Consider the following 56,424-nt stretch of genomic DNA (forward strand, 5'->3'; position numbering starts at 1 on the left):
CGTCACCCACCTGGAGCTGCGACAGCGGCCGCGTGGATCCGTCGGCCAGGAGAATAGGGGTATCGCCGCCGAGGCAGTAGGAGCAGGCGTGCGAGCAGCCACGGTAGGGATTGATCGTGTATTGGAACGGCACGCGGGAGGCGCCCGGGACCCGGTTGATGATTGATCTGGCCCGGATCTCGTAGAACGTCATGCCGCTGAAGCCGGGTGTGTCGAACGTGCGGACGACCGCTCCGGGCAGCGCCAGCGGCAGGGGTGAGGCCACCGGCGCTGCGTCCAGGAGCGAGGCGTCGTCGGTCCGTGCCGACAGGTGAGACCATCGCATAGCCAAGATTCGAACACATGTTCGACACGGCTGTCCACCCGTTCCCACGAAAGAAAAAGACCGCGCCGCGAACCTCTGGGAGGTCCGCGGCGCGGTCGGGTGAAGCGGGTGCTCAGCTGTGCGCGTGCTCCGCCTTGGCGTCGCCGTGCTCGTGCTCGGCGATCTTCTGCTTGACCTCGTCCATGTCGAGCTTCTCGACCTGCTCGATCAGCGACTCGAGCGCCGACTCGGGGAGGGCGCCGGGCTGCGAGAAGACGAGAACGCCGTCGCGGACAGCCATGATCGTCGGGATGGAGCTGATGCCGAACTTCGCGGCGAGCTCCTGCTGGGCCTCGGTGTCGACCTTGCCGAAGGTGATTTCGGTGTGCTTCTCCGAGGAGCGCTCGTAGGTGGGAGCGAAGCGCACACACGGCCCGCACCAGCTTGCCCAGAAGTCGACAAGCACGATGCCGTCCTTGCCGGTCACCTCGTCGAAGTTCTCTGTGGTCAGCGCAACGGTCGCCATGATCTCTCCGTCCACGGGAATTGGCTTACGTGCTGGTAAACCCGTCTTCCGCCTCGATGATTCCCGCCGCGGGGCCTCGTGACACGTGGCCTGCGGCACCTTTCGAGGCTGCATCGGCGTCCCATGGTAACCGAAAGTGAGGACGCCGCTCTCGGATGTCACGAGAAAGCGGATTCATGGATCTTGCGTTCATCGCAGGTGAAAAACCTCTTGATCTATCGCATCGCTAATAGGCAACAAAGTTAATTGTGACTCGGGTCACCCTTCAAAGCCCTTCACATGTGTACGCAGGGTGAGGCAAAATTTCCCGCATCAGAGCGTGGGCGGCGGGTGCCGGGGAGGGCCCCGCCGTTCATTGCGTCTGGGTACGGGTGAGCGGCGGCAGCGACTAGCCTCAGCGGCCATGATTCCCGATCAGCTGCCCGCCTCCGATGAGCCGGCCCATGCACAGGATGTGGGCGTCGGCCCCTGGGTGGGACCCCTGCCGACCGGAGCGCACTTCGACCCCGAGCTCCTCGTCGAAGGTGATCGGCGCAACGTCGTCGACCGGTATCGCTACTGGAGACGCGAGGCCGTGGTGGCCGACCTCGATCAGCGCCGGCACACCTTCCATGTCGCGATCGAGAACTGGCAGCACGACTTCAACATCGGCACGGTTGTCCGCAACGCCAACGCCTTCCTCGCTGCTGAGGTTCACATCGTCGGCCTGCGCCGCTGGAATCGCCGTGGCGCGATGGTCACCGATCGTTACCAGCATGTCCGGCATCACCCCACGATCGACGACTTCACGGGCTGGGCCGCCACGGCCGATCTGCCGATCATCGGAATCGACAATCTTCCCGGGTCGCGCCCGATGGAGACGGTCACCCTTCCGCGTGAATGCGTGCTGATTTTCGGCCAGGAGGGTCCCGGGCTCTCCGATGCGGCGCGCGCCGCCTGCAGTGAGCTCTTCTCCATCGCTCAGTACGGGTCCACGCGATCGATCAACGCCGGGGTGGCCAGCGGCATCGCCATGCATTCATGGGTACGCGCACACGCCGGTCCCCCGCCTGACTGAAGCGAAAGCCCGACTGAGGCGAAAGGCCCGGCTGATTCGGAAAGGTCGAACTGCCCGGGTTCTGGCGATTCGCTTGACGCACGCCGTCGTGACCCCCACCGTTGAGGGGTGGGTGTCACAGTGAGTTGCCCCCGTTGTGCCGCGCAGGTCCGGCCGCCGGACCTGATGCACAGCGATTGGCGTTGCGACAACTGTGGCGACGTCTATCCCTTCCACGTCGCCGAGCACATCAGCTCCGAGATCATCGACAGCGTCGTGCGGCAGCCCTCGGCCGAGCGCCGGGTGCCGCTCTGGTGTCCGTGGCCGCTCCCGCCCGGGTGGATGGTGACCGGCGTGGGCTGGGCGGGTGACGAGCGTTCGGGCGTACGGGCGACCGCGCTGTCCTGCAGCGGCCCGGACCCGCTCGGTGGTGGTCCTGCCGACCTCGTCCTCATCGCCGAGCAGCCCGGGGTCGGCCTGGGCACCCGCTTCGCCGGCATTCCGGGCATCGATCCGGGTTACCTGATCGCGGAGGCGCTCAGCGACCCGTCCCAGCACTGTGGTCCACATGCCAAGATCAAGGCAGGTGGACATCCCACTCCATTGTGGTGCGTAAAGGCCCCTGAGGACCGCAGCGCCTATGTGAGTGAAGCCAAAGGAATGTGGCTCTATGCGGTAGCGTGGCCGGCAAGCGCGGGATACTTCCTCGCCGAACATGTCGTGCTTCACGACCTGTCCGTTGAGGTGGTTCCCGAGCTCGTGTACGGGGCGCCATCTCCGTACCTGCATGGTCGTGCCTGATCGAGGCTGCGTGACCTGCGGGAACGGTATCGGCTTTTCGGGCACTAAGTTCACACAGCGCAGCGAAAATGATACCGTGAGTGTTGACGGCGTCGACCGTACCCGCAACGGAGGAGCAGGCCCGCCATGATCAAGAAGGTACTCACCTGGCTTGGCATCGCATTCTTGATCTTCTTCATTGCGTTCAACCCGAACTCGGCCGCGGCCGTGTTCTCGTCGCTCGGTTCCACCATCGGCGACATAGCTCGCGGATTCGGAACCTTCTTCACCAACCTCGTCGCTTAACATCTGCGTATGGGTCCTGGTGAGCCGCGACAGCCTGAGGGTGAGGGTGCGCGCCGCCCTCGGGACGACGATGAGTACTTCGGCCACAACGATCCCGTAGTCAGGGACGATGGTCCGGAGTACGCACGAGGCACGGCGCAGGCCGACGGTCCGGCTTATTCGGACAGTACGGCCTACGCCCCGAGTGCCGGCTATGCCGACGACTACGAGACTCGTGAGCAGCCTCGCTACCGCGATGAGCCGCTCGAGTACGAGGCGCCGGTCTTCACCGAGGACGAGCTCAAGGGGCTCGGCGGTGACGGTTCGGGTGTCCCGGGTGGACCACGGCGCGTGCTTCCGCTGGAGGACGAGCCGACCACTCTGGTCTCGCGATACCTCTTCCCGACCGAGCGTTACCGGGGCGAGTGGAAGCGGCACTGGATCCATCTGTCCACGCCGCTCGCGGTCGGTATCGGCGCCACTGTGGTGCTCGGCTATCTCGCGGGCTTCCTCACCCAGCAGAGCATCGACGGCCTCGTCACGGCCGCGGTGCTGGTCTGGCTCGGGGTGATGGGCTGGGTCGCGTGGAAGGTCGGCGACTGGTACTTCGATCGGTTCATTCTGACCAACAAACGGGTGATGGTCGTCAACGGCATCGTCACCCGAAAGGTCGCGATGATGCCGCTGCTGCGGGTCACCGACATGAAGTACGAGCAGTCCGCGCTCGGCCGCATGCTGAGCTACGGCACGTTCGTCCTCGAGTCGGCCGGTCAGGACCAGGCCCTGCGTGAGGTCAAGCACCTGCCCAACCCCAACGAGTTGTACCTGCGCGTCGTCGAGGAGATGTATGAGCCTCAGGCGGTCGAGGCGCGACTCGGCAAGGATGGTGACGGGGGCGACGACGCCTGACGTCCGTACGTGGTTCTTTGCGAGCAACCGGTAGCTTTTTCGAGTGACCAGAATCGACCTGCACTGTCACTCGAGGGCCAGTGACGGCACGCTGACCCCGTCCGAGCTGATGCGTGCGGGCGTGGCCGCAGGCCTCGACGTGATGGCCATCACCGACCACGACACCACCGGTGGCTGGGACGAGGCCGCGGCAGCGCGGCCCGCCAACCTCACGCTCGTGCGCGGGGCCGAGCTCTCGTGCCGGTGGTACGGCGTCGAGCCGGCGATCCCCCTGCACCTGCTCGCCTACCTGTTCGACCCCGCCGAGCCACATCTCGCCGCCGACCTGCTGCGGATGCGCACCGATCGCGAACGGCGCGGCGAGAAGATAGTCGAGCTCCTGCGGGCGGACGGCGTCGACATCAGCTGGCCCGAGGTGCACGGATATGCGGCCGGCGGCTCGGTGGGACGCCCGCACATCGCCCAGGCGCTGATCCGGGCCGGGCTCGTGCGCACCACCAGCGAGGCGTTCGCTTCCCGGTGGCTCGGCGCGCGTTACTTCGTACCCAAAGCAGATCTTGATGTTTTTGAGGCAGTGCGTGCCGTCCGGGCCGCTGGGGGAGTGCCGGTTTTCGCGCACCCGAACGCCACGGTCCGCGGGCGGATCGTGCCCGACAAGTTGATCGTCGACCTCGCCGAAGCGGGCCTTTTCGGACTCGAAGCCGACCACGAGGACCACTCGATCGAGCAACGGGCCCACGTGCGCGCGCTCGCCGCGGACCTCGGGCTCATCGTGACGGGATCGTCCGACTTCCACGGCACCCACAAGACGGTCCAGCTGGGTGCGTTCACGACCGAGCTCGCGGCGTACGAGAAAATTGTCGCCGCCGCCACCGGCGTCCCGATCTTGGGGTGACGGTCCTCGCAGTTCAGGGCACCGAACGTGGCCGCCACCTAGGTTGATCGCGTGGATCTGAAACTGTTCGGTGAGTTCTTCGTGACCTTGCTGGTGATCGTGGACCCGCCGGGCATGGTCCCCGTCTTCCTCGCTCTGACCGGCACCCTGCCGGCCAAGGAACGCACCCGCGCGGGCACCCAGGCCGTGCTGCTCGCGCTCGGCGTCATCGTCATCTTCGCGGTCGCCGGGCAGACCCTGCTCGACTACCTGCACGTGCAACTCCCCGCCCTCCAGGGTGCCGGCGGTCTGCTCCTGCTTCTGGTCGCGTTGCAGCTGCTCACAGGCAAGACGGACGAACCGTCGGAGCAGGGCGGCACCACCAACGTGGCCCTGGTCCCGATCGGCACCCCGCTGCTGGCCGGCCCCGGCGCGATCGTCGCGACCATGCTTTTCGTGCAGCGTGCGGACGGCTTCTCGGACTACTCGATCATCGGTCTCGGCATCATCGCTGTCATGGCCTCGGTGTGGCTGGTGCTGCGTTTCTCCGGCGTCATCGTCAAGCTGCTGCGCCCGGCCGGCATCGAGGTCCTCACCCGCATCGCCGGCCTGCTCCTGGCAGCCATCGCGGTCCAGCTCATCGCCGATGCGGCCTTCGCGTTCGTGGAGCTCTACGCCGCGTCCTTCTGAGACCTCGTCGAAGTCGGACCCCTGGTCGCAATTTTTGTCGTAGGGCCCTGGCAGGATTGGTTCGTGCCCAGGACCCCGCCGCGATCGGCCGCCGTTCCCCACCAACAGCTGGGCTTCGACGGCATGCCCGAACGTCTCTTCGTCTGCACACCCAGCAAGCTCGGCTCGTATGCGGACTGCCCCCGTCGCTACCGATACACCTACATCGACCGCCCCAGCCCGCAGAAGGGCCCGCCGTGGGCGCACAACTCGCTGGGCGCGAGCGTGCACACAGCCCTCAAGAATTGGTACGCCTTGCCGGTCGACCGTCGCGGCACCGCACCCGTCGCCAGCCTGCTCAAATCGACCTGGGTGCGCGAGGGCTACCGCGACGTTGATCAGGAGCGCATCGCCTACCGCAAGGCGCTGGGCTGGCTCGACACCTACGTGGCCGGTCTCGACCCGCAGGAAGAACCCCTCGGCGTCGAGCGCGTCGTCGCCACCAAGACCGCGGTGCTCGCCTTCAACGGCCGGGCCGACCGCATCGACGCCCGCGACGGCGAGGCGGTGATCGTCGATTACAAAACCGGCCGCACCGGCCTCGACGCCGACGACGCCCGCGGCTCACAAGCTCTGGCCCTCTATGCGTACGCCGCCCAGCGCGTCTTCCGCCGACCGTGCCACAAGGTCGAGTTGCACCATCTGCCAACCGGCACGGTAGCGACGCACGAGCACACCGAGGAATCCCTCAACCGCCAGCTGGCCCGCGCCGAAGCCACCGCCCGCGACATCATCGCCGCCGAGAAATCGATGGCAGCGGGCGCCGACCCGGACGACGAGTTCCCGACGAACCCAGGGTCTTTGTGCGCGTGGTGTGACTTCCGAAAGAGCTGCCCGGCGGGCGCCGAGGTGCAGGCCAAGGAGCCCTGGGCCGCCATAGAGCACTTGGAGCGCACGACGTAGCCGTGGTGGGCGGGTTAGGCGATGCCGACGCGTTCCAGGGCGGCTTGGCGCATGGGGGCGACGCGGTACTGGGCCGGGACGGCGGGGAGAGTGGCTTTGATGAGCAGGCGCAGTCCGCGTACAGAAAGATCCGCTGACTTGTCTGTCGTCGGCCAGCCCAGGCCGCCGTACATTTTGCGGGCCCAGGGCGGCAGCAGGGCGAGCGCCGTCCCCGCGATGCCGAAGTAGGCCCACCGGGTCGGGCCCAGCGTGAGACCGAGACGCAGCGACCGGCTGCCCCAGTTCCCCGGGACAGGCGGGACAGTGAGGAAGAAAGCGGTCTCCGCGCTCTCCTTCGTCATCGCCAGCTCAGGCCGGATCTCCGCGTAGTAGGCAGCCACCTCCGCGGCCGTCCCCGGCACCGTGCCGGGGTTGAGCCCGATCATCTCGGCGGCGCGCAGCTGCTCGGTGTAGTAGCCGTCAACCTCGGCATCGGTCAGCTCGAGACCCGCGCGCCGGGCCGTGGTGAGGAACGACTCCACCTCGGCGACATGCACCCACCGAAGCAACTCCGGCTCGTCGATCCGGAACGTCTCACCCGTACGCGGATCGGTCGCCCGCATCTGTGAATGCATCCGCCGGACCCGGCTCGCGGCCAGCTCGACCTCGGCCATGGTGCCGTAGAGAATCGTTCCCACGTATGCGGAGGTTCGCTCGAAGCGGCCCCAGGGGTCTGCCTTGTAGCCGGAATTCTGCGCGATGGCGGCGACCGCACGGGGATGCAGCGCCTGCAGGTAGAGCGAACGCAGGCCGCCCATCGTGACGATGGGCTCTTTGTGCACCTTCCAGGTGATCGAGTCGGGGCCGAAGAGTCCGAGGTCGCCCACGCTGTTCATACCTCCAGCGTGCCACGCAGATCGCCGATCGAGCAGGCCAGATGTACGGCCGCTCCTGCGTCCCTTCGCTGCGCGCTCCTCAGCTGCGTTTCCCACGACTGAGCGTCCCTTGATTGTGTGTTTCGGGGCTGCGTGTCCCTTGACTGCGTGCTTTCTACTGCGCGTCCGGGGGTTGTGCGTCTTGCAGCTCCGTGCCGGCGAGATCAGGCGACGCGGTCCGCGTGGCGTTCCTGCTGGCAGGCCGGGCAAAGCCCCCAGAAGGTCACCTCTGCCTCGTCGACCTCGAAGCCGTGCCCTGTCCCCGGGTCGATGCAGGGGCGTTCGCTCACGTCACAGTCGACGTCCTCGATCGCGCCGCAGCTCCGGCACACGAGGTGGTGATGGTTGTCACCCACCCGGGCCTCGAAGCGGGCCGCGCTGCCGGCCGGCTCGATCCGGCGGGCCAGCCCGGCACGGGAGAGCGCGCCCAGAACGTCGTACACAGCCTGGGTGGAGACCGAGTCGAGACGTTCGCGAACCTGCCGGGTGATGTCGTCGACCTCCAGGTGACCACCCTGCGTCAGCACATCAAGCACCGCGAGCCGCGGCCGCGTCACCCGCAGACCATGGTTACGCAGCAGCTCTTCACCGGTCGCCATCCCACAATGACAGCACGCGGAACGTGACGGCTCAACAATGATCTGAGCGTGCACGCCTTTTGGTATTTCAGGGCATCGGGCGCGGGCTGTGCGTACCCGATCGCTTGCCGGGGCTCAGGTCTGGGGCCGTTCCGGCCTGGATAGGCACCGGTTTGGGGCACGCTTTGGCCAATGGTGAACCGGATCGCCCCTGCGCGCGTAACCGCAAACAAGTGGATGTTTGCATCGTCAGATAGTTTCGGCGGGCGGCCCGATACTTCAACCTTCAAGGAGGGTGACCGTGTTCGACCAGATTAACGGCATGCCCGTACACGCCCTGGTGCTCCACGCTGCGGTTGTGTTCGTGCCGCTCCTGGCGCTGTTGGCCATCGTCTACGCGGTCCTGCCGCGCTGGCGATCAAAGATCGGATGGGCGGCACTACTGCTGTCCATCGCCGCGCCGGCCGCTACCTACGTAGCCATGGCATCGGGCTCCAAACTGCGCGACCGCCTGGTCGCGAACGGCATGAGCGGCCCGCCGCTCGAGCAGATCGACGACCACATGGGCTTCGGAACCCTGACGTTCTACTTCTCGCTCGGCCTGGGCATTGTGACCCTGATCATGGTCATCCTCACCCTCCGCACGCCCAACCGCCGCCTCCCCCTGCCTGCCGACATCGGCCTGGCCGTCATCATGGTGGCGCTGGCCGCACTCTCGGGCTACTACGTCTTCAAGACCGGTGACTCGGGCGCGCAAGCAGTCTGGGGCACTTCGTCCTGATGAATCCCCGTCCCGGCCGCCATGTGGGGTGGCGACCGGGACGGCCATCAGCTTCGCCTGCTGTTCGGCCCATCTGCCTGCCGTCGGCCCAGCAGATCTCCCGGCGTCGGGTCAGAAGATGACTCGGGCGCAGAGCAGGCACATCAGTACCAGCGCGATCGCCCCGGCGACCAGGCCCACGCCGTAGGTCATCGTGCGAGCGGCGCCCTCGGACTCGTCCACCGAACTCAGGTTCTGAGCCGGCATCGATCGAGGCGGCGGTGGGTGGGAAACCACCGGGGGTCGCCAGTGCGGTGAAGCCGGAGCCTGCCGAGGCGGTCCCTCGTACACGGGCTTCGGTTTCGGGGCCGGCACCGGACGGTCAGCCCCGAACTGCCCAGCGGCAGAATCCGGGCGTTTCCAGTACGCGTCGTCGTCAGGTCCGGTCGGGGCGGTCACGTTCATCGACGCTACATCTATCGGGTGCCGACAGCGCACGCGACGCGGCTTACCCTTGAAGCGTGGACATCCTTGACGAACCCGACCGCGACGTGGACGCCGAGAGGACCGTCGACTTCGAGTCGGAAGACACCCCCGTTCTCCCCGACCAGACCCGCGATGACACCGCCCGCGGCTGGGGCTACACGAGCACCGAGGACTCGAACGACGAACGCCTCCTCGAAGACCGCCCACCCCACTGGGGCTGATCGTCCGCCCCGTCTCCGAGCCCGCTCGGCCCTGGCCGGAGGGCATCGCCCGTACACGCCGAGCGGCTCGGCCCGGGGTCATGGACGCAGCACCCACGAACCTAACGTCCTTGCGATCCCCGGCAGCGTCACAGCGCGCTCCGCAAGCTCTGCAACGTTGAGGACGCATCGTGTCTGCGCCGGTCCGCTGAATGCCCGGCCCTGGCTCCGGCCCGGCCCTGGCTCCGGCCCGGCCCTGGCTCCGGCCCGGCCCTGGCTCCGGCCCGGCCCTGGCTCCGGCCCGGCCCTGGCTCCGGCCCGAGCCTGGCTCCGGCCCGAGCCTGGCCGGGCCCGGTCCGGTCCGGCTCGGCAACCCCGGCTGGTTGACCGGCGGGCGTCAGGCAGGGCGCACGGTTATCGCGTAGCCCTCGGGGGGTTGTTTGATCGCCGCCTTCGCCGCTTCGGGTGGGAGGGCGAGCAGGAGGCCGCCCGCGAGTGGGTCGTCGATGCCTGTCACTCCTAAGACCGTGGCAGCGGTGGCGATCGGGTGGGTGCCGTCGTTGGGGCGAAAGAGGTCGATGCGGTTGCCGACCTGGACCAAGCGCAGTCCTGCCGGCTCAGCAAGGCGGATCGGAACGCCGACCGTTCCGATCGGGGGTCGTAGCGGTGCAGCTCCGTATGCGTCGCCGGACGCTGTCGTTGTCCCGGCGCCGCTACCGGTACTGACAACTCCTGGCACGGATCCGGCAGCACCTGGGCTGGGCGGAATGCCTGTCGACGAGTGGGGTTGGCTGGTTGGACCGAGCGTCGATGGCCTGCTGGGTTGGGTTGCTTGGGTACCGGTCGCATGGGTACTCACCGGCCCGCCAGCGGCAAGGGAGGTTCCATCGCTGCCCGCGCTATTTGCTGAAAGGTCAGCAGGGCTGGTTGCAGCCTGACGGGCCGAGGGGGCTCGTAGGTGGGGTGTGTTCAGGGGTGAGCCACAGCCGGTCGTTCCCGACCAGATCAGGAAGGTTGCTGAGGCAAGCAGGATCGCCATCGTGGACAGCTTCAGCAGGAAATTTCTCCGGGGCCTGCGCCAGCGGACCGTGTCCAGCGAAGGCTCTGATGGTGTCGTTCGGTTCGTTCGCACGCGATGAAGGTAGGGAAATCGCGGGGGCGGTGCCGGTGGCCCTGTGGACAGCCGCGCATTGTGGATAACTCAGGGTCGGGGCTTGCGGCGCGGTAGAAATGAGGGGCCAGGTCGACGGCCCGGGGCGGGTCATCTCCATCGACGGCGGGTTCGCGGCGTGAGCTGGCGAGCCCGTGCGCGGGACGAGATCTGCCTCTCGGAGTGCGCACCGGCTGTGGTTGACGGCACGGCGCAGGCGGCCGCTGCTTTGATCGCATCGAGCGCCGCGTGGTGCGGCGCAGCGCGTGGACCTCAAAACAGACGAGCGAGCGCTGAGCTGGCCCGCGCTGTGGTGGCTGCGGCCCGGGCGCAGCAGGCCGTGAGCACGGCTGAGATCCGGATCGGGCCTACATGGTGGGGCCAGGCGTTGGGATCGTGCCTGCTGGCTTCCCGTCACCAGGAGAAACGTGTGTCTCCGCAGGGGCGTACGGGCTGATCGCCGCTACCGGGAGAAGTAGGCGGGTCTCAGCTGGCTGCGCCGGGAAGGGACGGGTGCAGCCAGCTGGGTCGAGTGCCGGATCTAGGCAGCCAGAAGCGTCGCCGATGGTCGGGGCGAGTGGCCGTGGCGGGGTGGAGCCTGCGTCAGGAGGAGGACGTCGAGGCTGAGGACGTTGACGACGAGGAAGTGGACGACGAGGACGAGGGGGTTGAGGCCGGTGTCGACGACGTCGTGCTGGGAGATGAGGACGAGTCGGAGGACTTGCTGTCCGACGACTTGCTGTCCGACGACTTGCTGTCCGAGGTCGAGGCCGCCGCAGGCTTCTCGGCGCTCACGTTGCCGGAGCGGGAGTCGTTGCGGTAGAAGCCGGAGCCCTTGAAGACGATGCCGACTGAGTTGAAGACCTTGCGGAGCTTGCCGCTGCAGTTGGGGCACTCCGTCAGAGCGGGGTCCGAGAAAGACTGCACCCGCTCGATCTGCTCTCCACACTCTGTGCAGGCGTACTGGTACGTGGGCACTGGTCCTCCGCGTCGCTACTCGATGGCTGGCACTCATCGTCCAGGAGTGCCAATGCTCCGTCATCGGAGTTTATTTCGTCCAGTCGGGTGGCGCACTGAGGCCCTCCGTCGGAGTGATCGTCGCCCCTACGCGCCGGTCGTGGAGTTCGGCGGGCACGGTGTCGACCCGTTCTCCGTCGTGCAGGAGGGCCACGGTGAACGCCGTGGGGGCGACTCGGGCCAGGGCGCGGTCGTAGGAGCCGCCGCCTCGGCCCATGCGGACGCCTCGGCGGTCGACGGCGAGGGCCGGGACCACCACGAACGAGGCCTCGGACACCGCCGCGACACCGAGGCGCCGGCCGATGGGCTCCAGGAGGCCGCGCGCTCCTGGTTGAAGGCTGGACGGGCCTTCGTAGAGCGCCCAGTCGAGGTCGCCGTCGGGCAGCAGTACCGGAAGCAGGATCACCGGGGAGGGCACTGAGTGGAACGGGTCGGGCAGGGGAGCAGGAGCGGCGTAGACGCTGCGTAGTGCTTCGGGCAGTTCGGGGCCGCCGGGCTCCGGACCGAGGGGGACATAGGCGGCAATCACTGTCGGTGATTGGGTGCGTATCGCGGTCAGGAGGGTTGATCGGGTGGCAAGGGCGGCGGAGCTGAGGTTTTCCGGGGATTTCGATCTACGGGCTGCTAGGAGACGTGTGCGGAGGGCAACCTTTGCGGCGCGTGAACTTTCGGCATCACTGGCGAAATCGGGCATGCAACACCCCCTTCTGAAAACCGGCAAACGGTGCGCACTATGTCAGCATCGCTCCAAAGAAGGCCACTTCCAGGAGGATATGTGACTCTGCGTGGCCGACTCACTGCTGCCTTCCTCGCGGTCGTGCTCGGTCCTGTCCTGCTCGGATCCTTCTTTGTCGGGATGACCGTTGCCACGGTGAGCCGGGACCGGACCGCAGAGCGACTTGATCATGCCGTAACGACGGTGCGGACGGCGATCGGAGCGATGTGCCGACAACTCCAAGCTGTCGCGGACGCGGTTGCCGTGCTGCCCGTGGCCGATCAACGGACCGCTGCCGACCAGATGGTTACCCGCGGGCTGGCGTCCGAGGTTCGCATCGCGCCAGCTGGCAGCACCACCACCACCACGACGGGTGGGGCCATCGGTGAACGCGACTGTGCGGCTGCGGATCAACGAGGACAGGCGGGGGCAGCCGACCCCGGGCAGCCAGCCGTCCCGGCCGAGGGTGGCCCAGTGCAGGGTGGCCCAGTGCAGGGTGGCCCAGTGCAGGGTGGCCCAGTGCAGGGTGGCCCAGCGCAGGGCAGTCCGGGCCAGGTTGGCGCAGGTCAGGGCAGCGGTGTGGGGGAGGCGGTTACCGCGGTCGGGGCGAGGGCGGTGCAGGACGACGTTGTTGTGGTGGCTCTGGAGCGGATCGATGGGCTTTTCATCCGGCGCCTTGGTGACAGCAGCGCGGCGCGTGTTGAGGTCGCTGTCGGGGAGGTTTCCGGTGCGGCGGGGAGGCGGATACCCGTTGAGCCTGGTCAGCCGCTTCCGGTCAGCGTGGAGGTGCGGTCCGAGGAGCCGGCGGTTCTGTACGTGTTTCTTGCCGTAGCCGTTTTTGCGGTGGCGGGGCTGGCGGTTCTTGCCGCGCGGTGGCTGGCTCGCTCGACTACGCGTCCGCTGGAGGAGCTTGCCTGGGCTGCGGGCAAGGTGGCTGACGGGGAGCTGGGTGTGCGGGTGCCGGTGGGGCGGGGGGATGAGATCGGGCAGCTGGCGGGGACGTTCAACCGGATGACCCGGGAGCTTCAGGCGTACGTGCAGGCTCTGACTGCCAGCCGGGACCAGTTGCGGGGGCATCTTGCGATCCTTGGCGACACGCTGTCGAGCACTCACGACGTACATCGGATTCTTCAGGTAATTCTTCAGACCGCGTTGTCGGCGACAGGGGCCAGGGCTGGTGTCGTGTTGCTCATCGATCCGGGTGAGGCTGTCCTGGTCGCGCGGTGCGCGGAGGGGCTGACGGGCCGGTGGGACGTTCCGGAGGGCGATCTTCCCTCTCTGCGGATTCCGGTGGGGCACGGGATTCTCGGTGTTGTCGCTGCTGGGGGCGAGGCGAGGCGGGGGTTCTGTGATCTCGGAGGCGGTCCGATGGACGAGCCGGCGGGGCGTACCTATGTGGCTGTTCCTATCTGTGCGCCCGCGACGGTCGGGGATCCGCTGGTTCCCGGTGGGTTGATGACCGAGAGCGGGCAGCCGGCGATTCTCGGCGTGCTGGCTCTCTACGACCGGCTCGGTGCGGACGAGTTCGATGACACCGACCTGCACACCTTGCGCACCTTCGCGGGGCAGGCCGGGGTTGCTGTGCACAACGTGCGGGTGCACGAGGAGGCGCAGCGGTTGTCGCTCACCGACCCGCTCACGGGGCTCTGGAACTATCGCTGCCTGCGGGAATCGTTGCGGCGGGAGGTGGAGCGGGCCACGCGGTTCGGGCGGATGCTGACCGTGCTGGTGCTCGACCTCGACCACTTCAAGGACGTGAACGACACGTACGGGCATGCCGCGGGGGATGTCGTGCTGGGTGAGTTCGCGCGGCGGATCCGGATAGGGCTCCGGGAAGTCGACGTTGCGTTCCGTCAGGGAGGTGAAGAGTTTGTCGTGCTTCTGCCGGAGACTGACGCGTACGGGGGAATTATTGTCGCGGAGCGGTTGGGGTCTGCGGTTCGCGACATTCCGGTTCCTATCGATCCGCGGCGGATGAGCGGGGGCGCCGGGGTCGCTGTGGACCGGGTTGCGATCAGTGTGTCGATCGGGATTGCTGTATATCCGGAGCACGGTGCGACCGCTCAGCAAGTGCTTGATGCCGCTGATGACGCGCTGTATGCGGCTAAGAACGCAGGGCGTGACACGTACCGTCTCGCCGAGAGCATTCCGCTACCCGCTGTGGATGTGACTGACCCGTCGGTTTCGAGAGGGGTGGCGGATGGGAAAACCGATCAACAGGGACCAGTGGCGGGCGCGTCCGGTGGGCCACAACCGCCGCGACAGGCTCGTGGCCGCTAGTCTCGCGGCATGTCCGGGCACGAACTCAGCAAAGGTGCGGTGACTCCTCAGATGACCACGCAGGCGCATGCGACCGGCCGTCGAGCCGTCAAGGCCGTCATTCCGGCCGCCGGGCTCGCCACCCGATTTCTCCCTGCTACCAAGGCTGTCCCCAAAGAACTCCTGCCCGTTGTAGACCGTCCGGTGCTCCAGTACATCGTGGAAGAGGCCGCGGCTGCCGGCATCACCGATGTGCTGCTGGTGACCGGCCGGGGCAAGACCTCCATGGTCGATCACTTCGACCGCCGGCCCGACATCGAGGCACGCCTCGAGAAGAAGGGCGACCTCGAACGGCTCGCCGCCGTACGCCGTACGAGCGACTTGGCGGACATCTACACCTGCCGCCAGGGTGAGCCGCTCGGTCTCGGTCATGCCGTAGGCGTGGCCGGTTCCCACATCGGCGACAACGCATTCGCCGTCCTGCTGGGCGACGAGTTCGTCGAGGAGGACCAGCCGCTGCTGCCCGCCATGCTGGACCTGCAGGCGCAGACCGGCGGCATCGTGCTCGCGTTCATCGAGGTGTCCCCGGAGGAGACCAGCCGTTACGGCATCGCCTCGGTCAAGCCCTCCTCGTTCGGTGAGGACATCGTCGAGGTGACCGGGCTGGTCGAGAAGCCGAAACCGGAGGAGGCGCCGAGCAACCTCGCCGTTGTCGGCCGCTACATCCTGCCTGCCACGATCTTCGAGGCGATCCACAACACGAAGCCCGGCAGCGGCGGCGAGATCCAGCTGACGGACGCGATGGCTCAGCTGCTCGCGGAGGGGACGCCGGTGCACGGCATCGTCTACCGCGGACACCGGTACGACACGGGGATGCCGCTGGGGTATCTGCAGGCGGTTGTCGAGCTTGCGGTCAAGCGCTCCGACCTGGGCGCCGAGTTCAGCTCGTGGCTCACCGACTTCGTCGCCAGCGACAAGATGACCAAGGCCGGCGACAAGTGATACGCCCCGGCGGCAGGGCGGCGGAGATCAGCGGCCGGGCGGCGATAGCCGGCGGTGCGCGGGGATGACCGCGACGGCCGATGCCGAGGCGGCCGCCAACGAGCTGATGCCTCTCGCCGAATACCTGGGCAGCGTGCTGCGCAGGTTGCGGGCGCTGCCTCCGCTCGACCTCGACCTCACCCAGGCCCACGGCAACGTCCTCGCCCATGACGTGCTGGCCCCGCACCCGTATCCGGCCTTCGACCAGGCCGCGATCGACGGGTACGCGGCCCGCTGGGAGGACCTTGCCGCGGCCGGGCGGATCGGCTCGCACCCCTCGTTCGGGGCGTTCGAGGCGGGACTGCGCCCGGTCCGGCTGAACGTCGTCGGTGACCTGGGGGCGGCCAGCTGGCGTCCGGTGCGGCTCACCCCGGGGACGTGCTTCTCCGTGGCGGCCGGGGCGCCGTTGCCGATCGGGGCCGATGTTGTGGTGCCGATCCACTGGACGGATCAGGGCATGGCGGCCGTGGAGATCATGCACGCGCCGAAGCGGGGCTCCGGTGTCCGCCGGGCGGGCGATGAGCTGCCCGTCGGGCGGGTGCTGGCGTCCGCGGGGGCGTACGTCACCCCGGCGATGGTGGCGGTTTTCGCTGCTTCCGGCATCGGTCATGTCGTGGTGCGGCCCAGTCCCCGGGTGGTGGTCGTGGCCACGGGTGACGAGCTGGTCGACGTGGGGCGTCCGAGTCAGCCCGGACAGGTGGTGGACGCGAACTCTCATGCGCTGACGGCCGCCGCGGTGGAAGCGGGAGCTCTCGCGTACCGGATAGGGATCTGTGATGACGACCCGGAGGGCCTCCGGGGGCTGTTGGAAGACCAGACGTTGCGGGCGGATCTGATCATCACGACCGGCGGTACGGGTACGGGTCCCGGTGACATGCTGCGCCGGGTGCTGTCGCGGCGTGACCATGGCCGAGGCGTGGTGGAGTTCACCGATGTCGCGCTCTGCCCGGGTGCGACGCTCGGGTTCGGCACCGTGGGCGGCGAGGAAGTTCCGGTGGTTTGCCTGCCCGGTGAGCCCGGCGCCGCGCTGATCGGCTTCGAGGTGCTGGCGCGGCCGGTCATTCAGCTGCTTGCCGGGGCGGAACCGGTCTTCCGGCCCGGCGTCAAGGCGCACCTGCTGGAAACCGTGTCGTCGCCGGGTGGCCTGCGGGAATTCCGGCCGGCTCATGTAGCGGAACGGCGCGGCGGGGGCTACACAGTGCAGCCACTCGCCGGTGGGCCTTACACTCTGTCCGGCCTCGCGGAGGCCAACGGTCTCTTGGTGCTCGGCGAGCGGGTCACCGCGGCTGCCGCCGGATCGACCGTGGATGTGTTGCTGCTTGACCGGAGGCGATGATGCTGGGCTCCACGCCCGGATGGCCTGCCGTCCTGGCGGACGGAGCCGTGCTGCTCAGGCCCTATCGGCGAAGTGACGCCCGAGCGTGGTCGGAGGTTCGCATCGCGAACCAGGCCTGGCTCAGCCCCTGGGAGTCGGCGCCGCCCGGCCCCTGGGCCGAGATGAACTCGGCGCGTGCGTACCTCTACGTCTACCGGGACATGAAACGTGCCGCCAGCCGCGGCGACAGCATGCCGTTCGCTGTCTGCCTCCGGGGGGACGACGGCAAGGAACAGCTGGTCGGACATCTCAACCTGGGCAGCATCGTGCGGCGGGCGTTCAGTTCCGCGTACGCCGGATATTGGGTTGATTCCCGGGTTGCGGGTCGTGGGGTGGTCCCGACCGCGCTGGCACTCGCCGTTGACCACGCGTTCGGGCCGGGCGGGTTGCATCGGGTGGAAGTCAACATCCGACCGGAGAACGTCCCGAGCCGCCGGGTGGTGGAAAAGCTGGGCTTCCGGGAGGAGGCTTACCACCCGCGGTACATGCACATCGACGGAGCGTGGCGAGATCATCTCGGGTACGCGATGACGAACGAGGAAGTCGCCGCGGAAGGTGGCCTGCTCGCGCGCTGGCGGAGGTTGCGTACCACGACAAAGTGATCATCGGCTCGTTACCGTCCGGCGCGGCGTACAGATATCGGCAGGTCTCGCCCGTAATCTCGGGGAGATTGCGACTTTTTCGTGCCGGGCGCCCCACCGCCTGCGCACGCTCCATGGCTGACGGGAGGGGTGAGGGTGCCGACCTCGGTGCTCCTCGCCGTCCTCGCCGCGGCCGGGCTGCTCGCCCTCGCGCCGGCTCTCGTCCGCCGGTACGACGCGACCGAGCGTCTGGCGGCGGAGCGGGCGTCGTCGACGGCTCGGGTGCTTCAGCGCCGCCGTCGGCTCCGAACCGTGCCCGGACGACGACCGGTCAACCCCGGCCGCCAGTACATGGTTACGTCGCGGACCCTAACGGGTGATCAAGCGGAGGGTTCCGCCGACCCCACCCCGGCCTCCGAGGACGTCTCGCCGGTCTCCGGGCCGCCCGCCCGGCGCCTGCGGGTGGTCAGCTCACGGCGTCCAGCCCGCCGACGCGCGCCCGTGCGGAGGCAGACGCCCGCTGTGGTCCGCCGCCGCCGCGTCTTCGCCGCCCTGCTCCTGCTGAATGTGATCGAACTCATCGGCGTGCTCGCGGTCAGCCCGGGCTTCTGGATCAGCTTCACGGTCACCGGTGCCCTGCTCGGCAGCTACCTGGTCCACCTGCGCAACCGCGCGATGGTGGACCGCCGTCGCCGCCGCATCGAAGCCCGGGAAGCCGCCTGGCTCGCAGCCCGCCAAGCGGAGGTCCGCCGCGAACAGGCCCGCCGCGCGGCAGCCCGCCGCGAAGCCCAGCGCCGCCTCGCCGCGCAGAAAGAGGCGGTCCGGCGTACGGCCATGGGCCTGGACCGCGACCCCTCCGACCTGCCCGCGGCGGTCAACGGGGCCTCGGTCTCCTATCGGCGCGGGGGCGGCCTGCGCGGTCGCGCCTACGAGGCCGGCGGCAGAGGTAACGCGTACCCGGCGTAGAGATCGTCTCCCGCGACACGGGAGGGGGGTTCGCGAGGCGGGTGGGGGACCTGTTAGCCTTTTGTCGGTCCTACGGGGCCGGGGGGCTGTGGCGCAGTCTGGTAGCGCACCTCGTTCGCATCGAGGGGGTCTGGGGTTCAAATCCCCACAGCTCCACCCATAAAGAAGCCGCTTCCGATTTCGGAAGCGGCTTTTTGCATGCCCGGTTGCAGTGCCCGGCAATGATCACGGGGCACACCGGTGGGCGCGGATGATCTACGGTGCGGAGGTGAATGTGATGTTTTTGCTGCTCATCGCGCTGCCCGTGGGTCTCCTTGTTGCTGGCCTGATCGTTTTGATCGTCTTTGCGGTGCAGAGATCCCAAAGGGCAAAGAGCTAGGCCGGAGCGGTGTTGACGTAGGGCTGCTCGCAGCCGATACGTTCCGCACCCGGGATGCAACTGCGATCTTGCTGGGGGATCGGGTTGGCGGGCCGATGTTCGCGCGCATGAACGAGAAACTGATCCTCGTGGCCGAGGACGACGCCGACCTGCGGGACATGCTCACCTATGCGCTGGAGCGCGCCGGTTACACCGCTGTGGGTGCCAAGGACGGGAACACCGCGGCGCGGATTCTGCAGGTGGCGCGGCCGGTGGGCATCGTTACCGACGTACGCATGCCGGCGCTCAACGGGATGGAACTGTGCCAGTTGGTGCGCAGCAACCCGGAGGTGAGCAATGCCGCCGTACTCATGGTGTCGGCGAATGCGCACTTGCACGACATCAATGCGGGGCTGAGCTCCGGGGCTGACGGATATCTGCCCAAGCCGCTGTCGCCGCGCCGACTGGTCGCCGAGCTCCAACAGGTCATCGAGCGCCGGAAGGTGATCAACGCGGGGTAGGAGGATGTCAATGTCTTGATGTTGTCGTTGTAGTGGTTACGACCATTTGGTTGACCGGGACCCGCGGCGTCGGATCATGACGGAATGACCTCCTTCATCGCTCAGCTCAGCGACTCGCACCTGACCACCGGGCCGTTGGGTGGCGGACCCGCCGCCGGGCTCCAGCTCGCCCTTGCCCGGGTCATGGCGCTCGACCCGCGCCCCGACTGTGTCGTGGTCACCGGCGATCTCACCGATCACGGCCTGGAGGAGGAGTACGCAGCCCTCCAGGAGGTCATCGGTGACTTCCCGCTGCCCCTGCACCTGACCACGGGCAACCATGACGACCGGGACGCCATGGTGAAAGCCTTCGGCGGGGATCCCTACTACTGCGTGGACTACCCCGGGTTCACCATCGTGGCCCTGGACTCGCTGATTCCCGGTTCGCCGGCCGGGCGGCTCGGTGGCGAGCAGTTGGCGTGGCTGGACCGTACGCTGGCCGCGCGCCCCGGCGTGCCCGCGCTCATCGGCCTGCACCACCCGCCGATGGCGGTCGGCATCCCGTTCCTCGACGGGATGCGGCTGCTCGACGGCGAGGAGTTGCGGGACGTGGTCGCCGGCCACGACAACGTCGCGCGGATCATGGCGGGGCACGTGCACCGGCCGATCACCGCGGCGTTCGCGGGCACCGTGATGACCGTCGCGCCGAGCACGTGGCGCCAGTCCGGGCTGCTGCTCGGCTCTGATGCGCCGCCCGGCTATGTCGCCGAACCCACCGGCTTCCTGCTGCACCTCGTCGACGGCCCGGACTGCATCACGCACACGGTTCAGGTCAGCCACGCGGCGGCCCTGCTCGGTGCCTACTGAAACCAGACGGCGCACCCTGAGCGCCGCTCGGCGCAGAGATCATCGAAGTTCGCCGCTCCCGCTATACGGTCGGTACTCGACGCGGGAAGGGAAGACCGAATGATCGACCATGTCCTTCTCGGGGTGCACCACCTCGACGAGAGCCGGCACTTCTACGAGAACGCGCTGCGCCCGCTGGGTGTCAAGGTGGTCGCCGAGGAGCCCGAAATGGTGGGCTTCGGCGATGACAGCGGGCGCCCGTTCTTCTGGCTGGCGGTTCGGGAGCCGACCCACCGCGTACACGTCGCCTTCACCGCGGCCGACCGGGCCGCGGTGGACGCCTTCCACGCTGCCGCGCTGCATGCCGGTGGAGTGGACAACGGGCCGCCGGGGCTCCGGCCGGACAACCACGAGAACTACTACGCGGCCTTCGCCTTCGACGCGGACGGGAACAACATCGAAGCGGTGTGCCAGAGGCCCGCGTAAAAGCGGGGCCGGTGAAAAGCCGGGTATGTGAGCATCGCAACTTTTGGGTGGTATCTCTTGAGACAGCCTCGGAGGTGACCACCATGCAAGCACCCCTGCCCGCGAACGAAACCGACCGGCTCGCCGCGCTCTACGAACTCGACATCCTCGACTCCGAACCGGAGAAGGACTTCGATGACATCGTGGCGCTGGCGTCGACCGTGTGCGGCGTACCGATGTCCCTCGTCAGCCTGCTCGATGCCGACCGGCAGTGGTTCAAGGCAAGCGTCGGCACCGATCTGACCGAGACCGCGCGGGACATCTCGTTCTGTTCCCACGCGATCCTCGGCAAGGACCTGCTGGTGGTGCCCGACGCCACCCAGGACCCGCGGTTCGCGGACAACCCCACGGTCGCCGAGGACGGGGGAATCAGGTTCTATGCGGGTGCCCCGCTGCTCACCACCGACGGGTACGCACTGGGCTCGCTCTGCGTCGTCGACTCGCAGCCCCGCCGGCTGGACCTCGAGCAACTGCAGGCCCTGCGCGCACTGGCCCGGCAGGTCACCTCGCAGCTGGAACTGCGTCGGTACGCGTCGGCGCTGGCCAACACCACGGCCCGGCTGCAGGTCCTCGAACGGCACAAGGACGAGCTCGCCTACCTGGTCGGCGGCGAACTCCGCTCCTCGCTGCGGCTGATGCGGTCCTACCTGGCAGACCTGGGCGACAAGGGTACGCACGACCTGGAACTCGCCGATCTGCTCGGCCGGGCGACGTCCGCGCACGTACGGGGCTTCTCGGAGCTGCTCGACCACCTGAACTCGATGGCCGAGGCGGGAAGCGGCAGCGACAGCCTGCATATGCGGGAGATCGATCTGACCCGGCTCACCCAGCGGGCGGTCGAGGCGGTGCGGCCGATCGCGGCGACGAAGCAGATCTGGATCCTCAACCAGAGCGGGGGCCCGACGCTGCCGATCATCGCGGACCCCGTACGCCTCGAACAGGTCCTCATGCATCTGCTCTTCGCGGCGATCAAGTACACGCCGTCCGGTGGCCGGGTCCGTGTCGGCACGGACATCGAGAGCGGTCCGACGGTACGCCTCGACGACATGGACATGCCCGACGGAATCCGCCCCGACCTGTTCCCGCACCTGTACTACGGAGCGATCGCCAGCCCGACGGTGGTGCCCGGCCCGGACAAGGGCATCGCGGTCGCCAAGCGGATCCTCGACGCACATCACGCCACCGTCGCCCTGTCCGACCGTCCCGGCGACGGCACGTCCCTGCACCTGGTGTTCCCCTTCGCCGAGCACGAGAACGAGCGTGAGCTCCAGCTCGTCTGATGATTCTGAGAGCCAGACCCGCCCCGCTCGGCTGCAGTTCGAGCGGGGCGGGTCCGTTCAGGCCCCGTGGGACGGCGTCTGGGACGGCACTGCCGGGCGCGCGGTGGCCCGGCCCGCGGCGGGGTGACCCACCACCGGAACCTGGTCGAGACTCGGCGGCCACGTGTCGACGGCCGGTGCGACCCCCTGCTTCGGCAGGACCAGCGGCCGTTCGGCGGCGGGCACCGACTTCACCCCGGACAGCCCGGCGCGGTGCAACTTGTGCCAGCGCAGCCGGCCCCCGGTCAGCGCGGTCACCGCGGACTGGATCAAAACCAGATACATGAGCTGCCGGTACGCGAACTGCTGCAACGGCAGCCGCCACAGCGGGAGGAGCGACTCGCGGTCGAAACGGAACGCCACCGCCGCGGTCACGAGCTGCAGCACGAGCATCATCAGCCAGGCGACGACGGTGTCGGTGAGCTCCCAGAAGACCAGCCCGTACACGAGCATGATGTCGACGACCGGGGCGAGCATCGGCAGCGCCACCCCGAACAGCGCGAGGAACGGCAGCCCGACCCGGCCGAAGCGACCCGACGGACCCGAATCCGTCAGCGCCCTGCGGTGCTTCCACATCGCCTGCATGGTCCCGTAGCTCCACCGGTAACGCTGGCGGTAGAGCTGTTCCAGCGTCGCCGGCGCCTCGGTCCAGGCCTTGGCGTGCTCGGCGTAGACGACCCGCCAGCCGTCGCGGCACAGCGCCATCGTCACGTCGGTGTCCTCGGCCAGCGTCTCGTCGCTGATCCCGCCGACCCGGGCCAGCGCCTCCCGCCGGAACGCCCCGATCGCGCCCGGCACGGTCGGCATGCAGTTCAGCATCTCGTAGAGGCGGCGGTCGAGGTTGAACCCGATCACGTACTCGATGTGCTGCCAGCCCGCGACCAGGCTGTTGCGGTTGCCGACCTTGACGTTGCCCGCCACGGCGCCCACGGTCGGGTCGGCGAACGGCTGCACCAGCATCCGTACCGAGTCCGGCTCGAAAACGGTATCGCCGTCGACGGTCACGATCAGGTCGTGGCGGGCCAGCGCGACACCGGTGTTGAGGGCGTTCGCCTTACCGCCGTTCGGGACACGGATCACGCGTACGTTCGGCAGGTGCATGCGTTCGACGAGCGCCGCGGTGCCGTCGGTCGAACCGTCGTCGACGACCACCACCTCGATCGCCGGGTAGTCGCCGCCGGCCAGCGAGCGCACGGCCGCCTCGATGCCCTCCTTCTCGTTGTAGGCGGGCACGATCACCGACACCGGATCGGTCACCGGCGGACCCCAGCTGAAGCCCCGCTTGCGGCGCTGCCGGGCATGCCGGGTCGCGAGCACCAGGAGCAGGCCGGTACGCGCGATCGTGAGCAGCCCGACCACGAGGAACAGCCCGGCGATCAACCACACCAGACCATCGGCTACGCGTACGGTCCAGATGAGCCCCGACCCGCGCAGTCGATCCGTCGGGGCCGCCGCGGGGTTGACCGGCAGCAGGGGCAGCGCGGCCGCGTCGGGCTGCTGCTCGATGGCGAGATTCAGCCCCTCGGTCACCGTCGTGAAGCGATACCCGCGCTGCTTCATCATCGGGATGAACGTTCGCAGCGCCTCGACGGTCTGCGCGCGGTTCCCGCCGGCGTCATGGAAGAGGATCACCGCGCCGACATCCCCGGGCGGCGACGCGTTCCTGACGATCTGTCCGACACCCGGCCGCTGCCAGTCCTCGCTGTCCATGTCGTTGACCACGACCAGATAGCCGTCCCGGCCGGCCTCTTTGACGATCTTCCAGTTGGTCTCGTCGATCGCCTGCGGTTTTGATGAGTACGGGAACCGCGCAAGATTTGTCCGTACGTTCGCCGCCCGGGCGATGGCCACCTGTGTCTGGGACAGCTCCAGGCTGCGCCGCCACGGTGCCACGCGCTGCAGGTTCGGATGCGTGAAGGTGTGCAGCCCCAGCTCGTGGCCCTCGTCGGCGATCCTCCTGGTCAGCTCCGGGTGACGCGCGACCTCGGAACCGATCACGAAGAACGTACCGTGCGCATCGTTCTCCTTGAGCACCTCGAGCACCTTCGGCGTCCACTCCGGATCGGGTCCGTCGTCGAACGTCAGCGCGATGGTCCGGGGCGGCAGCCGGTTCGAGCTCTCCTGCCCGCCCGTGGTGTTGATGATCGGCCCGCCACCGCGGATCGCCAGCGGCACCCCGGTCTGATCCCCGACCTCGGAATCCTTGTGATCCGACGTGAATTCAGAATTGATGTACGCCTGCACGACGAGCACACCCACGAAGAGCACGATCAGCAGCACGCCGAGCATCACCCTGGGCTGCGGGAGAATGCGCCGCCGCGACCGGCTGCGATTACGGTTGCGGCGGGCCGTCACGCGCTCACCTCGACACCGGCCACGGGCTTTGCCTCGGCCTCGGTCTCGCACTCCGCCTCGATCTTCACCTTCACGGACGGGGCGGGTTCGGGATCAGCATCCGGCTCGTCCCTGGCCGGCTCGTCCTCGGCCGGCTCGCTGCTCGGGCTCTGGTCTGCTTCTTGGCCCTCGCTCTCGTTCGGGCTTCGGTCCTGGCTGGCGCCGTCGTCCTGGCTGTCGCTGTCGTCCTCGCTCGTGCTTTCGTCCTCGCTCGCGCCTTCGTCTTCGTCCGTGCTGCTGTCGTCCTCGTTGGTCTGGCTGGTCGCCGGGGTGGGGGAGCCGCCGCCCTCACCACCGGTGCCGTCCTCGTCGCCGTCCTCCGCGGCGGGGGTGGTGGTTTCCTCCACGGGGAAGTCGGTGCCGGAATCACCGTCGCCACCGCCCTCGCCGCCCGTGCCCCCGGGCGGCGCCGGTACGACCGGAGCGCTGGGCGTCCCGGTGCTGGCCGGCGGGGTGGTCGCCGGTGTGGTGGGCTTGGTGGTCGTCGCCGACTCCGGGGTGCGGGACCCGGTCGGCGTCGGGCGCGGCTTGACCGTGGTCGGCCTCGGGACGGTGGCCGAGGTGGACCTGCGGGCCGCCGGAGTCGTACGCGCCGGCTGTCTGGCTGTGACCGTGCGTGCGGGGGACGCATCGCGGTTGGGAAAGACCTCGAGTATCGGCTGCGCACTCGCCGTCACACTGGTCTGCGGCGCCGGGGTCGGGCTCGGCCGGGGCGCGGCGACGTCCTTGTCATCGCCGTTGACAAGATCCGGCAGCGGCAGGACAGCATTGGAGCTGACCGGGCCACCGGCAAGACTGACACCGATCAACCCCCCGTAGGTCATACACAGGGCACCGAAGCCGTACGCGACGCGCGTCAGCACGCGCCGCCGGCGTCCGGTCGAGTCCACGAACACCGGCGAGGGGTGCGCGACCTCGATCACCTCGGTGTCGGACACATCGGCGTCGGCGGAAATCGGGTTCTGGGGCTCCTGCAATGTCACGCGGCGAGCTTAGGAACATCTAGGAAGATCACGATTGTCTTCACCTGTTCGACTGACCACCATAAGTGTCGATGAAATCAACCGAATCGGTGATGTCCCGCATTTGACCTGATCAACGAAGTGTGAGTCGCTCTTCACGCCGACGGCACTGACCTGCAACAAATGATTTCGCAAGCCGCGGTTACGTGATTATCGGCAAAATGTCGGTGTCATATTCTCGACTACCCGACACGCCATTCACGAACGCCATTCACAAACTGTTATGCGGCATAAGAAGGCAATATAGCATTATGTCCGTTTGGTCGCACCCGCCCCAGCGCCCGTAGCTGCAAGTGGCCACCCGATCACCTTCAGCCGCCCCGCCAGACCGGAATCGACAACAATTTAGTAAGTCGACCCATTGTGTCCGACAAGGCCGCTCGTTAAGCTCGTATTCGCACGCCCCTATCGCCCGCTTCCCCCGTGGCAGGCGATCGGGGCGTTGCCTATTTCCCCGAAATCCAGGCCCTCGCCGCCAGCCCAAGCCTCGCCGTGCCGAGCCCCCGCGCCGAGCCGGCCTCCTGCCGGTTCTCGCTCCCGCTGGTTGGTCTTCTGCAGGTTCTCGCTCGCACTGGTCCGGCTTTCCGCCGGATCTCACTCGCGCCATCGACCTCTTACCGATCGAACTCCTGCCAGGTCGAGCCCTCCCGATCGACCTCCTCCCGATCGAAATTGGGTCGATCGAGATCGGGTCGGGTCATTGTCCAGTCGAGTTCTTGCCGGTTGAAGCCGCGCGTGTTGAAGTCGCCTGGGCTGAAGCCGCACCGGTTGAAGCCGCGCGTGTTGAAGTCGCCTGGGCTGAAGTCGCACCGGTTGAAGCCGCGCATGCTGAAGCCGCCCGGGCTCAAGTCGCACCGGTTGAAGCCGCGCATGCTGAAGCCGCCCGGGCTCAAGTCGCGCCGGTTGATGTCGCACGGGTCTATGCCGCACGGGTCGAAGTGCGCGCCGGGCTGATCGGATGTCGATGAGGGGGCTGGCGTAGGTATCTGAGCCAGGAAGTCGGTGCATTCCCTGGACGTCTCTGGGTAACGCAGGGTAAGGCTGCGACTTCGGATGTCCTACGCAGCGAAATATAAGTGTGCGCTTGTGGGTCGGTGCCGCATGATGTTGCTCCGTAGTGGAGTCCGGCGCAACATCGAGTCTTGCGTGGTAATACATTACTTTTGCCAGCGTCACCCTGAGCTCGCGGTCCCTCACGCTCGGACGTGATCGCAACGCCCTCGAAATAGCGCGGTCGCAAGCTGCCGACCTGTCGCTCAGATAGCGGTAGCCCGACCCCATGCCGCCAGATCGCTCAGTGCCATCGCTCAGTGCCATCGCTCAGTGCCATCGCTCAGGGCCATCGCTCGAGGCCATCGCTCGAAACTGCCCGTAGGGCTATCTCGGGACAACCCGCAAGTGGATGCTCACAGGGCGATCCCGCAGGGCGGCTCCAGAGCAGCGGTTGCCCCGACGAGGCGTCCGCCCCGCAGAGAGAGTGCCCGCCCCAAGAGCGCCCCGCAGAGGGCGCCTGGCGCAGAGAGCGCCCGCCGCAACGAATGTCTGGCCCGGAGAGCGGGCCGGCTCGGGGCTGGTCAGATCCAGCGGCCGCCGAGCCACATTCGGGCTGACCAGTCGTCGTAGGGGATGAGCTGGCCTACGAAGATCGGGTAGAAGTAGGCGAAGCAGAGGGCTACGAGGATGACGTAGACGCCGGCCACGATGGTGCCGATGAGTTGTCTGTCTGTTCGGGCGGGGCCGGCGAGGGTGCCTGTTGGTGGGGTCATGATGGCGCCGAGGGTGTAGACGACGGCCAGGATGAGGAAGGGCAGGGCGGGGAGGGCGTAGAAGGAGAACATGGTGCGGCCGTCGGCGACTGCGAAGTAGAACCAGGGGAGTAGGCCTGCGACTACGCCGGTGCCGATGGCGAAGGCTCGCCAGTCGCGGCGGGCGATGCCGAACCACACCAGGGCGGCCAGGGCCGGCAGGAAGGACCACCACAGCAGCGGGGTGCCCAGGAGCAGGACCTCGGCGGCGCAGCTGGGGGCTCCGCAGTTGCCGTTGCCGTTCCAGTAGAAGGCGACGGGGCGGCCGAGGAGGAGCCACTGCCAGGGCCAGGACTGGTAGACGTGGCGGTCGGTCAGGCCGCTGTGAAAGTTGTAGGCCTCGTGGTGGTAGTGCATGAGGTTGAGGAGGGCGCCCAGGATCGGGGGCTCGCTCAGGCCGTTGGCCTCTCGATAATGGCGGAAGTAGCCGTCGTTGGTGACGAACCAGCCTGTCCAGGTGGCGAGGTAGAAGATGATCGACAGGACGAAGCTGAGGATCAGGTAGCCGAGATCGCCGAGCAGGCCGAAGACGACCGGGCGGCGTACTCCTGCGGAGCGGCGGGCCTGGATGCGCCAGACGACGACGAGCAGGCCGAAGAACGGGGCGAAGAAGAGTGCGCTCCATTTTACGCCGCAGGCGAGGCCGAAGGTGATGCCCGCGACCATCAGCCACCAGGGGAAGATGCGGGGCTGGCTGTGGGTGGTGGCCGGGTCGAAGCCGTCTTCCAGGCGATTCAGCCAGCGGCGGCGGTAGTGGTCGCGGTCGAGGACCAGGGCGGCGAAGGTCATCAGGATGAACAGGCCGAGGAAGATGTCCAGCAGCGAGGTGCGGGAGAGCACGAGCTGGAAGCCGTCGAGCGTCATCAGCAGGCCCGCGGTGCCGGCGAGCACGATCGAGTGGAACAGCCGGTAGGCGACCCGGATCAGGATCAGGATCATGAGCGTGCCGGCGATCGCCGCGGGTAGGCGCCAGCCCAGCTCGTTGTTGCCGTAGGCCTTCTCGCCGAGGGCGATCAGCCATTTGCCCAACGGCGGATGCACCACGTACGCGGGCCCGTTGCTCTTCTCGTCCCACTCGACGCCGTGCTGGAGCATGTCCCAGGCGTCGGTCGGGTAGTACACCTCGTCGAAGATGTAGCTCTTCGGGTGGGTGATCCCGACCAGCCGGAGCACCGCCGCGATCGCCACGATGATCATCGTGACCAACCAGGAGTACGGGTTCAGCCAGTTCTCGAGCGTGTTGAGGCGGCGCCGCACCGCGTCGGGGACGCCGCGCACGCCGACGGCCGCCGGCGCCTCCGGGGTCTCGTCGGCGGGCGTCGGGCTCGTGGTGTCAGTCTCAGCTGTCGCCGAAGTCACCACGCGATCGTAGGCCGTTCGTCCAGCCCGGTGCCCGGGACGCCCACGTGTACGGCGTGTGATGAACTCGGCGCGTGGAAGATGGCGTGCAGGAGAGCGGTACGGGCCGGGTCGTGCTGGTCGGTGCCCCGCTGGGCAACACCGGGGACGCCTCCACCCGGCTGCGCGAGGTTCTGACGACGGCGGACGTGGTGGCGGCCGAGGACACCCGGCGGCTGATCCGGCTGGCCAGGGATCTCGGGATCACCGTCAACGGCCGGATCACGTCGTATTTCGAGGGTAACGAGGAGCGGCGTACGCCGGATCTCGTCGAAGCTCTGCGTGGCGGCGCGGTGGTGGCCGTTGTCACGGACGGCGGCATGCCGAGCGTCTCCGACCCCGGGTACCGCCTGGTCCGGGCAGCGCTGGACGCAGGTTTCCCGGTGACCGCGGCGCCCGGCCCGAGTGCGGTGACCACCGCGCTGGCGCTGTCCGGCCTGCCCAGCGACCGGTTCTGTTTCGAGGGGTTCCTGCCGCGCACGGGGTCGCACCGGCGGTCCCGGCTGCGTGAGCTCGTCGCGGAGCCCCGCACGCTGGTCTTCTTCGAGGCTCCGCACCGCATCACCGCGTCGTTGCAGGACTTTGCGAGCGTCTTCGGCGCCGACCGGGAAGCCGCGGTGTGCCGGGAACTGACCAAGACGTACGAGGAGATCCGCCGCGGTCCCCTCGGTGAGCTGGCCGTCTGGTCGGCCGAGAGCGAGCCGCGCGGCGAGATCACGGTCGTGGTCGCGGGTGCGCCGGCCGGGCCCGCCGAGCGCCCGGCCGACGAGGACCTGCGCGCGGCGGTCGCCGAGCGGGAGGCCGGCGGCGCCACCCGGCGGGACGCCATCCAGGCCGTCGCCGACGCCTACGGCCTGCGCAAACGCGAGGTCTACGCCCTGGTCCACGCCCAATAGGCCGCGGCCGAGAAGCACGCCCAGCGGGCCGCGGCCGAAAGTGCCGAGAAGCACGCCCAGCGGGCCGCGGCCGAAAGTACCGAGAGGCACGCTCAGTAGGTCGCGATGAGGAAGCCGGCGAGCAGCAGCAGCGGCCCGGTGAGGCTGAGGAGCACCGCGCCGCGCCGGGCCTGGGCGGTCTCCAGCCGCCGGGCACCGGTCAGCGCGGCGATGCCGAGCCCGCAGAGCATCACCAGCACGAAGGCGAGGGTCCAGCGCAGGTGGACCAGCAGGCTCGTCTCGCCGACGTACGCCTGCCGACTGGTCATGCTCACCATCCGGGCCTGGCCGACGGAGCCGACGGTCCGCTGGCCGGCTTTCACGCCGAGCAGGGCGATGTTCTCGGCCTTGTAGGACCCGTTGGCAGCGGTGAAGGAGCCGGTGCACCGCTGGGTGACGCCTGATCCGGTGCATTGGGAGACGGTGGCAGTGCCTTCGCGGCCGTGCCCGACCGCCAGCCAGAACGGTTCGGCGCTGACCCAGGAGAAGAACGCGGCGACGAGTCCGAGTGCCAGCAGGGCGACAAGTCCGCCGACGGGGTGCCGGGGATCACGCGGTGGGCGCTTCGGGGGTCGTCCCGCGCCGAGCTTCTCCCGGGTCTCGGCGGGCGGCCACGCCGCATTGGCGGCGCGCTCCTCCTCGGTGCGCCAGAACGGCGAGGTCTCCAGCAGGGCGGCGGTGCGCTCCGCGCGTACCCGATCCTGAAGGGCCCGGTCGGCACGGGCCCGGTCCTCCCTCGCGCGACCGAGCCGCGACCGGGCCGGCGGTTTGGGCAGGGCAACGGTGGGCCGGTTGCGGTCCTGCTCAGGCACAGTCAATTCCTCGGGTACGCCCGGAGCAACGGTTTCGCCCTCCAGGGTCATCGGACCACCCGTCCGGGCACCGGGCGACCGGCCTACGGGCGGCTGGGAGATGGGCGGCTGGGTCAATGGCGGCTGGGTCAAGAGCGGCTGGATCGGGTCGTTGAGCGGGAGCGCGGCGAGCAGGTCGACGATCGTGGGCTCGTGATCCGGGTCGATCGGGGCTGCCTCGGGTACGGGTTTCGACGTGTACGCCGTACTCGTGCCCTGCGGGTTGAAGCGCTCGTTGCCCACCTGGTCGTGTGCCTGCTCGACGCCCTCGGTCCTCTCGGTCTTCCTGGCCCGATCCCGCTTGCGGGCGGGAGCGGGCTTCAGCGCGGCGCGTTCAGTCGGGGCCTCGCCGGTCAGCGCGGTGGTCGTGTCCTGCATCCCGGCCTCGTGCGCCGTCGCGGCCTCGCCCGTGTGCTCTGCCTGCTTCGGCGCTTCCAGGGTCTCGGCCGCCCCTCGCCGTGACCGGCTCCGCGTGGTCTCCTGCGGGCCGAGGTCGCCGGACCACCAGGTGCCGGTCCCCCGATCCGTCCAGGTCCACGGCTCGCCCTCGTGGCGTGGCGTTTGCCCAGGCTGGGGTGCGTCTCCGCTCATGGGTCCCATTGGACTACGGGTCGCGACGGCAAACAGGGCAGATAAGCCATGTGTCGGTCAAAAGGGTTGGTGACCCGTCCGTTCGCGCGATCCGGGGCGGGGTCACTACGCTTGCTGTTTATGAGTCACGTTCTAGCCGCGGTCGCCTGGCCCTACGCCAACGGCCCGCGTCACATCGGTCATGTCTCCGGCTTCGGGGTGCCCTCCGACGTTTTCAGCCGGTACATGCGGATGTCCGGCCACGACGTGCTCATGGTCTCGGGCACCGACGAGCACGGCACCCCGATCCAGGTCCAGGCCGACGCCGAGGGGGTCACGCCGCGCGAGCTGGCCGACCGCTACAACCGGGTCATCGTCGACGACCTGCACGGGCTCGGCCTGTCGTACGACCTGTTCACCCGGACCACGACGCGTAACCACTACTCCGTCGTGCAGGAGCTCTTCAAGGGCCTGTACGACAACGGCTACATCATCGCCAAGACCACGCTCGGGGCGATCTCGCCGTCGACCGGGCGCACCCTGCCCGACCGCTACATCGAGGGCACCTGCCCGATCTGCGGTTACGGCAGCGCCCGCGGCGACCAGTGCGACAACTGCGGCAACCAGCTCGACCCCGAGCAGCTGATCAACCCGAAGTCGCGGATCAACGGCGAGGTCCCGGAGTTCGTCGAGACCGAGCACTTCTTCCTCGACCTGCCGGCGTTCGCCGGGGCGCTGGGCAAGTGGCTCGACACCCGCAGCGACTGGCGTCCCAACGTGCTGAAGTTCTCCAAGAACCTGGTGGAGGACCTGCAGCCCCGCGCGATCACCCGCGACCTCGAGTGGGGCGTCCCGATCCCGCTGGAGGGCTGGGAGGACCGCAACGACAAGCGCATCTACGTGTGGTTCGACGCGGTCATCGGTTATCTGTCGGCGTCCATCGAGTGGGCGCGGCGCTCCGGCGACCCCGAGGCCTGGCGCAAGTGGTGGCAGGATTCCGGCGCGCTCGGTTACTACTTCATGGGCAAGGACAACATCGTCTTCCACTCGGTGATCTGGCCGTCGCTGCTGCTCGGTTACTCGGGTGAGGGCGACAAGGGTGGCCGGCCGGGCTCGCTGGGCGCGCTCAACCTACCCACCGAGGTGGTCTCGAGCGAGTACCTGACGATGGAGGGCCGCAAGTTCTCCTCGTCGCACAAGGTGGTCATCTACGTCCGCGACTTCCTCGAGCGTTACGACGCCGACGCGCTGCGGTATTTCATCGCCGCCGCGGGCCCGGAGTCCAACGACACCGACTTCACCTGGGCCGAGTTCGTCCGGCGCAACAACGACGAGCTGGTGGCCGGCTGGGGCAACCTCGTCAACCGGTCGGTCTCGATGGCGGCCAAGAACTTCGGCGCGATCCCCGAGGCCGGTGAGCTGACCGAGGACGACAAGGCGCTGCTCGACGTCGTTCGCAAGGGCTTCGACACCGTCGGCGAGCTGCTCGGCAAGCACCGGCAGAAGGCGGCGATCGGCGAGGCCATGCGGGTGGTCGCCGAGGCCAACAAGTACCTCTCCGACCAGGCGCCCTGGAAGCTCAAGGACGAGGCCACCAAGCCCCGGATGGGCACCATCCTGCACGTGGCGCTGCAGGTAATCAGCGATGCCAACACGTTGCTGACGCCGTTCCTGCCGCACTCCGCGCAGAAGGTGTTCGAGCTGCTCGGCGGCGTCGGGGTGCACGCGCCGATGCCGTCGGTCGTGGAGGTCGAGGACCTCGACGGCGGACCGTCCTATCCGGTGCTCACCGGCGACTACACCGTGGGTGCCAAGTGGGAGTCGGTGCCGCTGGTGGCCGGCACGCCGCTCGCCGCGCCGACGCCGATTTTCCGCAAACTCGACGTCTCGGTGATCGAGGAAGAGCTGGAGCGTCTCGCCTCCTGACACATTTATGCAGGTCAGCCCGTCGTGTGCATTCTCACGGCGGGCTTTCCTCAATTTTGGCTGGGAATCGGATTGATCAGGCTGGCTGCCGTCGGGTACTTTCATGCCCGACCACGGGGGAAACGCTTGCGTTTCATCGGTACGGCGCCGTTCTATCGTTGCGGCCCGTGCCGTATCGACATGTCTCCTTCGTCAGGGTCACCCCCCTCAAAGGAGTTTCCTTGAACGCACGCCTCAAGCGGCCGATCCTGGCCGTTGTTGTCAGCAGTGCCCTGCTGGCCGGCGGCGCTTTTGCCGCCTCGCCGGCCCTAGCCTCCGACTCCGGCCGTTCCGCCACCGCGGACGCGGGTGCGGTCCTGGCCGACGAGCCGACCCCGGACCCGTCCGAGACGACTCCGACCCCGGAGCCCTCCGAGACGACCCCGGCTCCGGACCCCTCGGAGACGACCCCGGCTCCCGAGCCCACCGACACGCCCACCACCTCGGCGCCGGAGCCCTCCGACACCCCCACCACCTCGGACCCCGAGCCGTCGGAGACCACCACTCCGCCCACGGAGCCCCCGACCTCGCCGCCGCCGACCACCCCGGTTGACACGGCCGCGCCGAAGGGCGCCTTCACCCTCAACACGACCTCGCTCTGGGTGGGCCAGAAGGTCACCTTCACCCAGGGTGCGGTGAGCGACGACCTGAGCCCGGCGAGCGCGATCGGCCGCGTCGTGAGCTGGGGCGACGGTACGTCGACGACGCTCAAGGCCACGGGCCAGGCGCCGGTCAACAAGCAGTACCTCAGGAACGGCAAGTTCACGATCACGCTGACCGTCAAGGACCAGGCCGGTAAGACCGCCAAGGTCACGAAGGTTCTGAACGTGACCGTGCCGGGCAAGTTCAAGATCAGCAAGTACGGCATCTGGCCCGGTGAGCGCGTCACCACCACGTTCAGCAGCGTCCCCGCCGGCACCACGCGGATCCGCTTCGACAACGGTGACGGCTACGTCCAGGAGATCAAGCCGAAGAACCAGGCGATCAAGGTCTTCTACTACCACCGCAAGAACGGCGGCCTGATCAAGGGCAAGGTCACCCTGCGGGCCACGTTCTACAACAAGTTCGGCGCGTCCTCCGCGGTCTACGTCGGTGTGGTCAACGTCAAGACCGACTCGTGGAAGCCCGTCGTCAAGGTCAAGAAGCCGAAGAACCCCACGAAGATCAAGTCGTGGAAGACCGTCACCGGCACGGTGTCGGACAAGGGTTCCGGCGCACCCTACGTGTACGTCTGGGTCACGCGGATCAACGGCAGCGCCGTCTACTGCTACACCCCGGCGAAGAAGTGGAAGCGCGTCTACTCGGAGGAGCAGTACAACAACTGCGCCCCGGTCGCCATCACTCCTTCCAAGGGCAAGTGGTCGCTGAAGATCAACGGCCTGGGCAAGGGCACGGTCTACGTCGACGCTCGCGCGTGGGACTGGGCCGACAACGCCAGCAAGTGGGCCTCGATCCAGTCGAAGGTCAAGTAAGCATCTGACACAGGAAAGCCCCGGTCTGCGTACGCGGACCGGGGCTTCTTGCTGTCCGGATCAGAGAACGTACGGCAACTCGGCGATGTGGTGATCGGCGAGCTCCCGGACCGGGGCCCACACCTCGTAGACGCCGCGTTCGTAGCAGCGGGCACCGACCTTGTTGATGGAGTCGGAGTCCGGGCGGACCAGTCGCAGGCGGGCCCAGGTCTCGTCGCGTTGCAGGACCCAGACCGGCACGTCCCGCCACAGTGCCTGCTCGGCCCGCCGGGACAGCGTCTCGACCTGGTAGCGCGCGGCCCGGGTGAGCGCCCGGACCCGGAACTCCTCGGGCGGGTCCGCGACGGCCTGGTATTCCTGATCCTTTATGCGCCCGACGAGCCGCGCCGAGCCGGCATCGGTACAGGGCACGTACTCGCGGTCCGGGCTGACCCCGGGGAGCCCCTCCAGCAGGTGCCGCCATCGCGGTCCGGCCAGCCGCAGCCAGCCGTGCTGCTCCGGCTGGTACGTGTACAGCACCACCTCGTCGCCGGTCCCCGGATATGCCAGGAGCTGGGCGTTCGCGGGCATCGGCAGGTCGGCGAAGCCCGCGGTGACGAATTCCGGGATCAGGTCGTCGGTGCTGGGCGTGAAGCCGGTGCCCAGCACCATCGAGCCGATCCGGGAGTGCGCGGGCACGGCGGGCAGTCCGGCCTGGACGCGGCCCATCGGGATCTCGAAGTCGATCGGGTCGGTGGCGCGCCAGCGCAGGGCGAAGGTCACGCCGTCGTCCGGGGCGCCGTCGGTGCGCAGGAAAGCGAGTTCGGCGGGGGTGCGCAGGTGGGCGATGTCGCAGGCGCGGTAACAGAAGCCGTAGGGCAGCCAGCCTGCCAGGTGCCCGGCGAGCTGGGCCGCGGAGAGAACCTTGACCATGCGGGTGCCACGGACCACCGCCGCGGTCGCGCGGATGCCCTGCAGCAGGGAATCCTGATGATGGCCGAACGACTGGCTCATCTCCTGGACCCGGCCCCACGTGAGGTCGCGTCGCAGGGGCGCCATCAGGGCGGGCTCTAGAGGGTCGGTGCCGACTTCGGATTCCTCACCGGTCACGGTCACTCGCAGCAACCTAGGGGTCGCGGGTGGACACAGGGTGAACGGAAGGTTACTCAGGCTTGCCGTGAAAAAAGTCTCGCGAGGTCATGTGTGATGCTGGTCGGCGATGAACAGCAACCCGCCCACCGAGAATCGCAAGCAGCGTGAGGCCCGTCGCCGGGGCGAGTTCCCGCCGCCGCCGGAGCCGCTGGCCGTCCCGGTCTTCGACAGTCACACCCATCTCGACATCACCGTCCACGAAGCCGGGATGCCCGCCGACAACGATCCCGTCGAGGCCCTTGTCTCCGCCGCCGCGAAGGTCGGCGTGGACCGGTTGGTGCAGGTCGGCGTCGACCTCGACTCGTCGCGGTGGGGCGCGGAGCTGGCCGCGCGGCACCCCAGCGTGCTCGCCGCCGTCGCCCTGCACCCCAACGAGGCGCCGCGGCTCGACGACCTCGACGAGGCGCTGCGGCAGATCGAGGCGCTGGCGGCCCAGCCCCGCGTACGCGGCCTGGGCGAAACCGGCCTCGACACGTTCCGTACCAGCGAGGAGGGCCGGGCCGCGCAGGAGCAGAGCTTCCGCGCCCACATCGCCATCGCCAAGCGGTACGCGAAGCCGTTGATCATCCACGACCGCGAGGCCCACCAGGACGTGCTGCGGGTCCTCGACGAGGAAGGCGCCCCGGACGTCGTGGTGCTGCACTGCTTCTCGGGCGACGCGGGCTTCGCGACCGAGTGCGTCCGCCGGGGTTTCCTGCTGAGCTTCGCCGGCACGATGACGTTCAAGAACGCGGGTTACCTGCGCGAGGCCGCCGCCCTGACGCCACCGTCGCAGATGCTGGTCGAGACGGATGCGCCCTACCTGACGCCGATGCCGTACCGCGGGCGTCCCAACGCTTCGTACCTGATCCCGGTCACGGTGCGGGCGCTCGCCGAGACCACAGGCCAGGACCTCGACACGCTCTGCGCGGCGATCTCGGCCAACGGTGAGCGCGTCTTCGGTCCCTGGAGCTAGCTCCTCAATCGAGCGGGTACGCCGCGCAGTCCAGCTGCTCGCCGAGGCCACCGAGGAGCTTGGCGAAGCTGGTCGGTGCGGAGTTGATCGGGCCGCGGGAGACGAAGCGGACCGCCCAGCGGTTACCCGTGGCAATGTTGAGGATGCGATGGACGACCAGGGCGCCGCGCTCGTCCAGCTCCACGCTGGTGACGCCTCTGTACCACCATTCGCCCTGCTGGGAGATCGAACGGGCGGCGCGGTCGACGACCACGGTGAGCGTGCTGCCGTCGCGGGTGACGGTGAACTCGTCGCCCTTCGCGGGCCTCGCCGTGCCGGTTGCCGCGATCGGTGACCGCCCGCCCGGCCGCGCGTCGAGCAGCACGGCGGCAACCTCGTCCGGTGTCGCTTCGACTACGCCTCGCAGCTGCAGCAGCTCCGTCATGCCCATCGTTGTACTCCCCCGGCACCACTGCCGCTGCCCCGTGACCGACCGTCACGCCTGCGGGGATGTCCCCGCGCCGCACTGCGTAGGCTGTGACGTCATGGCTGACGCACTCCTCGGCCCGGCGGAGATCCGGGAACTGGCGGGCCGGCTCGGGGTGGCGCCGACGAAGAAGCTCGGCCAGAACTTCGTGCACGACCCCAACACCGTGCGGCGCATCGTCACCGCGGCCGGGCTCACCCCCGACGACGTGGTGCTCGAGGTCGGCCCCGGTCTCGGCTCCCTCACCCTGGGCCTGCTCGGCACCGCTGCCCACGTCCACGCCGTCGAGCTCGACCCGGTCCTGGCCGCGGCCCTCCCCGAGACGGTCACCGCCCGCGCCGACGTCACGAAACTGACCGTGCACGCGGGCGACGCACTCAAGGTCACCGCGGGCCAGCTCACGCCGCCGCCGACGATGCTCGTGGCGAACCTCCCGTACAACGTCGCGGTGCCCGTGGTCCTGCACCTGCTGAGCGTGCTCCCTACGCTGCGCGGCGGCCTCGTCATGGTGCAGAAGGAGGTCGCCGACCGGCTGGTCGCGGGTCCCGGCTCCAAGATCTACGGCGTCCCCTCGGTCAAACTCGCCTGGTACGCCGATTCCCGCGCCGCCGGCCGCGTACCCCCCGCGGTCTTCTGGCCCGTCCCCAACGTCGACTCCGGCCTGGTCCACTTCTCCCGCCACGCCACCCCGGTCGCCGACGTCTCCCGCGCCCTGGTCTTCCGCATCATCGACGCCGCCTTCGCCCAGCGCCGCAAAACCCTGCGCGCAGCCCTCGCCGGCTGGGCGGGCGGCGCGGACAACGCAGAGAAGGTCCTGCTCGCGGCAGGCATCAGCCCCCAGACCCGCGGCGAAGCCCTCACCGTCACCGAATTCGCCGCCATCGCCACAGCCGCCACCGCCCTCGGCCACGGCGGTAAGCTCAGCCCGACCGGCAGGCAGCACGAGGAGGTGGACTCATGACGGCAGAACCGACAGGCCCCGCCATGTGGAGCCCCGACCCCATCCGCCAGCGCGCCGCAGATCACTCGATCGAAGACGTTCTCAATCTTCCCGATGACGCCCCCCGCGTCGAACTCCGCGACGGAGTCATGATTGTGGTCCCCTCACCGACGATCGGCCACCAGAACATCGGCAACCTGCTCTGGCTTTGGCTTCGTCAGCACGCGCCGGATTCTTTCCTCGCTGTTACCGCAGTTGGTGTGGCGATGGGATTCAGGGACAGCCTCGAGCCGGACGTGTTGCTTCTCCACCGGCCTGTTCCTGACAGCAACCACTACGTCCTTCCCTCACAGGTCGCCGTTGCCGTAGAGATTGTGTCGCCAGGTACAAAACGGCGTGACCGGCTCGAGAAGCCTGCGGAATATGCGGCGGTCGGCATCCCCCACTTCTGGCGTATCGAGCAGGGTCCGCTTCGGATTTTCGCGTATGACCTGGTGGATGGGCAGTATCAGTTGGCAGGCGAAGGCAACTCGGAGAGCGACCTGGAGCTGACGGCGCCGTTTGAGATCAAGCTGCCGATCCGGGAAATTACTCCGTGACGGAGGCTTGGGGGCCGGACGACGACAAGCCGCGCCGGTTCGCCGGACCGGTGAAGGTCCGGGTGCCTGCGAAGATCAATCTGCATCTGGGCGTGGGGCCGGTGCGGCCGGACGGGTTCCACGAGCTCAACACCGTCTATCACGCGATCAGCCTGTTCGATGAGCTGACGGCGCGGCCCGGGGACACTCTCACGCTGACCATGGAGGGTGAGGGCACCGGGGAGCTGGAGCTGGACGACAGCAACCTGATCATCCGGGCGGCCCGGGCGCTGGCGCAGAAGGCGCGGGTGCCCGCTCATGCCCGCCTGCACCTGCGGAAGACGATTCCGCTGGCCGGAGGGCTGGCCGGGGGCAGTGCGGACGCCGCGGCGACGCTGCTGGCCTGTGATCTGCTCTGGGGCACCGGGTACGGCAAGGATGAGCTGGCGGAGATCGGTGCCGAGCTGGGCTCCGACATTCCGTTCCTGTTGCAGGGTGGCACGGCGCTGGGCACCGGGCACGGGGAGGCGGTCAGTCCGATTCTTGCCCGGCCGACCACGTGGCACTGGGTGGTGGCGATCGCCGAGGGCGGGTTGTCGACGCCGGAGGTCTATCGCGAGCTGGACCGGTTGCGGGGGAGTACCTGGTCGCCGGAGCCGTTGGAGAGCCCGGGGCAGTTGATGGCAGCGCTACGCCAGCGGAGGCCCGAGGTGTTGGGCGCGGCGCTGGCCAATGACCTGCAGCCTGCGGCGTTGTCGTTGCGGCCGGCGTTGGCGGAGGTGCTCAAGGCGGGGTACGACGCGGGTGCGCTGGCCGGGATCGTCTCCGGGTCGGGGCCTACCTGCGTCTTCCTGACCAGCGACGCCGCGCATGCCGATAAGGTGGCCGTGGGCCTGCGGGACTCGGGCGTGTGCCGGGACGCCGTTGCCGCTCGTGGTCCGATGCCGGGCGCCCGGGCGGTCTGACCCGGCGGGGCCCGGCTAGGCTGGACCTCATCGTGGCCAATATCGTCAATCTGGACCGGGTCAGCAAGGGATACGGCGCAGCCGGTCAATTGCTCACCGACGTTTCTCTCGGGCTCGACGACGACGCCAGGGTCGGCATTGTCGGCCTCAACGGCGCCGGGAAGTCGACGCTCCTGCGCATGCTTGCCAAGATCGAGGAGCCCGACTCCGGTCGGGTCACTCTCCGTCGTGACCTGCGGGTCGCCACCCTTCCGCAGACGTTCACGCTGGCGGCCGAGGCCACCGTGCGTGATGTCGTGCTGGGCACCGCCTGGCTCGCCGAGGGGATGGGCGCCGAGCACGAGTGGGCCGGCGACGCGGGGGTGCGCGAGATCCTGGACGGCCTCGGCATGGGGCACCTGGGGCTCGAGACGCCGGTGGGGCCGATGTCCGGTGGTGAGCGCCGCCGGGTCGCCCTCGCCGCGCTGCTCGTGCGCGAGTCCGACCTGCTGATCCTCGACGAGCCCACCAACCATCTCGACGTGGCCGGCGTGGACTGGCTGGCCCGTTATCTGCTCGGCCGGCGTGGCTCGCTGGTGGTCGTCACGCACGACCGCTGGTTCCTCGACGCCGTCTGCACCGCGACCTGGGAGGTCGTGGACGAGCAGGTCCACACGTACGAGGGCGGCTACGCGGCCTGGACCCTCGCGCGGGCCGAGCGTCAGCGGGTCGCCGCGACCATGGAGGCCCGCCGGCAGAACCTGCTCCGCAAGGAGATCGCCTGGCTGCGGCGCGGGCCGCCGGCGCGGACGTCCAAACCGCAGTTCCGGATCGACGCGGCCAACGCGCTGATCGCGGATGTGCCGCCGGTGCGTGACACGGTCAGCCTGCAGCGGCTCGCCACCACCCGGCTCGGCAAGCAGGTCTTCGACCTCGAGGATGTCACCCTGCGCGCGGGGGAGAAGCCGATCCTCGGCAACCTCACCTGGCAGGTCGGCCCCGGTGACCGGATCGCGATTCTGGGCGCCAACGGTGCCGGCAAGACCACGCTGCTGCGACTGCTCGCCGGCATCACCAAGCCGGACGGCGGCCGGCTGGTCACCGGTTCGACGGTGAAGGCGGCGTTCCTGTCGCAGGAGCTGCGGGAGCTGCCCGGGCACATGCGACTGCTGGAGGCGGTCGAGGACGTGGCCCGGCGGGTCCGGCTCGGCGACCGCGAGCTCTCGGCGGGGCAGCTCGCCGAGGTGTTCGGCTTCACGGACAAGCGCATCTGGACGCCGGTCAGCGACCTTTCCGGTGGTGAGCGCCGGCGGCTGCAGATGCTGCGCCTGCTCGCCGCCGAGCCCAACGTGCTGCTGCTCGACGAACCCACCAACGACCTGGACACCGACACCCTCGCGTCGCTGGAGGATCTGCTCGACTCGTGGCCGGGCACGATGATCGTCGCCAGCCACGACCGTTACCTGGTCGAGCGGGTGACCGACACGGCCTTCGGGATGTTCGGCGACGGCCGGCTGGTGCACCTGCCCGGCGGCATCGACGAATACCTGGAACGCGGGGCCAAGATCTCCGGAGCGCGGCGGGTGGCGTCCCTGTCGGCCGAGGCCGGGAGCGCGTCGGCGGCGGGCAGATCGGGCCCGGCGATGTCGTCGACCGATCTGCGGCAGGCGAAGAAGGACCTGACGCGGATGGAACGGCAGCTCAGCAAGCTTGACGACAAGATCGTCAAGATCAACGAGAGCCTGGCCGTCAACGGCAGCAACTACGACAAGCTCGTCGAGCTGGACTCGCAGCTCAAGGCGGCGCAGACGGAGCGGGCCCAGGTCGAGGAGGCCTGGCTGGAGCTGGCGGAGCAGGTCCCGGACGTCTGATCCGGGGGTGCTCCTGCGGGCTCTCCCGCGATGCGCGAGAATCTTCGTGACACAAATCGAGCTTGGAGACGAACCATGGCGCACACCCCGGTCAATCACCCGCTGCGGCCGATCTACCGCGCCCTGGGCGCGCTGGCCGGGTTGTATCTGGTCGTGTTCGGGATCGTGGGCGTCATCGTCACCGCCGGTGACGGCCTCTTCGGCACGTCGGGTGACCGGGTGCTCGGCCAGGGCACCAACCTGTTCTGGGCGATCGTCTCAGTGCTCGTCGGCGCGATCGTGTTGATCGCCACCGTCATCGGGCGCAACTCCGACGTCGAGGTCGACAAGTACTTCGGCTGGGGCCTGCTCGTGGTCGGCAGCTACTCGCTCGCCGCCAGCCGCACGGACGCCAACTTCCTCGACTGGAGCATCGCGACCGTCATCGTGACCTACCTGATCGGCACGATCCTGATCACGGTGAGCCTCTACAGCAAGGTCGTGTCGCCTTCGCAGACCGGCGCTCCGCGTCAGGTGCGCGAGTCGCAGCACGCCTGATGGCCCACTACCCGCTCGATCATCACCTGCGCCAGCCCTACCGCCTGCTCGCCGCGGCCTCGGGCCTCTACATGACCGTGGCCGGCCTGCTCGGTGTCGCCGCCTCCTGGGGCGAGTCGTTCTTCGGTCACGGCTCCGACTGGGCGCTGGGGCTGCGCTTCAATCCCGCGGGCGCCTGGCTGTCGACGCTGGCTGGCCTCGCGGTGCTGGCCGCGGCAGCGCTCGGCGGCAACGTGCATCACCGGGTCAGCATGGTCCTCGGCTGGGCCCTCATGGCGGTGGCGATGGTGGTGCTGGCCGCCATCCAGACCGACGCGAATTTCCTGAACGTCTCGATGGTGAACGTCATCGTCCTGGCGCTGCTCGGCCTGTTCGTGCTCACCGCCGGCCTCTACGGCCAGGTGCGCACCGCAGGCAACCGGGGCTGACCACCGCCCCGCTCACTGTCATGTAGCTCCGCCACGCCCCGTGACTTCGTCCGGGGCGTGATTGCTGTCGGGAACCCGCGAATCCCCCAGCGACGAGACCCGCCTCGCCCACACCGTCGGCCTGCGCGCGGCGGGCAGCTACGACAACGTCGTCCTGCTCGGCGGCCCCGCCCTTGAGAACACGCTGAACACATTCGCGTTCGACGCCACCACCCAGAAATACCTCGGACCGTCGCGACCCTGCCCGTCCAGGCCGCCGACCTGACCCTCCACGCCGGAACCATCGTCGTCTCCGCGACCGACGGCGGCGGTAGCATCGCCTCGTTCGGCGCCCCGCCCCGCCCCGATCTCCATAATCCACATTCACGGCACCACCGACCCGACCATCCGTACGCCGGAGGCCCCGGCAAACGCACCACCCGCCTCCCCGCACCCGCCTGCTCGCCACCTGGCGTCGGACAGCCCACTGCCCACCCCCCGACACCGGGACACCGCAACACCGCAACACCGCGACATCGGGCACGGTCTCGACGGTCTCAGCGGCCTGCCCCCGGCCGAGCGGTCCAACTCATCACAGGGAAGGCCCGGCCACCAATGGCCGGGCCTAACCCCAACCCGCCGTCGAACGCTTCTTCTACCTCGACGCCCCTCCCCGGCCCTCGGCGCCGCTCTCGTTCGCCCAACTGATGAAGCACTTCGGAGTCGGCAGTTCCACGCTGACCGACGGGTTGCGGGCATCGCGCCCCCTGGTTGGACCAAGCGGCCCACGCCAAGGACGACATCCGCGAGCGCGCCGTGGAGCTTCGTGCCCAGGGGTGGGCGGTCAACTACCTCTCCATGAGGTTGGGTGCTGCGAAGTCGATGGCCTACGCCTGGGGCAGCGAACGGGCCCGGCAGGAGCAGGATCACGCCGCGGTAATGGCAGCCGGGCGGTGGGAGGGCAAGAACGCCGAACGCGACCGGTTGCGCGCTGAAGTTCACGGTGCCGCCTCGATCACTGTCGGTGATCTGTCGGAGCGAGGCCTTCAGCTGGTGGGTGCGCTATCTACTGGCGGGAGGGCTCCAAGTCGAAGCCGTGGCGCCGACTCGATCGGCTGACAATCATCACAGTGACCCGGGGTTCCTGAGACTGTTTCTGCGGTTCCTCGCCGTATGCGGGCGGGAGCGGGACGCCATGCGCTATCGCATGCACATCCGTGAGACGGCTGACGCGGAGCGGCCGCCGGGCTGGTGGGCCCGCGAGCTTGACCTGCCGCGCGATCTGTTTCAGCGACCGACGATCAAGCGTCATGTGCCGGCCACCAAACGGCTGAACACTGGCGCCCGCTATCACGGGTGCCTTGTCATCGTGGTGCCACGATCGCGAGATCTGTACTGGAGGGTGGAGGGCTTGAGGGCGGCGTTGACGCGGCTGGGATAGTGAGTTGAGATAGTGGTTCGTGCCGGTTCTGCGCCAAGCGATAGTGTGGCCATCGGACCGATCGGCTGTGGTGTAATTGGCAACACGGTGGACTTTGACTCCTCTATTTCAGGTTCGAACCCTGGCAGCCGAGCAATTTTTGTGATATAGGCCCACCCCTTGCGGGGGCCCAGCGGTTGAAGTGGCACCGCGCTCTAGCACGCAACACTGCGAACAATGGAGTCCCGCGTGAGCCCTGCCCCGAGTCGTACCGTCGTCGTTCTTGCCGCCGGTGAGGGCAAGCGGATGCGGTCCGCGATCCCGAAGATGCTGCATCCGTTGCTGGGGCGGACGTTGCTCGGGCATGTGCTGCATGCGGCTGAGGCTGTTCAGGCTGTGCGGACGGTTGTGGTCGTGGGGCACAAGGCTGACCAGGTTCGCGCGCATCTCGCGGAGATCTCTCCCGGGGCGATGCCGGTGTTGCAGGCCGAGCAGAACGGCACTGGGCATGCCGTGCGGATCGCTCTGGATGCGATTCCGGAGGCGGTCGGCACCGTGGTGGTGCTGAATGCGGACGTTCCGTTGTTGCGGCCGGAGACCGTTGAGGCGTTGGTGGCCGCGCATGAGTCCGGGAGCCGGGGCGCGACGGTGCTGGCTGCTGAGGTTCCTGATCCGACGGGGTTGGGGCGGATCGTGCGGGATGCCGCCGGGAACCTCGAGCGGATCGTGGAGCAGCGGGATGCCTCGGCGGAGGTGCGGGCGATCCGGGAGATCAATGCCGGGATCTACGTGTTCGACGCGGCGCTGCTGCGGGGGGCGCTCGGGAAGCTGACGACCGACAACGATCAGGGTGAGGAGTACCTCACGGACGTGTTCGCGTTGCTGGCGACGGATGGGCACGCGGTGGGCGTACACGTGGCGGGGGATGCCCGGGAGACTCTCGGCTGCAACGATCGGGCTGAGCTCGCGCATCTGCGGGGGTTGTTGCGTGAGCGGGTCAATACGGCCTGGATGCGGTCCGGGGTTTCGATCCTGGATCCGGCGACCACGTGGATCGATGTGACGGTGACGCTGGAGCCGGATTGTGTCATTGATCAGAATTCGCAGCTCCAGGGCGTGACGACGGTGGCTGCGGGTGCCGTGGTGGGTCCGGATACCACGCTGGTGGACACGGTGGTGGCTGAGGGCGCGACGGTGCTACGGGTGCATTCGATCGGGGCGGAGATCGGGCCGGACGCGTCGGTGGGTCCCTACTCGTACCTGCGGCCGGGGACCCGGCTGGGCCGTAAGTCGAAGGTCGGCGGGTTCGTGGAGACGAAGAACGCCGAGCTGGGTGCCGGGGCGAAGGTGCCGCATCTCTCGTATGTGGGTGATGCGACGATCGGGCCGAAGTCGAACATCGGTGCGGGGACGATTTTCGCGAACTACGACGGGGTGCGGAAGAGTCACACGACTGTCGGTGAGGCTGCGTTCGTCGGTAGTGACTCCGTGTTGATCGCGCCGGTGGAGATCGGGCCGGGGGCGTACGTCGCGGCCGGTAGCGCGGTGAGCAAGGACGTGCCGGCGGGGAATCTCGGGGTGGTCCGGGCGCCGCAGCGCAACATCGAGGGCTGGGTGGCGCGTAAGCGTTCGGGGACGGTGTCCGCCGAGGCTGCTGAGCGTGCCGAGGCCGATGCTGCCGGTCTACCTGAAGCTGAGTGAACTGAGGTCAACCCGTGCGCGAGGGCGCAAGCTGGGGTGAGGCATCCCACGACGGGGATCCGACACGTGGCCTGCGGTGGGCCGCGGGTAATACTTCAGGTGACACACCCCCTCGATCACACGGGAGCGGACGAGCCCATGGGCAGCATCGTCGCGGAGAACCGTAAGAGTTTGATGCTTTTCTCCGGGCGAGGTTTCCCGGAGCTGGCGGAGGAGATCGGTCAGGTTCTCGGCGTCGCGCCGACGGATTCCGACTCGTTCGAGTTCGCCAATGGTGAGATTTTTGTCCGCTTCAAGGACTCGGTGCGTGGTTCCGACGCGTTTGTGGTGCAGTCGGTCACCGAAGGCGTCAACCGCTGGATCATGGAAACGCTGATCATGGTGGATGCGCTGAAGCGTGGTTCGGCGAAGCGCATCACGGTGGTGCTGCCGTTCTACCCGTATTCGCGGCAGGACAAGAAGCACCGCGGTCGTGAGCCGATCTCGGCGCGCCTGATCGCTGACCTGTTGAAGACGGCGGGTGCGAACCGCATTCTGACGGTGGATCTGCACACCGCGCAGATCCAGGGCTTCTTCGACGGCCCGGTTGATCACCTGTTCGCCATGGACATCCTGGCGGAGCATGTCGAGCGCAAGTTCGAGGGTCGCCCGCTGACCGTGGTGGCGCCCGACTCGGGCCGGGTGCGGGTGGCGGAGCGCTGGACGGACCGTCTCGGTGGTTGTCCGCTGGCTTTCATCCACAAGACCCGTGACCCGTTGAAGCCCAACCAGGTTGTCGCCAACCGGGTGGTCGGCGAGGTCGAGGGCCGGGTCTGCCTGATCGTCGACGACATGATCGACACCGGTGGCACCATCACGAAGGCCGCGGACATCCTGTTCGATGCCGGTGCGGCGGATGTGATCGTGGCCTCGACCCACGCGTTGCTGTCCGACCCGGCCACCGAGCGGTTGAAGAACAGCCGCATCTCGGAGCTTGTGGTGACGAACACGTTGCCGCTCCCGCCGGAGAAGCAGCTCGACAAGATCACTGTGTTGTCGATCGCTCCGCTGCTGGCCCGCGCCATCCGCGAGGTCTTCGACGACGGTTCGGTGACGACGCTGTTCGGCGGCCTGAGCTGAAAACCGCTCACGGGCTGTGCTCAAAACCGCTCACGGGCTGTATTGGCCGGCCCTGAGCGGGGTGATGCAAGTTGCATCGTTCGGGTTGATTTCTGGCGTTGAGGGTGAGCTGGTGGGACCCGCCGGTGGGCGCGTGCGCTGAGCAGGTAAGCTGGTGGGGTTGCCACGGCGAGGGTGCCACGCGGTCTGCTGCAGGTTTGCGGAGTTCGCTTGAGGCACCGTGATCGACGCGGTGCTCCGGGCTTGTGCCCGCGCGCCCCTAGCCGAGCAGATTGTGCACCACAGACCGCTCGGCTCCGCCGATCGCACAGCTCGTAGCCCGCAGACTTAGACGCAGCCCGATCAGAGTTTCAGGAGTTTCCCCGTGTCCGAGGTAAAGATCAGCGCCGAGCCCCGTACCGAGTTCGGCAAGGGTGGTGCCCGCCGCACGCGCCGGGCCGGCCTCGTGCCCGCCGTGCTTTACGGTCACGGCGAGGCCCCCGTCCACATCGCGCTGCCCGCGCGTGAGTTCGCCGCCGCGATTCGCCATGGTGGGCTCAACCAGGTTTTCACGATCGACGTCGCCGGTGGCACCGGTGCGACGCTGGCGCTGCCGAAGGCGATCCAGCGTGACCCGATCAAGGACACCTACGAGCACGTCGACCTGATCATCGTCAAGCGTGGCGAGAAGGTCCAGGTCGACGTCCCGATCAACCTGGTCGGCGAGGCCGCCCGCAACACGCTGGTGCAGAACGACAGCACCACGCTGTCGATCACCGCCGAGGCGATGCACCTGCCGTCGAGCATCGACGTGTCGATCGAGGGCCTCGAGGCCGGCGCGCAGATCACCGCCGGCGACGTGGTCCTGCCCGAGGGCAGCGAGCTCGCCGTCGACGCCGACTTCGTCATCGCGTTCATCACTCAGGCGCAGACCGCTGAGCAGATGGAGGGTGGCGAGGGCGACGCCGCCGAGACCGAGGGCGAGTCGACCGAGGCTGCCGCCAGCTAAAGCCAGGTACCAACCGAAACAGGGAGAGCGCCGGTGGCGCTTTCCCTGTTTTTTCGTAAGGGACGAGTTTTTTCGTAGGAGACGAGTGGCGATGACCGAGGACGCTCCCTGGCTGGTCGTCGGCCTGGGCAATCCGGGCCGGGAGCATGCGGCCAACCGGCACAATGTCGGGTTCATGGTGGCTGATCTGCTGGCGAAGCGGGTCAGCGGCAAGTTCGGGCGGCAGAAGCGCGCGGTGGCCGAGGTCGCCGAGGGGCGGATGGGGTTCGGTGGCCCGAAGCTGATCCTGGTGAAGCCGTTGACTTTCATGAACCTGTCGGGGGCTCCGGTGGTGGCGCTCTGCCAGTTCTTCAAGGTGCCGGTGGAGCACGTCATCGCCGTGCATGACGAGCTGGATGTGCCGTACGGCGAGGTGCGGGTGAAGCGCGGCGGTGGTGAGGGTGGCCACAACGGGCTGCGTTCGATGTCGAAATCGCTGGCGTCGAAGGAGTACGCGCGGGTCCGGTTCGGGATCGGGCGTCCGCCGGGCCGTCAGGATCCGGCGGATTATGTACTCGCTGATTTTTCCGGGGCGGAGCGCAAGGAGCTGGAGTTTCTTGTGGATCGGGCCGCGGATGTGGTCGAAGCTGTGGTCGGCGAGGGTGTCGAATGGGCGCAGAACAAATACCACGGTAATTAATGTTTGGCAGGCAAATGGATGGATCTCTTATATCTCCTTTTGTCCGTCTATCGGTCCCGTGACGACCTCCCCCATTAGTCCGTTGGTCACGTAGCGCGCCGAAATGGTGCGGTACTCAGCGGCATGGGGAGGCCGGGTGACACAGGACCTGTCCAGGAGCCATCAGGCGAAGCTGGACGAGACGACGGTGACCCTGAGCATTCCCCGGCGCGTCGTCGAGGGGCCGGCGACGTATCCGCCGACGAACCACGGTCCGCGGCCGACCAGGCCGGCACCTTTTCGCGAGCGGGCCCGCAACAACAAGAGCCCGGCGCCGCCGCGGCCGCGCACGAACGATCGCTACCGGTCACTGGAGCAGAAGCCCACCCCTTCAACCCGGCGGGTACGCGGTAAGCACGCCGCGATGTCCCGGCGTCAACGGTGGGAGCGCCGCTACGTACGCGCGCTGATCGGCAGTGATCTGCTGGCCGGTGCGGTCGCGGGCGGGGCGACGTTCGGCCTGCGGTTCGGCGACGAGGTGACGGCGTACAACCTCTGGTATCTGGTTCTGTCCGCCCTGCTGCCGGTGGCGGTGCTGGCGGTGCTGGTGGTGAGCCGCGCGTATGAGCGTCGTTTCCTGTTCGTCGGTACGGACGAGTACCAGCGGGTCTTCCGGGGCGGCGTCGGACTGATCGCGGGGGCGGCGCTGGTGTCGTACGCGCTGGATCTGGATCTGGCCCGCTCCTATGTCCTGGCGGCGCTGCCGACCGCTTTCGCCGTGGCGGTGGTCCTGCGGTTCGGGCTGCGCAAGCAGTTGCATCTGCGCCGGGCCCGCGGGGAGAGCCTGCGCCGGGTGCTGGTGGTCGGTCACGAGTTGTCGGTCATCGGGATCACCCGGCAGCTGCGCCGGGAGCGTTACCACGGCCTGGAGGTCGTCGGGGCGTGCCTGCCCGCTCAGCACGACGGCGCAGTGGATCTTCCGGTCTTCGGGACGTTCGACGACGTGGCCAACGCGGTCGACGCGGCGGACGCGGACACCGTGGTGGTGCTGGGCTGCCCGGAGCTGGACGGGGTGGCGCTGCGGCGGCTGGCGTGGCGGCTGGAGCGCGACGAGGTCGACCTGATCGTGGCCAGCGCGTTGATCGACGTCGCGGGGGCGCGGACGACGATCCGCCCGTTCGACGGCCTGCCGATGATGCAGGTCGAGCATCCCCGGCTGCACGGTGGTGCGCGGTTCGTCAAGGATCTCTTCGACCGGTGCGGCGCGCTGGCGTTGCTGGTTCTCTGCGGGCCGTTGCTGCTGGGCGTCGCACTCTCGGTCCGGGGCACCTCCGCCGGACCGGTACTCTTTCGTCAGGTTCGGGTGGGGCGGGACGGGTCCGAGTTCCGCATCTTCAAGTTCCGCAGCATGTTTGTCGATGCCGAGGCCCGGCTTGCCGAGCTCGGTCATCTCAACGAGCACGACGGTGTGCTCTTCAAAATCCGCGACGACCCGCGAGTCACCCCGGTCGGACGGTGGCTGCGCAGGCTCTCGCTGGATGAGCTGCCGCAGCTGCTCAACGTCCTGCTGGGCCAGATGTCGCTGGTCGGGCCACGTCCGCCACTGCCGTCGGAGGTTGCCGTCTACGCCGATGACGTCCGCCGTCGGCTGGCCGTCAAACCCGGCATGACGGGCCTGTGGCAGGTATCCGGACGTTCGGATCTCCCCTGGGAGGAAGCGGTCCGGCTCGACCTTCGCTATGTGGAGAACTGGTCGCTGAGTTTGGACCTGGTGATCCTTTTGCGGACCATGACCGCGGTGGTCCGGTCGTCGGGGGCTTACTGAGTGAGGAGAGGCGAGGCGATGAGCGAGCAGACAGGGACGTCGGCGCGGGTTGCGGGTCAGCGGGAGCCGGAGGCCGGCGGCACCCCGCCGGTGAACGACTCCGCGTTCGCCCGCTGGCTGGCCGACCGCGCCGGCCAGGTGCTGCTCCAGGTTCGCCAGGACATGGGCTACGCCGACGGCAAGGCGCTCAAGGCCGCCGGTGACCAGGCCGCGCACGAGTTGCTGCGCGCCGAGCTGGCCCGCTGGCGCCCGGTCGACGCCGTGCTGTCGGAGGAGGACGACCATTCGCGGGTCGCGTGGCAGGACGGCGAGCGTGACACGTTGCGTCCGGACCGGCTCGACGCGTCGCGGGTGTGGATCATCGACCCGCTGGACGGCACCCGGGAATTCTCCGAGGAGGGCCGTGCTGACTGGGCCGTGCACGTGGCGCTCTGGACCGCCGATTGCTCGAGCCCGAGCTGTCTCGCGGCCGGCGCGGTGGCGATGCCGGCTCAGCACCGGACGATGGCCACCGATCACGTCCCCGCGTACCCTCCGCTGCCGCTTGCCGCCGCGACCGGCGGGCCGATCCGGATCGCGGCGAGCCGCACCCGCCCGCCCGCCTTCGTCACAGAATTGTCACAGGGCATCGGGGCAGAATTGGTTCCCATGGGATCCGCCGGAGTAAAGATCGCCTCGGTCATCAGCGGCGAGACCGACGCCTACATCCACGCCGGAGGGCAGTACGAATGGGACAGCGCGGCTCCCGTGGCTGTGGCCCTGGCCACAGGTCTGCATGCTTCCCGCATCGACGGAAGTGAGTTGAAATACAACCAGGCGGATCCCAAGTTGCCTGACCTGGTGGTCTGTCGTAAGGATCTCGCACCTCGGTTGCTTGCAGCGTTGCAGCGTCACCTCCCCTAATCTGACCCCCTGCACCAGCGATACCGAAAGGTCTGGGATTCCGTGAGCCAGACGAAGCCCTACCGGGTCTCCCATCTCGATGCGCTCGAAGCCGAGAGCATCTTCGTCATGCGTGAGGTCATGGCCGAGTTCGAGCGCCCTGTGCTGCTCTTCTCCGGCGGCAAGGACTCGATCGTCATGCTGCGGCTGGCCGAGAAGGCCTTCGCACCCGCGCGCGTGCCGTTCCCGGTCATGCATGTCGACACCGGTCACAACTTCCCCGAGGTCCTCGAATACCGCGACTCGCGGGTGGCCGAGCTCGGGCTCAACCTGGTGATCGCCAGCGTGCAGGAGGCGATCGACTCCGGGACGGTGCGCGAGCTGCCCGACGGCACCCGTAACCGCATCCAGACGCCGGTGCTGCTCGCCGCGGTCGAGAAGTACCGCTTCGACGCCCTCTTCGGCGGCGCGCGCCGCGACGAGGAGAAGGCCCGCGCCAAGGAGCGGATGTTCAGCTTCCGCGATGAGTTCGGCCAGTGGGACCCCAAGAACCAGCGCCCCGAGCTGTGGTCGCTCTACAACGGCCGGCACCACCCGGGCGAGTCGATCCGCGTGTTCCCGCTGTCCAACTGGACCGAGCTGGACGTGTGGCACTACATCGCCAAGGAGCAGATCCCGCTGCCGAGCATCTACTACGCACACGAGCGCGAGGTCGTGGAGCGCGCCGGGATGTTCTACGCGGTCAACGAGTTCATCGTCCCGAAGGCCGGCGAGACCGTCGAGACCCGCACGGTGCGCTACCGCACGGTGGGTGACGCCTCGCAGACCGCCGCCGTGCTCTCCGAGGCGGACACCGTCGACAAGGTCATCGACGAGGTGGCCGCCACCCGGATCACCGAGCGTGGTGCGACCCGGGGCGACGACAAGGTCAGCGAGGCCGCGATGGAAGACCGCAAGCGGGAAGGTTATTTCTGATGAGCCAGGCAGTTGTGGAACCCGAGGCACCCCCGGCCCGGCAGATGGACCTGCTGAGGTTCGCCACCGCGGGCAGCGTGGACGACGGCAAGTCGACCCTGATCGGGCGGCTGCTGTTCGACACCAAGTCGCTCTTCTCCGACCAGCTCGAAGCGGTCGAGGCGGTCAGCGCCGCGCGGGGCGACGAGTACACCAACCTCGCGCTGCTCACCGACGGCCTGCGCGCCGAGCGGGAGCAGGGCATCACCATCGACGTGGCGTACCGCTACTTCGCCACGCCGCGGCGCAAGTTCATCATCGCGGACACCCCGGGGCACATCCAGTACACCCGGAACATGGTCACCGGCGCCTCCACGGCCGACCTGGCGCTGATCCTGGTCGACGCGCGCAAGGGCCTGGTCGAGCAGTCCCGCCGGCACGCGTTCCTGACGAGTCTGCTGCGGGTGCCGCACCTGGTGCTGTGCGTCAACAAGATGGACCTCGTCGGCTGGGACAAGGCGGTCTACGACAAGATCGCCGACGAGTTCACGTCGTTCGCCGCGAAACTCGACATCACCGACCTCACGATCATCCCGGTCTCGGCGCTGGAGGGCGACAACATCGCCACCCGCTCCGAGAAGTCCCCGTGGTACGAGGGCCCGTCGCTGCTGCACCACCTCGAGCACGTGCACATCGCGTCGGACCGCAACCTGGTCGACGTACGGTTCCCGGTCCAGTACGTGATCCGGCCGCAGTCGACCACGGTCACCGACTACCGCGGCTACGCGGGCCAGGTCGCCTCGGGGGTGCTCAAGCCCGGTGACGAGGTGCTGGTGCTGCCCTCGGGCCTGACCAGCAAGATCGCGGCGATCGACACCGCGGACGGCCCGGTCGACGAGGCGTTCCCGCCGATGTCGGTGACGGTCCGGCTGACCGACGAGATCGACATCTCGCGCGGTGACATGATCTGCCGGCCGCACAACGCCCCGGCGGTCGCCCAGGACGTCGAGGCGATGATCTGCTGGATGGACGAGACCGCCCCGCTGCGGGTCGGCACGAAATACACCATCAAGCACACCACGCGTACGGCCCGGGCGGTCGTCCGCGGCCTGCAGTACCGCCTCGACGTGAACACGCTGCACCGCGACGAGGGCGCCCCGGAACTGGGCCTCAACGAGATCGGCCGGGTGCGGCTGCGCACCACGATCCCGCTGCTGGCCGACGAGTACCGCCGCAACCGCACCACCGGCGGCTTCATCCTGATCGACGAGTCGACCAACCGCACGGTCGGCGCCGGCATGATCATCGAAGCCTCGTAGCACCCAGCCAAGCGAACAGCCCGCCCGGCGAGAGCCAGGCGGGCTGTGACGTTTCTAGCGGCGTTCGGTGGCTTCCTCGATCGCCTCGCTGATCGCGCCGGTGAGGTCGCCGGCCGGGATCGCGATGTTCTCGGCGTCCACCTGTTCTGCCGGCTCGCGCTCCGGCTCGGGCTGGGGAGCGGTGGCCGCGCCGGAGAACCCGAACTCGTTGGGCCGGTCCTCTTCAGAAGATTCCGTAGTCATGCCATGCCGCATACCCGCGCGAGCACGCGGATATGCGGCGGGCGATCACAGCTTCCGGGCACCCTGAGCGGCCGTCGCCGGCCAGATCGTGGGAGCGGTGAAACCCTTGTCCTCGTACGCCCGGAGCACAGCAGCCGTGGTCTCGTCAGCCCTGCCGGCGTCGACGAGCGCGAGCACGCAGCCCCCGAACCCGCCACCGGTCATCCGCGCGCCGTAGGCCCCGGCCGCCAGCGCCGCCTCGACGGCGATGTCGACCTGCGCGACGGTGATCTCGAAGTCGTCGCGCATCGAGACGTGCGACGCGGTCAGCAGCGGGCCGATCTCGCGGACCTGCCCGGCGCGCAGCAGCGCCACCGTGTCGAGCACCCGCTGGTTCTCCGTCACGATGTGGCGCACCCGCCGCCGGGTCACCTCGTCGTCGATCTTGGCCAGCGCCGCGTCGAGCTCGTCGACCGACACGTCGCGCAGGGCCGGCACACCCAGGATCCGGGCGGCCTCCTCGCAGGACTTGCGCCGGGCGCCGTACTCGCCGTCGACGTGCTGGTGCGGGGCGTTGCTGTTGATGATCAGGATGGCCAGGCCCTCGGCGGCCAGGTCGAACGGGATCTGCTCGACCTCCAGCGACCGGCAGTCGAGGAACAGCGCCCGGCCCTGCTCGCAGCGGATCGACGCCGACTGGTCCATGATCCCGGTGGGCGCGCCCACGTAGACGTTCTCGGCGCGCTGGGCCAGCCCGGGGCGTTTCGCGACGGGCAGGTCGATGTCGCCGAGCTCGACCAGGGCGGTCAGCACGGCCGACTCCAGGGCGGCCGAGGACGACAGCCCTGAGCCGAGCGGGACGTCCGAGGACAGCGCGATGCGGGCGGGCGGCACGTCGAAGCCCGCGTCCTGCAGGGCCCAGACGATGCCGGCGACGTATCCGGCCCAGCCGTCGAGCTCGCCGGGGCCGGTGGTGCCGAAGCTCACCGACTCGTTGACGAGGTCCGAGCAGACCGTCCAGCCCGGCTCGGTGGACGGCGCCACGGCCGCCACGGTGTGCTGGGGGATCGCGAAGGGCAGCACGAAGCCGTCGTTGTAGTCGGTGTGCTCACCGATCAGGTTGACCCGCCCGGGTGCCGCCCAGAGGCCGGCGGGGTCGGAGCCGTAATTGCTTTGGAAGGCCGCAGCGGCCGAGGTGGCGACACTCATGACGATGATCAGATCACGCCACGTGCGACCGGTAGAACGCCCAGGCGTCCCCGATCATGTCGGTCAGGGTGTTCTTCTCCGGGATCCAGCCCAGCTCGTCACGGGCCTTCTGCGAACCGGCGACCAGCGTGGCCGGGTCGCCCTGGCGCTGCGGGGCGATCTCGACGGGCAGCTCGGCACCGGTGACCTGGCGGGCCGCCTCGACGACCTCGAGGTTGGAGAAGCCGTTGCCGTTGCCCAGGTTGAAGATCTTGTGCTCGCCGGGGGCGGCCACGTCCAGCGCCAGCAGGTGGGCGCGGGCGAGGTCCTGCACGTGGATGTAGTCACGCACGCAGGTGCCGTCGGCGGTCGGGTAGTCGTCGCCGAAGATCTGCAGCTTCTCGCGCTTGCCCGCGGCGACCTGCAGCGTGATCGGGATGAGGTGGGTCTCCGGGTCGTGCCGCTCACCGATGGCGGTGCCGTCCTCGCGGATCAGCGCGCCGGCCACGTTGAAGTAGCGCAGGGAGACGGCGGCCAGCCCGTGCGCGAACGCCTCGGAGGTGAGCGCGAAGTCGAAAGTGAGCTTTGTCGCACCGTACGTATTGGTCGGGGCCTTCGTCGCCGTCTCGGTGATCGGCAGCTCGGTGGGGTTGCCGTAGACCGCCGCGGTGGACGAGAACACCATGCGCGGAACCCCGGCGGCCCTTACCGCGTTGAGCAGCGCGAGTGAGCGCTGCACGTTGTGGTCCCAGTAGAGCTCCGGCTTGTGCATCGACTCGCCGGCGGCGATCAGACCGGCGAAGTGCAGCACCGCGTCGAACCCGGCGTCCGGGGTCAGCACGGTCCCGGCGTCGGCGATGTCGGCCTGCACGAAGGTCGCGTCGGGGGCGATCGCTTCCCGGAAGCCGGTGCTGAGGTTGTCGAGCACGACGACCTCGTGCCCGGCGTCGAGCAACAGCCTGCTGGTGACGCTGCCGACGTAGCCGGCACCTCCGGTGACGAGCAGTTTCACGGTCAAGACCTCCGTTGCGCGGGCACCTACCACCGCCAGCCTAGGCGGCCTGCCTGTGCAGTTAGATTCCACCAGAATCACTCACAAGTCAACATGGTCGAACATTTGGGCGTCCCTGAAAGTGGTGTCCATCGGGGTGAGCGAGAGGAAGGGGGCGGGGGCGGCTTGGCCTACCGGTCCGTATTCCTGACAGAATGGCGCTCATGTCCGACGCCGCTCGCCGCCCCCGGGTGCTCTCCGGCATCCAGCCGACCGCCGATTCGTTCCATCTCGGCAACTATCTCGGCGCGGTTCGCAACTGGGTCGCCATGCAGGACACCGCCGACGCGTTCTACTGCGTCGTGGACCTGCACGCCATCACGGCGGGGCACGACCCGGTGGCCCTGCGGAACAGGACCAGGCTCTCCGTCGCGCAGCTGCTCGCGCTCGGGCTCGACCCGGAGCGCTGCACGCTGTTCGTCCAGTCGCACGTCCCCGAGCACGCCCAGCTCGCCTGGGTGCTCAGCTGCATCACCGGCTTCGGCGAGGCCGGGCGCATGGTGCAGTTCAAGGACAAGTCGGCCAAGCAGGGTTCCGACAGCACCAGCGTCGGGCTGTTCACCTACCCGATCCTGCAGGCCGCCGACATCCTGCTCTATCAGGCCGACGCGGTGCCGGTCGGCGAGGACCAGCGCCAGCACCTCGAGCTCACCCGTGACCTGGCGCAGCGCTACAACTCGCGCTTCGGGCAGACGTTCACCGTGCCCTCCGCGTACATCGTGAAGGACACGGCCAAGATCACCGACCTGCAGGACCCGACCTCGAAGATGAGTAAGTCGGCGTCCTCGCCCGGCGGCATCATCGAGCTGCTCGAGGAGCCCGCGCGCTCGGCCAAGAAGATCAAGTCCGCGGTCACCGACACCGGCCGCGAGATCCTCTACGACGAGGTGAACAAGCCCGGCATCAGCAACCTGCTGACC

The 56,424-nt window shown here is 68.4% G+C and carries 55 protein-coding genes, 2 tRNA genes and 2 pseudogenes (2 of these 59 cut by a window edge); 42 read left to right on the forward strand and 17 right to left on the reverse strand.

The genetic code is table 11. The annotated features are described in order from the left end of the window. Both Aco04nite_RS29640 and trxA read right to left on the reverse strand, forming a co-directional pair. Window positions 1-325, reverse strand: partial view of an intein-containing Rv2578c family radical SAM protein gene (locus tag Aco04nite_RS29640; protein ID WP_213000524.1) — the beginning only. Its footprint begins 1,607 nt before the window's first position; the window shows 325 of its 1,932 coding nt (coding positions 1-325); its start codon is at window positions 323-325; its stop codon lies off the left edge, out of view. A 112-nt stretch (window positions 326-437) separates the two neighbouring features. Next, window positions 438-830: a thioredoxin gene (trxA, locus tag Aco04nite_RS29645; RefSeq protein WP_213000525.1), complete on the reverse strand. Its 393-nt coding sequence runs from the start codon at window positions 828-830 to the stop codon at window positions 438-440. 403 nt (window positions 831-1,233) lie between these two features. On the opposite strand from trxA, the gene Aco04nite_RS29650 reads away from it, so the two are divergent. The 7 genes from Aco04nite_RS29650 to Aco04nite_RS29680 all read left to right on the forward strand — a co-directional run bounded on the left by Aco04nite_RS29650 (window position 1,234) and on the right by Aco04nite_RS29680 (window position 6,346). Next, a complete protein-coding gene (locus tag Aco04nite_RS29650; RefSeq protein WP_213000526.1) occupies window positions 1,234-1,887 on the forward strand; it encodes a TrmH family RNA methyltransferase in 654 nt (217 codons plus the stop codon). A gap of 120 nt (window positions 1,888-2,007) precedes the next feature. Continuing rightward, window positions 2,008-2,667, forward strand: coding sequence for a DUF6758 family protein (locus tag Aco04nite_RS29655; protein ID WP_307794533.1), 660 nt, complete (start codon window positions 2,008-2,010; stop codon window positions 2,665-2,667). 126 nt (window positions 2,668-2,793) lie between these two features. Then, window positions 2,794-2,952 carry a hypothetical protein gene (locus Aco04nite_RS29660; protein WP_203838224.1) on the forward strand — a complete coding sequence of 53 codons (159 nt, stop codon included), beginning with the start codon at window positions 2,794-2,796 and terminating at the stop codon, window positions 2,950-2,952. A gap of 9 nt (window positions 2,953-2,961) precedes the next feature. Further along, complete coding sequence (locus Aco04nite_RS29665) at window positions 2,962-3,840, forward strand: PH domain-containing protein (protein WP_213000527.1); 879 nt, start codon at window positions 2,962-2,964, stop codon at window positions 3,838-3,840. 43 nt (window positions 3,841-3,883) lie between these two features. Next, window positions 3,884-4,735, forward strand: a complete 852-nt coding sequence (locus Aco04nite_RS29670) for a PHP domain-containing protein (protein ID WP_213000528.1) — start codon at window positions 3,884-3,886, stop codon at window positions 4,733-4,735. A 51-nt stretch (window positions 4,736-4,786) separates the two neighbouring features. Further along, window positions 4,787-5,404, forward strand: coding sequence for a MarC family protein (locus tag Aco04nite_RS29675; protein WP_203838227.1), 618 nt, complete (start codon window positions 4,787-4,789; stop codon window positions 5,402-5,404). A 123-nt stretch (window positions 5,405-5,527) separates the two neighbouring features. Then, window positions 5,528-6,346: a RecB family exonuclease gene (locus tag Aco04nite_RS29680; RefSeq protein ID WP_213000622.1), complete on the forward strand. Its 819-nt coding sequence runs from the start codon at window positions 5,528-5,530 to the stop codon at window positions 6,344-6,346. 14 nt (window positions 6,347-6,360) lie between these two features. Here the strand turns inward: Aco04nite_RS29680 and Aco04nite_RS29685 are convergent, their stop codons facing one another. Continuing rightward, a complete protein-coding gene (locus tag Aco04nite_RS29685; RefSeq protein WP_213000529.1) occupies window positions 6,361-7,221 on the reverse strand; it encodes an oxygenase MpaB family protein in 861 nt (286 codons plus the stop codon). A gap of 203 nt (window positions 7,222-7,424) precedes the next feature. Continuing rightward, on the reverse strand, window positions 7,425-7,859 hold the full coding sequence (locus Aco04nite_RS29690; RefSeq protein ID WP_213000530.1) for a Fur family transcriptional regulator: 435 nt from the start codon (window positions 7,857-7,859) through the stop codon (window positions 7,425-7,427). A gap of 280 nt (window positions 7,860-8,139) precedes the next feature. Here Aco04nite_RS29690 and Aco04nite_RS29695 point away from each other — a divergent pair, with 280 nt between their 5' ends. Beyond that, a complete protein-coding gene (locus Aco04nite_RS29695; protein ID WP_213000531.1) occupies window positions 8,140-8,619 on the forward strand; it encodes a DUF2231 domain-containing protein in 480 nt (159 codons plus the stop codon). 500 nt (window positions 8,620-9,119) lie between these two features. After that, window positions 9,120-9,305 (forward strand): hypothetical protein, encoded by a 186-nt coding sequence (locus Aco04nite_RS29705; protein ID WP_203838232.1) that lies wholly within the window; start codon window positions 9,120-9,122, stop codon window positions 9,303-9,305. Window positions 9,306-9,681: 376 nt separating this feature from the next. On the opposite strand, the gene Aco04nite_RS29710 is transcribed toward Aco04nite_RS29705, so the two are convergent. Then, entirely contained in the window at window positions 9,682-9,885 is a 204-nt protein-coding gene (locus Aco04nite_RS29710; RefSeq protein ID WP_213000533.1) for a hypothetical protein, read from the reverse strand. Between the two features lie 1,126 nt (window positions 9,886-11,011). On the opposite strand from Aco04nite_RS29710, the gene Aco04nite_RS49160 reads away from it, so the two are divergent. After that, window positions 11,012-11,257, forward strand: coding sequence for a hypothetical protein (locus Aco04nite_RS49160; protein ID WP_244876408.1), 246 nt, complete (start codon window positions 11,012-11,014; stop codon window positions 11,255-11,257). 62 nt (window positions 11,258-11,319) lie between these two features. Here the strand turns inward: Aco04nite_RS49160 and Aco04nite_RS49755 are convergent. Together Aco04nite_RS49755 and Aco04nite_RS29720 are read right to left on the reverse strand one after the other, a co-directional pair. Then, window positions 11,320-11,412 (reverse strand): annotated as a pseudogene (locus Aco04nite_RS49755) (FmdB family zinc ribbon protein); the annotation flags it as partial. Window positions 11,413-11,482: 70 nt separating this feature from the next. Continuing rightward, window positions 11,483-12,145: a 5-formyltetrahydrofolate cyclo-ligase gene (locus tag Aco04nite_RS29720; RefSeq protein ID WP_213000535.1), complete on the reverse strand. Its 663-nt coding sequence runs from the start codon at window positions 12,143-12,145 to the stop codon at window positions 11,483-11,485. A 39-nt stretch (window positions 12,146-12,184) separates the two neighbouring features. Between Aco04nite_RS29720 and Aco04nite_RS29725 the strand changes: the two genes are divergently transcribed. From Aco04nite_RS29725 to Aco04nite_RS29770, 10 genes are all read left to right on the forward strand, one after another. Then, entirely contained in the window at window positions 12,185-14,446 is a 2,262-nt protein-coding gene (locus tag Aco04nite_RS29725; protein WP_438874949.1) for a sensor domain-containing diguanylate cyclase, read from the forward strand. Between the two features lie 51 nt (window positions 14,447-14,497). Further along, the gene (locus tag Aco04nite_RS29730) at window positions 14,498-15,427 is read left to right on the forward strand and encodes a UTP--glucose-1-phosphate uridylyltransferase (protein ID WP_213000623.1); all 930 of its coding nucleotides are present in this window, start codon (window positions 14,498-14,500) and stop codon (window positions 15,425-15,427) included. A gap of 64 nt (window positions 15,428-15,491) precedes the next feature. Beyond that, window positions 15,492-16,802, forward strand: coding sequence for a molybdopterin molybdotransferase MoeA (locus tag Aco04nite_RS29735; RefSeq protein ID WP_203838236.1), 1,311 nt, complete (start codon window positions 15,492-15,494; stop codon window positions 16,800-16,802). Next, window positions 16,799-17,443, forward strand: a complete 645-nt coding sequence (locus tag Aco04nite_RS29740) for a GNAT family N-acetyltransferase (protein WP_213000537.1) — start codon at window positions 16,799-16,801, stop codon at window positions 17,441-17,443. Before Aco04nite_RS29735 ends, Aco04nite_RS29740 begins: the two co-directional genes overlap by 4 nt. Before the next feature lie 129 nt (window positions 17,444-17,572). Then, window positions 17,573-18,388 carry a divisome protein SepX/GlpR gene (sepX, locus tag Aco04nite_RS29745; RefSeq protein ID WP_213000538.1) on the forward strand — a complete coding sequence of 272 codons (816 nt, stop codon included), beginning with the start codon at window positions 17,573-17,575 and terminating at the stop codon, window positions 18,386-18,388. A gap of 82 nt (window positions 18,389-18,470) precedes the next feature. Next, window positions 18,471-18,544 (forward strand) — tRNA-Ala (locus Aco04nite_RS29750). 330 nt (window positions 18,545-18,874) lie between these two features. Then, on the forward strand, window positions 18,875-19,267 hold the full coding sequence (locus Aco04nite_RS29755) for a response regulator transcription factor (protein ID WP_213000539.1): 393 nt from the start codon (window positions 18,875-18,877) through the stop codon (window positions 19,265-19,267). A gap of 84 nt (window positions 19,268-19,351) precedes the next feature. Continuing rightward, complete coding sequence (locus Aco04nite_RS29760) at window positions 19,352-20,113, forward strand: phosphodiesterase (RefSeq protein ID WP_213000540.1); 762 nt, start codon at window positions 19,352-19,354, stop codon at window positions 20,111-20,113. Between the two features lie 99 nt (window positions 20,114-20,212). Next, the gene (locus Aco04nite_RS29765; RefSeq protein WP_213000541.1) at window positions 20,213-20,578 is read left to right on the forward strand and encodes a VOC family protein; all 366 of its coding nucleotides are present in this window, start codon (window positions 20,213-20,215) and stop codon (window positions 20,576-20,578) included. An 83-nt stretch (window positions 20,579-20,661) separates the two neighbouring features. After that, complete coding sequence (locus tag Aco04nite_RS29770) at window positions 20,662-21,897, forward strand: GAF domain-containing sensor histidine kinase (RefSeq protein ID WP_213000542.1); 1,236 nt, start codon at window positions 20,662-20,664, stop codon at window positions 21,895-21,897. Between the two features lie 57 nt (window positions 21,898-21,954). Here Aco04nite_RS29770 and Aco04nite_RS29775 read toward each other — a convergent pair whose 3' ends face one another. The 4 genes from Aco04nite_RS29775 to Aco04nite_RS29790 all read right to left on the reverse strand — a co-directional run bounded on the left by Aco04nite_RS29775 (window position 21,955) and on the right by Aco04nite_RS29790 (window position 28,516). After that, window positions 21,955-24,291, reverse strand: coding sequence for a bifunctional polysaccharide deacetylase/glycosyltransferase family 2 protein (locus Aco04nite_RS29775; RefSeq protein ID WP_213000543.1), 2,337 nt, complete (start codon window positions 24,289-24,291; stop codon window positions 21,955-21,957). Continuing rightward, complete coding sequence (locus tag Aco04nite_RS29780) at window positions 24,288-25,313, reverse strand: hypothetical protein (RefSeq protein ID WP_213000544.1); 1,026 nt, start codon at window positions 25,311-25,313, stop codon at window positions 24,288-24,290. The genes Aco04nite_RS29775 and Aco04nite_RS29780 overlap by 4 nt, the downstream gene beginning before the upstream one ends. Window positions 25,314-25,966: 653 nt before the next feature. Further along, window positions 25,967-26,224, reverse strand: a complete 258-nt coding sequence (locus Aco04nite_RS29785) for a hypothetical protein (protein WP_213000545.1) — start codon at window positions 26,222-26,224, stop codon at window positions 25,967-25,969. A 702-nt stretch (window positions 26,225-26,926) separates the two neighbouring features. Further along, the gene (locus Aco04nite_RS29790) at window positions 26,927-28,516 is read right to left on the reverse strand and encodes a dolichyl-phosphate-mannose--protein mannosyltransferase (RefSeq protein WP_438874950.1); all 1,590 of its coding nucleotides are present in this window, start codon (window positions 28,514-28,516) and stop codon (window positions 26,927-26,929) included. Window positions 28,517-28,590: 74 nt separating this feature from the next. Between Aco04nite_RS29790 and rsmI the strand changes: the two genes are divergently transcribed. Next, window positions 28,591-29,451 (forward strand): 16S rRNA (cytidine(1402)-2'-O)-methyltransferase, encoded by an 861-nt coding sequence (gene rsmI, locus Aco04nite_RS29795; RefSeq protein WP_244876392.1) that lies wholly within the window; start codon window positions 28,591-28,593, stop codon window positions 29,449-29,451. Between the two features lie 92 nt (window positions 29,452-29,543). Here rsmI and Aco04nite_RS29800 read toward each other — a convergent pair whose 3' ends face one another. After that, window positions 29,544-30,932 (reverse strand): hypothetical protein, encoded by a 1,389-nt coding sequence (locus tag Aco04nite_RS29800; RefSeq protein WP_213000547.1) that lies wholly within the window; start codon window positions 30,930-30,932, stop codon window positions 29,544-29,546. 120 nt (window positions 30,933-31,052) lie between these two features. On the opposite strand from Aco04nite_RS29800, the gene metG reads away from it, so the two are divergent. Together metG and Aco04nite_RS29810 are read left to right on the forward strand one after the other, a co-directional pair. Continuing rightward, entirely contained in the window at window positions 31,053-32,837 is a 1,785-nt protein-coding gene (metG, locus tag Aco04nite_RS29805; protein ID WP_213000548.1) for a methionine--tRNA ligase, read from the forward strand. Between the two features lie 221 nt (window positions 32,838-33,058). Further along, window positions 33,059-34,348: a PKD domain-containing protein gene (locus Aco04nite_RS29810; protein WP_213000549.1), complete on the forward strand. Its 1,290-nt coding sequence runs from the start codon at window positions 33,059-33,061 to the stop codon at window positions 34,346-34,348. 60 nt (window positions 34,349-34,408) lie between these two features. Here the strand turns inward: Aco04nite_RS29810 and Aco04nite_RS29815 are convergent, their stop codons facing one another. Next, on the reverse strand, window positions 34,409-35,443 hold the full coding sequence (locus tag Aco04nite_RS29815) for a hypothetical protein (RefSeq protein WP_213000550.1): 1,035 nt from the start codon (window positions 35,441-35,443) through the stop codon (window positions 34,409-34,411). A gap of 103 nt (window positions 35,444-35,546) precedes the next feature. Here Aco04nite_RS29815 and Aco04nite_RS29820 point away from each other — a divergent pair, with 103 nt between their 5' ends. Continuing rightward, a complete protein-coding gene (locus tag Aco04nite_RS29820; protein ID WP_213000551.1) occupies window positions 35,547-36,434 on the forward strand; it encodes a TatD family hydrolase in 888 nt (295 codons plus the stop codon). A gap of 4 nt (window positions 36,435-36,438) precedes the next feature. On the opposite strand, the gene Aco04nite_RS29825 is transcribed toward Aco04nite_RS29820, so the two are convergent. After that, window positions 36,439-36,858, reverse strand: a complete 420-nt coding sequence (locus Aco04nite_RS29825) for a hypothetical protein (RefSeq protein ID WP_213000552.1) — start codon at window positions 36,856-36,858, stop codon at window positions 36,439-36,441. Window positions 36,859-36,958: 100 nt separating this feature from the next. Between Aco04nite_RS29825 and rsmA the strand changes: the two genes are divergently transcribed. The 17 genes and pseudogenes from rsmA (at window position 36,959) to Aco04nite_RS29910 (ending at window position 53,043) form a co-directional block, all read left to right on the forward strand. Beyond that, window positions 36,959-37,861: a 16S rRNA (adenine(1518)-N(6)/adenine(1519)-N(6))-dimethyltransferase RsmA gene (gene rsmA, locus Aco04nite_RS29830; RefSeq protein ID WP_213000553.1), complete on the forward strand. Its 903-nt coding sequence runs from the start codon at window positions 36,959-36,961 to the stop codon at window positions 37,859-37,861. Beyond that, complete coding sequence (locus tag Aco04nite_RS29835; protein ID WP_213000554.1) at window positions 37,858-38,439, forward strand: Uma2 family endonuclease; 582 nt, start codon at window positions 37,858-37,860, stop codon at window positions 38,437-38,439. Before rsmA ends, Aco04nite_RS29835 begins: the two co-directional genes overlap by 4 nt. Beyond that, the gene (locus Aco04nite_RS29840) at window positions 38,436-39,383 is read left to right on the forward strand and encodes a 4-(cytidine 5'-diphospho)-2-C-methyl-D-erythritol kinase (RefSeq protein WP_213000555.1); all 948 of its coding nucleotides are present in this window, start codon (window positions 38,436-38,438) and stop codon (window positions 39,381-39,383) included. The genes Aco04nite_RS29835 and Aco04nite_RS29840 overlap by 4 nt, the downstream gene beginning before the upstream one ends. Before the next feature lie 32 nt (window positions 39,384-39,415). Beyond that, entirely contained in the window at window positions 39,416-41,233 is a 1,818-nt protein-coding gene (locus Aco04nite_RS29845) for an ABC-F family ATP-binding cassette domain-containing protein (RefSeq protein WP_203838259.1), read from the forward strand. Window positions 41,234-41,308: 75 nt separating this feature from the next. Continuing rightward, window positions 41,309-41,770, forward strand: a complete 462-nt coding sequence (locus Aco04nite_RS29850; protein WP_213000556.1) for a DUF4383 domain-containing protein — start codon at window positions 41,309-41,311, stop codon at window positions 41,768-41,770. Beyond that, the gene (locus Aco04nite_RS29855; protein ID WP_213000557.1) at window positions 41,770-42,198 is read left to right on the forward strand and encodes a DUF4383 domain-containing protein; all 429 of its coding nucleotides are present in this window, start codon (window positions 41,770-41,772) and stop codon (window positions 42,196-42,198) included. Before Aco04nite_RS29850 ends, Aco04nite_RS29855 begins: the two co-directional genes overlap by 1 nt. A gap of 61 nt (window positions 42,199-42,259) precedes the next feature. Then, window positions 42,260-42,463, forward strand: coding sequence for a hypothetical protein (locus tag Aco04nite_RS29860; protein ID WP_213000558.1), 204 nt, complete (start codon window positions 42,260-42,262; stop codon window positions 42,461-42,463). A gap of 485 nt (window positions 42,464-42,948) precedes the next feature. After that, window positions 42,949-43,296, forward strand: a complete 348-nt coding sequence (locus Aco04nite_RS29865; protein WP_213000559.1) for a hypothetical protein — start codon at window positions 42,949-42,951, stop codon at window positions 43,294-43,296. A gap of 383 nt (window positions 43,297-43,679) precedes the next feature. Continuing rightward, window positions 43,680-43,751 (forward strand) — tRNA-Gln (locus Aco04nite_RS29870). A 95-nt stretch (window positions 43,752-43,846) separates the two neighbouring features. Beyond that, a pseudogene (glmU, locus tag Aco04nite_RS29875) lies at window positions 43,847-45,465 on the forward strand (bifunctional UDP-N-acetylglucosamine diphosphorylase/glucosamine-1-phosphate N-acetyltransferase GlmU). After that, window positions 45,437-46,417: a ribose-phosphate diphosphokinase gene (locus Aco04nite_RS29880; protein WP_213000561.1), complete on the forward strand. Its 981-nt coding sequence runs from the start codon at window positions 45,437-45,439 to the stop codon at window positions 46,415-46,417. Before glmU ends, Aco04nite_RS29880 begins: the two are co-directional and overlap by 29 nt. 364 nt (window positions 46,418-46,781) lie before the next feature. Continuing rightward, complete coding sequence (locus Aco04nite_RS29885; RefSeq protein WP_213000562.1) at window positions 46,782-47,405, forward strand: 50S ribosomal protein L25/general stress protein Ctc; 624 nt, start codon at window positions 46,782-46,784, stop codon at window positions 47,403-47,405. A 91-nt stretch (window positions 47,406-47,496) separates the two neighbouring features. Further along, entirely contained in the window at window positions 47,497-48,084 is a 588-nt protein-coding gene (gene pth, locus Aco04nite_RS29890) for an aminoacyl-tRNA hydrolase (RefSeq protein ID WP_213000625.1), read from the forward strand. 403 nt (window positions 48,085-48,487) lie between these two features. Next, a complete protein-coding gene (locus Aco04nite_RS29895; RefSeq protein ID WP_213000626.1) occupies window positions 48,488-49,888 on the forward strand; it encodes a sugar transferase in 1,401 nt (466 codons plus the stop codon). Between the two features lie 18 nt (window positions 49,889-49,906). Continuing rightward, entirely contained in the window at window positions 49,907-50,791 is an 885-nt protein-coding gene (locus Aco04nite_RS29900; RefSeq protein WP_213000563.1) for a 3'(2'),5'-bisphosphate nucleotidase CysQ, read from the forward strand. A 42-nt stretch (window positions 50,792-50,833) separates the two neighbouring features. Next, window positions 50,834-51,745: a sulfate adenylyltransferase subunit CysD gene (cysD, locus tag Aco04nite_RS29905; protein ID WP_213000564.1), complete on the forward strand. Its 912-nt coding sequence runs from the start codon at window positions 50,834-50,836 to the stop codon at window positions 51,743-51,745. After that, complete coding sequence (locus Aco04nite_RS29910; RefSeq protein ID WP_213000565.1) at window positions 51,745-53,043, forward strand: sulfate adenylyltransferase subunit 1; 1,299 nt, start codon at window positions 51,745-51,747, stop codon at window positions 53,041-53,043. The genes cysD and Aco04nite_RS29910 overlap by 1 nt, the downstream gene beginning before the upstream one ends. Window positions 53,044-53,097: 54 nt before the next feature. On the opposite strand, the gene Aco04nite_RS29915 is transcribed toward Aco04nite_RS29910, so the two are convergent. The 3 genes from Aco04nite_RS29915 to galE are packed head-to-tail and all read right to left on the reverse strand — an operon-like array spanning window position 53,098 to window position 55,465. Continuing rightward, window positions 53,098-53,286, reverse strand: a complete 189-nt coding sequence (locus Aco04nite_RS29915) for a hypothetical protein (RefSeq protein ID WP_213000566.1) — start codon at window positions 53,284-53,286, stop codon at window positions 53,098-53,100. A gap of 45 nt (window positions 53,287-53,331) precedes the next feature. Then, window positions 53,332-54,474 carry a galactokinase gene (gene galK, locus Aco04nite_RS29920; protein ID WP_213000567.1) on the reverse strand — a complete coding sequence of 381 codons (1,143 nt, stop codon included), beginning with the start codon at window positions 54,472-54,474 and terminating at the stop codon, window positions 53,332-53,334. Between the two features lie 13 nt (window positions 54,475-54,487). Next, a complete protein-coding gene (galE, locus tag Aco04nite_RS29925) occupies window positions 54,488-55,465 on the reverse strand; it encodes a UDP-glucose 4-epimerase GalE (RefSeq protein ID WP_213000568.1) in 978 nt (325 codons plus the stop codon). Window positions 55,466-55,668: 203 nt separating this feature from the next. On the opposite strand from galE, the gene trpS reads away from it, so the two are divergent. Next, window positions 55,669-56,424, forward strand: partial view of a tryptophan--tRNA ligase gene (trpS, locus tag Aco04nite_RS29930; protein WP_213000569.1) — the 5' portion only. The gene runs 270 nt beyond the window's last position; 756 of the gene's 1,026 nt are visible here — the first part of the coding sequence; the start codon lies at window positions 55,669-55,671; the stop codon falls past the right edge of the window.

Source organism: Winogradskya consettensis, assembly GCF_018332715.1.
Taxonomy (GTDB): domain Bacteria; phylum Actinomycetota; class Actinomycetes; order Mycobacteriales; family Micromonosporaceae; genus Actinoplanes; species Actinoplanes consettensis.

Coding starts and splice junctions, on each gene's coding strand:
- trxA (WP_213000525.1), bottom strand. CDS start 830: ATGGCGACCGTTGCGCTGACCACAGAGAACTTCGACGAGGTGACCGGC.
- Aco04nite_RS29650 (WP_213000526.1), top strand. CDS start 1,234: ATGATTCCCGATCAGCTGCCCGCCTCCGATGAGCCGGCCCATGCACAG.
- Aco04nite_RS29660 (WP_203838224.1), top strand. CDS start 2,794: ATGATCAAGAAGGTACTCACCTGGCTTGGCATCGCATTCTTGATCTTC.
- Aco04nite_RS29665 (WP_213000527.1), top strand. CDS start 2,962: ATGGGTCCTGGTGAGCCGCGACAGCCTGAGGGTGAGGGTGCGCGCCGC.
- Aco04nite_RS29680 (WP_213000622.1), top strand. CDS start 5,528: ATGCCCGAACGTCTCTTCGTCTGCACACCCAGCAAGCTCGGCTCGTAT.
- Aco04nite_RS29685 (WP_213000529.1), bottom strand. CDS start 7,221: ATGAACAGCGTGGGCGACCTCGGACTCTTCGGCCCCGACTCGATCACC.
- Aco04nite_RS29690 (WP_213000530.1), bottom strand. CDS start 7,859: ATGGCGACCGGTGAAGAGCTGCTGCGTAACCATGGTCTGCGGGTGACG.
- Aco04nite_RS29720 (WP_213000535.1), bottom strand. CDS start 12,145: ATGCCCGATTTCGCCAGTGATGCCGAAAGTTCACGCGCCGCAAAGGTT.
- Aco04nite_RS29725 (WP_438874949.1), top strand. CDS start 12,185: ATGTCAGCATCGCTCCAAAGAAGGCCACTTCCAGGAGGATATGTGACT.
- Aco04nite_RS29730 (WP_213000623.1), top strand. CDS start 14,498: ATGACCACGCAGGCGCATGCGACCGGCCGTCGAGCCGTCAAGGCCGTC.
- Aco04nite_RS29735 (WP_203838236.1), top strand. CDS start 15,492: ATGACCGCGACGGCCGATGCCGAGGCGGCCGCCAACGAGCTGATGCCT.
- Aco04nite_RS29740 (WP_213000537.1), top strand. CDS start 16,799: ATGATGCTGGGCTCCACGCCCGGATGGCCTGCCGTCCTGGCGGACGGA.
- Aco04nite_RS29755 (WP_213000539.1), top strand. CDS start 18,875: ATGAACGAGAAACTGATCCTCGTGGCCGAGGACGACGCCGACCTGCGG.
- Aco04nite_RS29760 (WP_213000540.1), top strand. CDS start 19,352: ATGACCTCCTTCATCGCTCAGCTCAGCGACTCGCACCTGACCACCGGG.
- Aco04nite_RS29765 (WP_213000541.1), top strand. CDS start 20,213: ATGATCGACCATGTCCTTCTCGGGGTGCACCACCTCGACGAGAGCCGG.
- Aco04nite_RS29770 (WP_213000542.1), top strand. CDS start 20,662: ATGCAAGCACCCCTGCCCGCGAACGAAACCGACCGGCTCGCCGCGCTC.
- Aco04nite_RS29785 (WP_213000545.1), bottom strand. CDS start 26,224: ATGCGCGGCTTCAACCGGTGCGACTTGAGCCCGGGCGGCTTCAGCATG.
- Aco04nite_RS29800 (WP_213000547.1), bottom strand. CDS start 30,932: ATGAGCGGAGACGCACCCCAGCCTGGGCAAACGCCACGCCACGAGGGC.
- metG (WP_213000548.1), top strand. CDS start 31,053: ATGAGTCACGTTCTAGCCGCGGTCGCCTGGCCCTACGCCAACGGCCCG.
- Aco04nite_RS29820 (WP_213000551.1), top strand. CDS start 35,547: ATGAACAGCAACCCGCCCACCGAGAATCGCAAGCAGCGTGAGGCCCGT.
- Aco04nite_RS29825 (WP_213000552.1), bottom strand. CDS start 36,858: ATGACGGAGCTGCTGCAGCTGCGAGGCGTAGTCGAAGCGACACCGGAC.
- rsmA (WP_213000553.1), top strand. CDS start 36,959: ATGGCTGACGCACTCCTCGGCCCGGCGGAGATCCGGGAACTGGCGGGC.
- Aco04nite_RS29835 (WP_213000554.1), top strand. CDS start 37,858: ATGACGGCAGAACCGACAGGCCCCGCCATGTGGAGCCCCGACCCCATC.
- Aco04nite_RS29850 (WP_213000556.1), top strand. CDS start 41,309: ATGGCGCACACCCCGGTCAATCACCCGCTGCGGCCGATCTACCGCGCC.
- Aco04nite_RS29855 (WP_213000557.1), top strand. CDS start 41,770: ATGGCCCACTACCCGCTCGATCATCACCTGCGCCAGCCCTACCGCCTG.
- Aco04nite_RS29880 (WP_213000561.1), top strand. CDS start 45,437: ATGGGCAGCATCGTCGCGGAGAACCGTAAGAGTTTGATGCTTTTCTCC.
- pth (WP_213000625.1), top strand. CDS start 47,497: ATGACCGAGGACGCTCCCTGGCTGGTCGTCGGCCTGGGCAATCCGGGC.
- Aco04nite_RS29895 (WP_213000626.1), top strand. CDS start 48,488: ATGTCCCGGCGTCAACGGTGGGAGCGCCGCTACGTACGCGCGCTGATC.
- Aco04nite_RS29900 (WP_213000563.1), top strand. CDS start 49,907: ATGAGCGAGCAGACAGGGACGTCGGCGCGGGTTGCGGGTCAGCGGGAG.
- Aco04nite_RS29910 (WP_213000565.1), top strand. CDS start 51,745: ATGAGCCAGGCAGTTGTGGAACCCGAGGCACCCCCGGCCCGGCAGATG.
- Aco04nite_RS29915 (WP_213000566.1), bottom strand. CDS start 53,286: ATGACTACGGAATCTTCTGAAGAGGACCGGCCCAACGAGTTCGGGTTC.
- galK (WP_213000567.1), bottom strand. CDS start 54,474: ATGAGTGTCGCCACCTCGGCCGCTGCGGCCTTCCAAAGCAATTACGGC.